Source organism: Nocardioides limicola (genome assembly GCF_016827675.1).
In the GTDB taxonomy this organism is placed as follows: domain Bacteria; phylum Actinomycetota; class Actinomycetes; order Propionibacteriales; family Nocardioidaceae; genus Nocardioides; species Nocardioides limicola.
In genome coordinates this window covers 502924-558214 of record NZ_JAERJA010000002.1, presented here as the reverse complement: position 1 = coordinate 558214, position 55291 = coordinate 502924, and the positions used below count along the sequence as shown (strand labels likewise).

55 protein-coding genes and 1 tRNA gene (2 of these 56 running past the window's edge) are annotated in these 55291 nt (G+C 70.1%); 24 read left to right on the top strand and 32 right to left on the bottom strand.

Going from position 1 to position 55291, the window contains the following annotated elements; translation table 11 throughout:
• Window positions 1–363: the end of a D-alanyl-D-alanine carboxypeptidase/D-alanyl-D-alanine endopeptidase gene (gene dacB, locus JKG67_RS06695; RefSeq protein ID WP_203336482.1), read on the top strand. 1062 nt of this gene lie to the left of the window's left edge; the window shows 363 of its 1425 coding nt (coding positions 1063–1425); the start codon falls outside the window, past its left edge; it ends in the stop codon at window positions 361–363.
• Between the two features lie 4 nt (window positions 364–367).
• On the opposite strand, the gene JKG67_RS06690 is transcribed toward dacB, so the two are convergent.
• From JKG67_RS06690 to JKG67_RS06675, 4 genes are all read right to left on the bottom strand, one after another.
• Window positions 368–1192 (bottom strand): maleylpyruvate isomerase family mycothiol-dependent enzyme, encoded by an 825-nt coding sequence (locus JKG67_RS06690; RefSeq protein ID WP_203336481.1) that lies wholly within the window; start codon window positions 1190–1192, stop codon window positions 368–370.
• A 31-nt stretch (window positions 1193–1223) separates the two neighbouring features.
• Window positions 1224–1433, bottom strand: coding sequence for a hypothetical protein (locus JKG67_RS06685; RefSeq protein WP_203336480.1), 210 nt, complete (start codon window positions 1431–1433; stop codon window positions 1224–1226).
• A 190-nt stretch (window positions 1434–1623) separates the two neighbouring features.
• Complete coding sequence (locus JKG67_RS06680; RefSeq protein WP_203336479.1) at window positions 1624–3507, bottom strand: acyl-CoA dehydrogenase; 1884 nt, start codon at window positions 3505–3507, stop codon at window positions 1624–1626.
• 192 nt (window positions 3508–3699) lie between these two features.
• Window positions 3700–4665, bottom strand: a complete 966-nt coding sequence (locus JKG67_RS06675) for a hypothetical protein (RefSeq protein WP_203336478.1) — start codon at window positions 4663–4665, stop codon at window positions 3700–3702.
• Between the two features lie 89 nt (window positions 4666–4754).
• On the opposite strand from JKG67_RS06675, the gene JKG67_RS06670 reads away from it, so the two are divergent.
• Entirely contained in the window at window positions 4755–5189 is a 435-nt protein-coding gene (locus JKG67_RS06670) for a nuclear transport factor 2 family protein (RefSeq protein WP_203336477.1), read from the top strand.
• 107 nt (window positions 5190–5296) lie between these two features.
• On the opposite strand, the gene JKG67_RS06665 is transcribed toward JKG67_RS06670, so the two are convergent.
• Window positions 5297–5372, bottom strand: a tRNA-Gly gene (locus JKG67_RS06665).
• Between the two features lie 135 nt (window positions 5373–5507).
• Between JKG67_RS06665 and JKG67_RS06660 the strand changes: the two genes are divergently transcribed.
• Genes JKG67_RS06660 through dcd form a run of 3 tightly spaced genes read left to right on the top strand, consistent with a single transcriptional unit; the run spans window position 5508 to window position 7612 of the window.
• Complete coding sequence (locus JKG67_RS06660; protein WP_203336476.1) at window positions 5508–5981, top strand: SigE family RNA polymerase sigma factor; 474 nt, start codon at window positions 5508–5510, stop codon at window positions 5979–5981.
• Window positions 5982–7010, top strand: a complete 1029-nt coding sequence (locus tag JKG67_RS06655; protein ID WP_203336475.1) for a hypothetical protein — start codon at window positions 5982–5984, stop codon at window positions 7008–7010.
• Window positions 7011–7036: 26 nt separating this feature from the next.
• Entirely contained in the window at window positions 7037–7612 is a 576-nt protein-coding gene (gene dcd / locus JKG67_RS06650) for a dCTP deaminase (protein WP_203336474.1), read from the top strand.
• Window positions 7613–7616: 4 nt separating this feature from the next.
• On the opposite strand, the gene JKG67_RS06645 is transcribed toward dcd, so the two are convergent.
• Window positions 7617–8357, bottom strand: coding sequence for a DUF2470 domain-containing protein (locus JKG67_RS06645; RefSeq protein ID WP_203336473.1), 741 nt, complete (start codon window positions 8355–8357; stop codon window positions 7617–7619).
• Window positions 8358–8516: 159 nt separating this feature from the next.
• Here JKG67_RS06645 and JKG67_RS06640 point away from each other — a divergent pair, with 159 nt between their 5' ends.
• Genes JKG67_RS06640 through JKG67_RS06615 form a run of 6 tightly spaced genes read left to right on the top strand, consistent with a single transcriptional unit; the run spans window position 8517 to window position 14115 of the window.
• On the top strand, window positions 8517–9530 hold the full coding sequence (locus JKG67_RS06640) for an AAA family ATPase (protein WP_203336472.1): 1014 nt from the start codon (window positions 8517–8519) through the stop codon (window positions 9528–9530).
• A gap of 4 nt (window positions 9531–9534) precedes the next feature.
• On the top strand, window positions 9535–10452 hold the full coding sequence (locus tag JKG67_RS06635; protein ID WP_203336471.1) for a DUF58 domain-containing protein: 918 nt from the start codon (window positions 9535–9537) through the stop codon (window positions 10450–10452).
• Complete coding sequence (locus JKG67_RS06630) at window positions 10442–10948, top strand: hypothetical protein (protein WP_203336470.1); 507 nt, start codon at window positions 10442–10444, stop codon at window positions 10946–10948. Before JKG67_RS06635 ends, JKG67_RS06630 begins: the two co-directional genes overlap by 11 nt.
• A complete protein-coding gene (locus JKG67_RS06625; RefSeq protein WP_203336469.1) occupies window positions 10945–11988 on the top strand; it encodes a VWA domain-containing protein in 1044 nt (347 codons plus the stop codon). Before JKG67_RS06630 ends, JKG67_RS06625 begins: the two co-directional genes overlap by 4 nt.
• The gene (locus tag JKG67_RS06620; RefSeq protein ID WP_203336468.1) at window positions 11985–12998 is read left to right on the top strand and encodes a vWA domain-containing protein; all 1014 of its coding nucleotides are present in this window, start codon (window positions 11985–11987) and stop codon (window positions 12996–12998) included. The genes JKG67_RS06625 and JKG67_RS06620 overlap by 4 nt, the downstream gene beginning before the upstream one ends.
• On the top strand, window positions 12991–14115 hold the full coding sequence (locus tag JKG67_RS06615; protein ID WP_203336467.1) for a hypothetical protein: 1125 nt from the start codon (window positions 12991–12993) through the stop codon (window positions 14113–14115). Before JKG67_RS06620 ends, JKG67_RS06615 begins: the two co-directional genes overlap by 8 nt.
• Window positions 14116–14189: 74 nt before the next feature.
• On the opposite strand, the gene JKG67_RS06610 is transcribed toward JKG67_RS06615, so the two are convergent.
• Window positions 14190–16391 carry a CocE/NonD family hydrolase gene (locus JKG67_RS06610; protein WP_203336466.1) on the bottom strand — a complete coding sequence of 734 codons (2202 nt, stop codon included), beginning with the start codon at window positions 16389–16391 and terminating at the stop codon, window positions 14190–14192.
• A gap of 115 nt (window positions 16392–16506) precedes the next feature.
• Here JKG67_RS06610 and JKG67_RS06605 point away from each other — a divergent pair, with 115 nt between their 5' ends.
• A complete protein-coding gene (locus tag JKG67_RS06605) occupies window positions 16507–17475 on the top strand; it encodes a hypothetical protein (protein WP_203336465.1) in 969 nt (322 codons plus the stop codon).
• Entirely contained in the window at window positions 17472–17882 is a 411-nt protein-coding gene (locus tag JKG67_RS06600; RefSeq protein ID WP_203336464.1) for a GntR family transcriptional regulator, read from the top strand. Before JKG67_RS06605 ends, JKG67_RS06600 begins: the two co-directional genes overlap by 4 nt.
• Window positions 17883–17926: 44 nt before the next feature.
• Here the strand turns inward: JKG67_RS06600 and JKG67_RS06595 are convergent, their stop codons facing one another.
• The 5 genes from JKG67_RS06595 to JKG67_RS18845 all read right to left on the bottom strand — a co-directional run bounded on the left by JKG67_RS06595 (window position 17927) and on the right by JKG67_RS18845 (window position 23443).
• The gene (locus tag JKG67_RS06595) at window positions 17927–18076 is read right to left on the bottom strand and encodes a hypothetical protein (RefSeq protein ID WP_203336463.1); all 150 of its coding nucleotides are present in this window, start codon (window positions 18074–18076) and stop codon (window positions 17927–17929) included.
• A gap of 14 nt (window positions 18077–18090) precedes the next feature.
• Window positions 18091–18909, bottom strand: a complete 819-nt coding sequence (locus JKG67_RS06590; RefSeq protein WP_203336462.1) for a DUF4097 family beta strand repeat-containing protein — start codon at window positions 18907–18909, stop codon at window positions 18091–18093.
• Window positions 18910–18975: 66 nt separating this feature from the next.
• On the bottom strand, window positions 18976–19497 hold the full coding sequence (locus tag JKG67_RS06585; protein WP_238997981.1) for a pilus assembly protein HicB: 522 nt from the start codon (window positions 19495–19497) through the stop codon (window positions 18976–18978).
• Window positions 19498–19755: 258 nt separating this feature from the next.
• Entirely contained in the window at window positions 19756–20094 is a 339-nt protein-coding gene (locus tag JKG67_RS06580; RefSeq protein ID WP_203336461.1) for a hypothetical protein, read from the bottom strand.
• Between the two features lie 256 nt (window positions 20095–20350).
• Entirely contained in the window at window positions 20351–23443 is a 3093-nt protein-coding gene (locus JKG67_RS18845) for a heterodisulfide reductase-related iron-sulfur binding cluster (RefSeq protein WP_203336460.1), read from the bottom strand.
• Between the two features lie 71 nt (window positions 23444–23514).
• Here JKG67_RS18845 and sppA point away from each other — a divergent pair, with 71 nt between their 5' ends.
• Window positions 23515–25317, top strand: a complete 1803-nt coding sequence (gene sppA, locus JKG67_RS06570) for a signal peptide peptidase SppA (RefSeq protein WP_203336459.1) — start codon at window positions 23515–23517, stop codon at window positions 25315–25317.
• Between the two features lie 137 nt (window positions 25318–25454).
• Here the strand turns inward: sppA and JKG67_RS06565 are convergent, their stop codons facing one another.
• The 3 genes from JKG67_RS06565 to JKG67_RS06555 form a co-directional block, all read right to left on the bottom strand.
• Entirely contained in the window at window positions 25455–27932 is a 2478-nt protein-coding gene (locus tag JKG67_RS06565; RefSeq protein WP_203336458.1) for an amidohydrolase family protein, read from the bottom strand.
• A 143-nt stretch (window positions 27933–28075) separates the two neighbouring features.
• A complete protein-coding gene (locus JKG67_RS06560; protein ID WP_203336457.1) occupies window positions 28076–28714 on the bottom strand; it encodes an alpha/beta fold hydrolase in 639 nt (212 codons plus the stop codon).
• Between the two features lie 146 nt (window positions 28715–28860).
• Window positions 28861–29019: a hypothetical protein gene (locus tag JKG67_RS06555; protein ID WP_203336632.1), complete on the bottom strand. Its 159-nt coding sequence runs from the start codon at window positions 29017–29019 to the stop codon at window positions 28861–28863.
• A 107-nt stretch (window positions 29020–29126) separates the two neighbouring features.
• On the opposite strand from JKG67_RS06555, the gene JKG67_RS06550 reads away from it, so the two are divergent.
• Window positions 29127–30686, top strand: a complete 1560-nt coding sequence (locus tag JKG67_RS06550; RefSeq protein WP_203336456.1) for a gamma-glutamyltransferase family protein — start codon at window positions 29127–29129, stop codon at window positions 30684–30686.
• 145 nt (window positions 30687–30831) lie between these two features.
• Here the strand turns inward: JKG67_RS06550 and JKG67_RS06545 are convergent, their stop codons facing one another.
• From JKG67_RS06545 to gabT, 5 genes are all read right to left on the bottom strand, one after another.
• Window positions 30832–31692, bottom strand: a complete 861-nt coding sequence (locus JKG67_RS06545) for an HpcH/HpaI aldolase/citrate lyase family protein (RefSeq protein WP_203336455.1) — start codon at window positions 31690–31692, stop codon at window positions 30832–30834.
• Window positions 31685–32752, bottom strand: a complete 1068-nt coding sequence (locus tag JKG67_RS06540; RefSeq protein ID WP_203336454.1) for an HpcH/HpaI aldolase/citrate lyase family protein — start codon at window positions 32750–32752, stop codon at window positions 31685–31687. The genes JKG67_RS06545 and JKG67_RS06540 overlap by 8 nt, the downstream gene beginning before the upstream one ends.
• 64 nt (window positions 32753–32816) lie before the next feature.
• Window positions 32817–34181, bottom strand: a complete 1365-nt coding sequence (locus tag JKG67_RS06535; protein WP_203336453.1) for an NAD-dependent succinate-semialdehyde dehydrogenase — start codon at window positions 34179–34181, stop codon at window positions 32817–32819.
• A 25-nt stretch (window positions 34182–34206) separates the two neighbouring features.
• Window positions 34207–35469, bottom strand: a complete 1263-nt coding sequence (locus JKG67_RS06530) for a Glu/Leu/Phe/Val family dehydrogenase (RefSeq protein ID WP_203336452.1) — start codon at window positions 35467–35469, stop codon at window positions 34207–34209.
• A complete protein-coding gene (gene gabT, locus JKG67_RS06525) occupies window positions 35469–36809 on the bottom strand; it encodes a 4-aminobutyrate--2-oxoglutarate transaminase (RefSeq protein WP_203336451.1) in 1341 nt (446 codons plus the stop codon). Before gabT ends, JKG67_RS06530 begins: the two co-directional genes overlap by 1 nt.
• A 94-nt stretch (window positions 36810–36903) precedes the next feature.
• On the opposite strand from gabT, the gene JKG67_RS06520 reads away from it, so the two are divergent.
• Window positions 36904–37785, top strand: a complete 882-nt coding sequence (locus JKG67_RS06520; protein ID WP_203336450.1) for a LysR family transcriptional regulator — start codon at window positions 36904–36906, stop codon at window positions 37783–37785.
• A 66-nt stretch (window positions 37786–37851) separates the two neighbouring features.
• Here JKG67_RS06520 and JKG67_RS06515 read toward each other — a convergent pair whose 3' ends face one another.
• The 5 genes from JKG67_RS06515 to JKG67_RS06495 form a co-directional block, all read right to left on the bottom strand.
• On the bottom strand, window positions 37852–39291 hold the full coding sequence (locus JKG67_RS06515; protein ID WP_203336449.1) for an aminobutyraldehyde dehydrogenase: 1440 nt from the start codon (window positions 39289–39291) through the stop codon (window positions 37852–37854).
• A gap of 24 nt (window positions 39292–39315) precedes the next feature.
• Window positions 39316–40125: an ABC transporter permease gene (locus JKG67_RS06510; RefSeq protein ID WP_203336448.1), complete on the bottom strand. Its 810-nt coding sequence runs from the start codon at window positions 40123–40125 to the stop codon at window positions 39316–39318.
• 4 nt (window positions 40126–40129) lie between these two features.
• Entirely contained in the window at window positions 40130–41041 is a 912-nt protein-coding gene (locus JKG67_RS06505) for an ABC transporter permease (RefSeq protein ID WP_203336447.1), read from the bottom strand.
• A gap of 62 nt (window positions 41042–41103) precedes the next feature.
• A complete protein-coding gene (locus JKG67_RS06500; RefSeq protein ID WP_203336446.1) occupies window positions 41104–42285 on the bottom strand; it encodes a type 2 periplasmic-binding domain-containing protein in 1182 nt (393 codons plus the stop codon).
• A gap of 8 nt (window positions 42286–42293) precedes the next feature.
• Window positions 42294–43373, bottom strand: coding sequence for an ABC transporter ATP-binding protein (locus JKG67_RS06495; protein WP_203336445.1), 1080 nt, complete (start codon window positions 43371–43373; stop codon window positions 42294–42296).
• 161 nt (window positions 43374–43534) lie between these two features.
• Between JKG67_RS06495 and JKG67_RS06490 the strand changes: the two genes are divergently transcribed.
• On the top strand, window positions 43535–44326 hold the full coding sequence (locus tag JKG67_RS06490; protein ID WP_203336444.1) for a FadR/GntR family transcriptional regulator: 792 nt from the start codon (window positions 43535–43537) through the stop codon (window positions 44324–44326).
• The gene (locus tag JKG67_RS06485; RefSeq protein WP_203336443.1) at window positions 44310–45005 is read left to right on the top strand and encodes a cache domain-containing protein; all 696 of its coding nucleotides are present in this window, start codon (window positions 44310–44312) and stop codon (window positions 45003–45005) included. Before JKG67_RS06490 ends, JKG67_RS06485 begins: the two co-directional genes overlap by 17 nt.
• Before the next feature lie 33 nt (window positions 45006–45038).
• On the opposite strand, the gene JKG67_RS06480 is transcribed toward JKG67_RS06485, so the two are convergent.
• Window positions 45039–45686 carry a hypothetical protein gene (locus JKG67_RS06480; RefSeq protein ID WP_203336442.1) on the bottom strand — a complete coding sequence of 216 codons (648 nt, stop codon included), beginning with the start codon at window positions 45684–45686 and terminating at the stop codon, window positions 45039–45041.
• A gap of 9 nt (window positions 45687–45695) precedes the next feature.
• A complete protein-coding gene (locus JKG67_RS06475; RefSeq protein ID WP_203336441.1) occupies window positions 45696–46310 on the bottom strand; it encodes a nitroreductase family protein in 615 nt (204 codons plus the stop codon).
• 75 nt (window positions 46311–46385) lie between these two features.
• Here JKG67_RS06475 and JKG67_RS18840 point away from each other — a divergent pair, with 75 nt between their 5' ends.
• The 3 genes from JKG67_RS18840 to JKG67_RS06460 are packed head-to-tail and all read left to right on the top strand — an operon-like array spanning window position 46386 to window position 48500.
• The gene (locus JKG67_RS18840; protein WP_203336440.1) at window positions 46386–47291 is read left to right on the top strand and encodes a sucrase ferredoxin; all 906 of its coding nucleotides are present in this window, start codon (window positions 46386–46388) and stop codon (window positions 47289–47291) included.
• A 27-nt stretch (window positions 47292–47318) separates the two neighbouring features.
• Window positions 47319–47477 carry a PIN domain-containing protein gene (locus JKG67_RS06465; RefSeq protein WP_203336439.1) on the top strand — a complete coding sequence of 53 codons (159 nt, stop codon included), beginning with the start codon at window positions 47319–47321 and terminating at the stop codon, window positions 47475–47477.
• Window positions 47478–47513: 36 nt separating this feature from the next.
• On the top strand, window positions 47514–48500 hold the full coding sequence (locus tag JKG67_RS06460; RefSeq protein WP_203336438.1) for an NAD-dependent epimerase/dehydratase family protein: 987 nt from the start codon (window positions 47514–47516) through the stop codon (window positions 48498–48500).
• 202 nt (window positions 48501–48702) lie between these two features.
• Here the strand turns inward: JKG67_RS06460 and JKG67_RS06455 are convergent, their stop codons facing one another.
• From JKG67_RS06455 to JKG67_RS06440, 4 genes are read right to left on the bottom strand one after another with little or no spacing between them, the layout of a single operon-like run.
• Complete coding sequence (locus tag JKG67_RS06455; RefSeq protein ID WP_203336437.1) at window positions 48703–49848, bottom strand: sulfotransferase family protein; 1146 nt, start codon at window positions 49846–49848, stop codon at window positions 48703–48705.
• Window positions 49838–50620, bottom strand: a complete 783-nt coding sequence (locus tag JKG67_RS06450) for an SDR family oxidoreductase (RefSeq protein WP_203336436.1) — start codon at window positions 50618–50620, stop codon at window positions 49838–49840. Before JKG67_RS06450 ends, JKG67_RS06455 begins: the two co-directional genes overlap by 11 nt.
• Complete coding sequence (locus JKG67_RS06445) at window positions 50617–51789, bottom strand: hypothetical protein (protein WP_203336435.1); 1173 nt, start codon at window positions 51787–51789, stop codon at window positions 50617–50619. Before JKG67_RS06445 ends, JKG67_RS06450 begins: the two co-directional genes overlap by 4 nt.
• Window positions 51789–52664: a TIGR03619 family F420-dependent LLM class oxidoreductase gene (locus JKG67_RS06440; protein WP_203336434.1), complete on the bottom strand. Its 876-nt coding sequence runs from the start codon at window positions 52662–52664 to the stop codon at window positions 51789–51791. Before JKG67_RS06440 ends, JKG67_RS06445 begins: the two co-directional genes overlap by 1 nt.
• A 46-nt stretch (window positions 52665–52710) precedes the next feature.
• On the opposite strand from JKG67_RS06440, the gene JKG67_RS06435 reads away from it, so the two are divergent.
• The 3 genes from JKG67_RS06435 (at window position 52711) to JKG67_RS06425 (ending at window position 54406) form a co-directional block, all read left to right on the top strand.
• Window positions 52711–53130, top strand: coding sequence for a nuclear transport factor 2 family protein (locus JKG67_RS06435; RefSeq protein WP_203336433.1), 420 nt, complete (start codon window positions 52711–52713; stop codon window positions 53128–53130).
• A gap of 69 nt (window positions 53131–53199) precedes the next feature.
• Entirely contained in the window at window positions 53200–53775 is a 576-nt protein-coding gene (locus JKG67_RS06430) for a hypothetical protein (RefSeq protein WP_203336432.1), read from the top strand.
• 1 nt (window position 53776) lies between these two features.
• Window positions 53777–54406, top strand: a complete 630-nt coding sequence (locus tag JKG67_RS06425) for a DUF6198 family protein (RefSeq protein ID WP_203336431.1) — start codon at window positions 53777–53779, stop codon at window positions 54404–54406.
• Window positions 54407–54502: 96 nt separating this feature from the next.
• Here the strand turns inward: JKG67_RS06425 and JKG67_RS06420 are convergent, their stop codons facing one another.
• A protein-coding gene (locus JKG67_RS06420) for an aldo/keto reductase (protein ID WP_203336430.1) crosses the window boundary here: on the bottom strand, window positions 54503–55291 show its 3' portion. It continues 57 nt past the right edge of the window; only the last 789 of its 846 coding nucleotides appear in the window; its start codon lies off the right edge, out of view — the gene reads right to left on this strand; its stop codon occupies window positions 54503–54505.

Below are 55291 nucleotides of genomic sequence, written 5' to 3'. Positions count from 1 at the left end.
TCGGGTCTGTCCCGGGCCAACCGGCTCTCCGCCGAGACCCTGATCGGGGTGCTCCGGCTGGGCGTCGACGACAGCCGGCCGCACCTGCGCAGCCTGCTCACCGGACTGCCGGTGGCCGGCTTCACGGGCACCCTGGGCAGCCGATTCGTTGACGAGGCAGAGCCCGGTCGCGGATGGGTCCGGGCCAAGACCGGGACCCTGACCGGCGTACACGCGATCGCCGGGACGGCGGTGGACGCGGACGGCAACCACCTGGTGTTCATCTTCGCGGCCGACGATGTCGCCGTGGTGGACACGCTGGCGGCCCGGGCCGCCCTCGATGACCTGGCCGCAGACCTGGCCGGCTGCTCGTGCTCGCGCTGATCGCTCAGGGCGTGACCGCGAGGCTGTCGATCACCCGCGCCCCGAGGGTGGCGTCGCCGGTGATCTCGAAGCTGGACCGGTCGGCTGGTCGGCGACCGCCGGCGCGGACGATGTAGCTCTCCCGGTCGCAGCGGAGGCGCACCGTCGGATCTTCGGGGAGCGGCACCGTGCCGGCCCGGCCGTCATCGCCGACAGCCACCGAGACCGGTTCGCACCCGTCCACCTCGAGCACCAGCGAGGCGCCCACCGGGGCGCCGACCACCTTGCCGAACACGTAGCCGGTGCTGCCCAGCAGGTAGCCGAGGGTGTGCTCGGCGCCCGGGCTGGTCAGGTTGCCGGGCCGGTCGATCGCCCGGCGGATGTCCTGCTCGTGCATCCACACGTCCAGTGGCCGGTTGCGCAGCAGAAGCTCCAGTGGCCAGCCGATCGCCCCGAACACGCCGGGCGCGGACACCGTGCCATCGGTCGGCGGGTCGGCGAGCAGTGCGTCGTACCGGGTCCTGGTGGCGGCACGGAGTTCGGCGACGATCTCGGCGCCGGTCGTGTTCCGCCGGTTGATCACGCCGATCTCGGTGAACTGCCCCATCGGCCCCTTGACGTGGTCGGCCTCGGGCACCTCGGCGGTCTCGTGCGGGCCGCCGGCCAGGATTGACTCCAGGTGGGTGACGTGGGCGGCCACGGCTCGCACGTCCCAGCCGGCGAGGTCGGTGGAGGTGTCCCACAACTCCTCGGGCACCTGGTCGAGCAGGGTGAGGAAGTCGGTGACCGACTGCCACCACACCTCGATCAGCGAAAGCAGGGTCGTGGCACCTCCGGGGGTCTGCGTCATGGCCGCAGAGTAGCCCCCGGAGGGCGGCCCGTCACTCCTCGCGGCGCTCCTCGACGTGCTTGGTGCGGCCGCGCTGGGCGTTCAGGATCAGCGCCATCACCAGCGCCAGGGCGCCACCTGCGATGAGGATCCAGCCGAGCGTGTTGGAGGCGATGTAGGCGTCGATGGCCGAGATGTCGACAGCTCCTAGGACCAGGACAAGACCCAGGACCAGCAGCACGATTCCGATTCCGATTCCCATCTGGGACTCCTCTTCGTCGAGGGGCATGCTTGTCACGCCCTTCTCGCCTGCGGTACCCAGCCGTGAGCGCCTCAGTCCCCATGCGGAAAGCCCTGACGTCAGGCTGTTCGTCCCGTTGTCAGGGGTTGCAACACCTGACAACAGTCGACAGTCCCTGACATCAGGGCTTTCCGGTGGAGGAGTCAGCGGCTCAGAAGGCGGCCTCGTCGAGCTCCATCAGGCTGGCGTCGACCGACTCGGCGAGCACTCGCTCGGACGCGATCTTCGGGAGCACATTGCGGGCGAAGTACTGCGCGGCCGCGACCTTGCCCTCGTAGAAGGCCTGGTCGGCCGCGGACAGTTCGCCACCGAGCCGGGCCAGGGCCACCTCGGCCTGGCGCAGCAGCAGCCAGGCGCAGACGATGTCGCCCAGAACCATCAGCAGGCGGCTGCTGTTGAAGCCGACCTTGTAGATGTTCTTGATGTCGCCACCCTCGGCGGAGACGTCGGCCGACATCAGGTCGCCGATCATCTGGGTGACGATCGCGTTGCCGTCCTCGAGGGCGCTGGCGAGCAGCTCCCGCTCCTCCTTCAGACGGCCGTTGCCGGCCTCGGACTTCACGAAGCCGTCGATCTCGCCGGCGATGTGGCCGAGCGCCACACCCTGGTCCTTGACGATCTTGCGGAAGAAGAAGTCCATGCCCTGGATCGCCGTGGTGCCCTCGTACAGGGTGTCGATCTTGGCGTCTCGCACGTACTGCTCGATCGGGTACTCCTGCAGGAACCCGGAGCCGCCCAGGGTCTGCAGCGACTCGGTGCCCAGCAGGGTCCAGGACCGCTCCGAGCCGTAGCCCTTCACGATCGGCAGCAGCAGGTCGTTGACCTGCTCGGCGAGCTTGGCGTCCTGCCCGGCGGCCTTGGCCATCTGCACCTGGTCCTGCCAGGTGGCGGTGTAGACGACCAGGGCGCGCATCGCCTCGGCGTACGACTTCTGGGTCATCAGCGACCGGCGTACGTCGGGGTGATGGGTGATGGTGACCTTGGGGGCGGTCTTGTCGGCCGCCTGGGCGAGGTCGGGGCCCTGGACGCGCTGCTTGGCGTACTCCAACGCGTTCAGGTAGCCGGTCGAGAGTGTTGCGATGGCCTTGGTGCCGACCATCATCCGAGCGTTCTCGATGACGTCGAACATCTGCCGGATGCCGTCGTGCACCTCGCCGAGCAGCCAGCCCTGGGCCGGCTCGCCGCCGCCGACCTGCGGGTCGCCGAAGGTGACCTCACAGGTGTTGGACGACTTGATGCCCATCTTGTGCTCGACGTTCGTGACGTAGGCGCCGTTGCGCTCGCCGGTCAGCTCGCCGGTCTCGTGGTCGAAGTGGTACTTCGGGACCAGGAAGAGGGAGAGACCCTTGGTGCCGGGGCCGCCGATGCCCTCGATGCCCTCGGGGCGGGCCAGCACCAGGTGCATGATGTTCTCCTGGAGGTCCGACTCGGCGCTGGTGATGAAGCGCTTCACGCCGGTGATGTTCCAGGAGCCGTCCTCGTTCAGGGTGGCCTTGCTGCGACCGGCACCCACGTCGGAGCCGGCGTCGGGCTCGGTGAGCACCATGGTGGCGCCCCACTGACGCTCGACCATGATCTCGGCGATGCGGACGTCGCGCTGAACCCCGTTCGCGTTGTTGTAGACCACGCCGGCGAAGAACGGGCCGGCGCCGTACATCCAGATCGGGGCGTTCGCGCCGAGCAGGAACTCCGCGGAGCACCAGACCAGCGACGACGGCGCGGTCTGGCCGCCGATCGGCTCGGGGGTCTGGATCGCCCACATGCCCGACTCCATCCAGGTGTCGTAGGACTTCTTGAACGACGCCGGGACCGGGGCGGTGTGGGTGGTGGGGTCGAAGACCGGCGGGTTGCGGTCGGAGTCCTCGAAGGAGGCGGCCAGGTCCTCGCGGGAGATCCGCTCGACCTCCTTGAGGATCTCGCGGGCCGTGTCGGCGTCCATCTCCTCGAAGATGCCGGTGCCGAGGTACTCCTGCACGTTGAACACCTCGAACAGGTTGAACTCGATGTCACGCAGGTTGCTCTTGTAGTGGCTCACTGCTCCACCTTCAGGTCGGGGTTTCGGTTGTGAAACGCATCGGTACGCCGTCCGGGGCCTTCGCAGCCGCACGGGACGATCCAGTTGCTACTGGTGAGTAACAATATGATCCCCGATGATTCCACGGTTTGCAAGGTGAGGGTTGCCACTCGGGCCTTTCGGCCCCGGGCTGTGTCGCTCGGTCGGCGTCGCTCAGGGAGTGTGCTGGCGGTGCAGCTTGCGCCACTTGCGCTCGGCCTTGCTGGCCCGCTCCGCCAGGGCAGCGTTGTCGGCGCGCAGTTGGGCCACCTCGGCCATCGCGCGAGCCAGGGCGGTGGTGGTCAACTGCAGTCGCAGGTCGGCGTCATCGCCGCTGAGCCGGGCCTGGCCGTCACTGGTCGGAGCCAGATCGGCGGGGTCTCCGTGGACCTCGAAGCCGCCCGCAGTGATGGCCTTCGTCCAGCCGTCGGTGATGCGTAGGAGGGGCAGGTTCAGATCGGGCCCGGCCAGCGGGGCGGGTGGGTCGGCGGTGGGGAACTCGACCGCGGTGTCTCCGGTGAAGCCGGAGGCGACCAGCGCCTGCCAGCTGGCGCTGGCCGGGTCGTCGTGCGGAATCACCACATGGATGCGCCCGGGTTTGAGGGCGGGCAGCCAGCGGCCGATCACCTCGACGGGGTCTCGGGAGGTCCAGAAGTCACGGGCCACCGGGTCGCTGGTGTCGCCGGCCAGCACCCGGTCGGCGTACCGCTCGAACTTCGGCGCCTGGCCCGCGTTGACCAGGGCCGTCCAGGCCGCCGACAGTTGGCTGCCCAGGTCCGGCACCGTCAGCCACAGATGCACCTTGCAGCCGGACAGTCCGTCCAGCATTAGCGCCACCTGGTCACGGTCGGCGGAGGCGAGACCCTCGTGGGCGATCACGGTGGCACCCTTGTGCTTGAGGATCCCGCGGCATACCGAGTCCCACTCACCGGCGACGTCGCGACGCCGCAGGCCGTGCTCCTTGTGGGTGTGGCGTACGTCGATCACTGCCCGGTCGATCTGGGCGGCGTCCGAGCCGCCGGCGGCGACCTCCCGGCCGTCGGGGCCGATGAGCGTGCGGCCGTCGCGCAGGGCCGTGTCGACGTCGGCTGCGCCAGTGCCGGGGAGTCCGGCCAGCAGGTGAACGGTGCGTCGCGACATGGCATCAGAGTGACAGATGGAGTCGACTGATGGGTGAACAGCCGGTGACTCCCGTGACAACTAGAACACGTTCCAGTTATTGTCGGGACATGTCAGTGATCTGGAATGCTCCCCAGGGCGAACACCCTGCCCGTGTCGCCTCCCAACGTTCGTACGCCGCGGTCGCCAAAGGTGACCTCGACGAATGGCTCACCGTGTACGCCGAGGACGCGGTGATCGAGGACCCGGTCGGGCCGTCGATGTTCGACCCCGAGGGCCTGGGGCACCACGGCCACGATGGGATCCGGAAGTTCTGGGACCTGGCGATCGCGCCGATCTCCGAGTTCGTCTTCACCATCCACGACTCGCACGCGAACGGGATGACCTGCGCCAACGTCGGCACCATCACCACCACCTTCCCCGACGGTTCCGCAGCGGACACCGACCTGGTGATGGTCTACACGGTGAACGAGGACGGGCGAGTGGCCTCGATGCGTGCCTTCTGGGAGCCCGAGCGGGCGATGGCCACCCTGCGCAAGCCCTGAGCGGGACACGCGGCCCATTCCCGTGCAGTCAGCACCTGCCTACAGATTCGGTGCGCAATGTACGGGAATCGGCCTTGGTGGGCTCGGAGGGTGGGCGTCAGGGTGCGTGGAGCGGATGACGAGATTCGAACTCGCGACATCGACCTTGGGAAGGTCGCGCTCTACCAACTGAGCTACATCCGCACGTCGGACGAACCGACGTGCAGGATCGTATCGCACGCCCCGCGCACCCGGGCGACGGAGGCATCGCCGGGTTGGCGCTCAACGTTTCGGGGCCGTGGATCGTTGAGTAACTGACAGTGGTGGGCGGGAGGCGCGGTGGACGGGTTCATCGAGTATGTCGAGGCGGAGACGTCGCGACTACTCGGCCTCGCCCTGGCACTGACGGGCAACCCCCACGACGCCTGGGATCTGGTGCAGGAGACTCTGACTCGTGTCGGGGTGCGGTGGCAGCGCCTGCGGGCCGGCAATCCGGGCGGCTACGCGCGCACCACGTTGGTCCGGTTGAACATCGACCGAGCAAGGCGTGGCCTGCGCGAGGTGACCACCGAGATGCCGCCGGAACAACCCCGGGAACTGGAGATGGTCGACGACGTCGAGCCGTGGCTGCTGACCGCGCTGGGCCGGTTGCCGCCGCAGCAGCGGGCCGCGGTGGTGCTCAAGGTGATCGAGGACCTCGACCACGCCAGCGTCGCCGCCCACTTGGGCTGCAGCGTCGGCACCGCCCGCTCCCATCTGTCCCGAGGACTGGCCCGGCTCCGTGAGTTGGCGCCCACCCAGGAGGTGGACTGAATGAACCGGGACCCGTGGGAGGACTCTCTGCGTGCTCTCGGTGGCGCTGTGCGGCCGACCAGCGCAGGGATTGCCGCCATTGAGAGAGCGGTACGGCGGCGTCGGCGGCGCCGGGGAACGTTGCTGGTCGCTTCGGTCGCGGTGATCGTGGCTTCCGCGGTCGTCGTACCGATCCTCGTCTGGCCTGAGAACTCCGAGGAGGCCGCGGTGGTCACCGACCGGCCCGAACCGGCTGACATCGTTGATCCGCCCGGCTCGGGCGAGGGCGAGGCGGGCTTCACCTGCCCCGAGCTCCACATGGTGTTCACGACCCCGCCGCCACCCATCGAGAACTTGCTCGAGCAGCGCGCGATCGTCGACGGAGTCACCGCCACCGACTGGGAGGGCTTCTCCGTCGTCCTGGCCGCGCCCACGCACGTGGGGCCGATCGCGTACACGAATGGCGACCTCGACATCGCACGGCGGACGCTGGGAGAGGCAGGCGTTCCGCATGTGTTCGCCAATCACTGGGGGCTGCCCGGCGATGCTGCTGAGACTGAGCGTGACTATGTGCGACAGGCCGTGCATTGGGTGCTCGACCGCACACTCCGGCAGGCCCGCAGGGACACCCGTGGGGATGAGGGTGCGGCCGGGGTTGCCTACTGGCTCGACGCGGGTGCCGTCGTGGTGAGTTGGAAGGGGCCCGTGCCAGCGCGAATCCTCGACCTGGCCGGCCCACGCCCCAATGGCGCCACGGTGGTGGTGCAGGAGGTGACCTACTCCGCTGGCGACATTCGGCGTGCTCAACGCGGTCTGCTCCGGGTTCTGCGCGAGGGCGAGTTGCTGGTCGGCATCGACGACCTCGCTACGACCTCTTCCTGCGGTGACAACAGTGGCCTGCAGGTAGGCCTGGTCCCTGGGTCGATCGCCGACCGCGCTCGGGAGATCCAGGAGGAACTGGCGAGGTCGGTGGGGATGCCGGTGATGGTGTTCGAGGAGGAGCCCCCGGTAGCCCGCGGCGTCCCACGAGGTGCCATTGGCACCGACTGACGTCGTACGCCGGTAGGGTGCGAGGCGTGCTGCTGAGCGACCACGACATCATGGCCGAGATCAAGGCTGGCCGGGTCACCCTGGACCCGTTCGCCGAGGAGATGGTGCAACCCTCCTCGATCGACGTGCGCCTGGACCGGTTCTTCCGGGTCTTCGAGAATCACCGCTATCCGCACATCGATCCCGCGGAGGACCAGCCGGATCTGACCCGCGAAGTGGAGCCGATCGGTGACGAGCCGTTCATCCTGCACCCCGGCGAGTTCGTGCTGGGCTCCACCTATGAGGTGGTCGGGCTGCCCGATGACGTCGCGGCGCGACTGGAGGGCAAGTCATCGCTGGGACGACTCGGCCTGCTGACCCACTCCACGGCCGGCTTCATCGACCCCGGGTTCACCGGCCACGTGACGCTGGAACTGGCCAACGTCGCCAACCTGCCCATCAAGCTGTGGCCCGGGATGAAGATCGGTCAGCTGTGCTTCTTCAGGCTCAGCTCACCCGCCGACCATCCGTACGGCTCCGCCAAGTACGGATCGCGCTACCAGGGCCAGCGTGGCCCGACACCGTCCCGGTCCAGCCAGAGCTTCCACCGCACGCCGATCTGAGGTTTCAGTCCGGTCGGCAGATTCGGTCCGCCGCCGCTCCACTGCGGAACAGGTCCGCCAGCACGCGTCGCGTCGACGCGCCTCGGCGGCCACGCCGCCGCGACGCGGCCTGGATGGTCAGCGCCTGCATTCCGGCTTGGAGATCGGCTGTTGACTCGGCCGGCCGCGGGAACGCCAAATGGACGTTGCGGACCTGCTCGGCGCCGCACACTCGCAGCGTGATGCCGTGCCGGTCCAACGCCCACGGCGAGACTCGGACCCTGGTCGGGTCGTCGACGGCCAGCCCCGCCAGTCTCTCCACCACGTCGGGGTGCTGCTCGGCGAGATGGCCCAGCAGATGCGCCTCGGTGTGCGCGAACGGATCCGGCTGAGCCGCCCGCAACTCCTCCGGGGTGAGGGTGTGGGTGCGACCGTCGCGCTCAAGGTCGACGGCGGTCACGCCGATCTGCAGCGGTGGTGAGCACGGGCATCCGCCGGGTGCGGCGTACCCGTGCAGCCGCACCCGAGCCCGGATCCGGTCGGCCGCCGGGACCGGCGCGGTGTCGGCGATCTCGACGATGCAGGCGCGAACCCCCGCTGGCAGGTGGGACTTGGGCGCCCGGATCACCACCGCAGACACGTCGTACGCCTCCGCCTCTGCGCCCAACCAGGTGACCCGGGCCGAAGCGGCGCGGCTCAGGATCGAGCGCACGGCGCTGGCAGGGGTGCTGGCAGGGGTGCTGACTGCGGGCTGATCGGCCATCATGGTCGGAGCCTATAAGGTTAGGCTCACCTAAGTAAAGTGTGTCCGAGGCGAACTCGGCCTGCCCCGCAACCAGGTCGCGTTCATGGGCTACTGGCGACGCGGCGTGGCGAGGCGCTCCTGAGTCGGGGAGGCTCCCCTCCGCCCGATAGGGTCGCGCGCATGAGTCTCGCCACCGGACAGCCGCCCCGTGAGGTCCTCTCCCGCTCGGAGTTCTCCACCGCACGGCAGCTCCTCGCGCAGATAGACGCTGTCTTCGACCAGCGCCTGGTCGGTCAGCAGAGTCTGCGCGCCTCGCTGGTGAGCTCACTGCTCGCCAGTGGCCACGTGCTCCTGGAGTCGGTGCCCGGTCTGGCCAAGACCACCGCCGCGCACACTCTGGCCGACGCCGTGAACGGCAAGTTCGCGCGCATCCAGTGCACGCCGGACCTGATGCCCAACGACATCGTCGGCACCCAGATCTTCGACCACACCACGAACACGTTCTCCACTCAACTGGGGCCGGTACACGCCAACCTGGTGCTCCTCGACGAGATCAACCGCTCCTCGGCGAAGACCCAGTCCGCCATGCTCGAGGCGATGCAGGAGAGGCAGACGTCGATCGGCGGCGTCGAGCACAAACTCCCCGACCCGTTCATGGTGATCGCCACCCAGAACCCCATCGAGGAGGAGGGCACCTACGTGCTGCCCGAGGCCCAGATGGACCGCTTCATGATCAAGGTCGTGCTCGGCTACCCCGATCCCGACGACGAGGTGGAGATCCTCCAGCGGGTCGTCTCGGGCGCGATGGCCGCGCCGATCACCGCGCAGCCGATCGACCTCGACGACGTGCGGATGCTGCGATCCCTGACCGACCGGGTGCACATCGAGCCCAGCATCAAGAAGTACGTCGTCGACATCATCAACACCACCCGCGGGGCCGGCCCGAGCCCGGTGCCGGACCTACGCACCCTGGTCCGCGTCGGTGCCTCTCCCCGTGGCGGCATCGCGTTCCTGCGGTTGGCCCAGGCGAGCGCGCTGATGGCGGGACGCGACTACGTCACCCCCGACGACGTCCGCTCGGTGCGGTATCCGGTGCTGCGACACCGATTGGTGCGCACCTTCGAGGCCCTGGCCGACGACGTATCCCCGGAGCACCTCGTCGACCTCGCCTTCGACGCCGTCCCCGTCCCCTGAGCCTGTGACCTCGCGTCTCGCGCTGGCCCGCGCTCGTGTGTCGCTCCCGATGGTGCGACGCGCCACCGGGCTGCTCGCGGGCCGGCACCGCTCGGTGCTCACCGGGCACGGTCAGGACTTCGACGACCTGCGCCACTACGAGATCGGCGACGACGTCTCCGACATCGACTGGAAGGCGTCCGCCCGTGTCGGTGAGCCGGTCATCCGCCGGTTCGCCCACGAGGTGAGCCTGGCCGTCGTCCTGCTGGTCGACACCGGCCGGGCGATGACCGCCACCGCTCCCAGCGGTGAGCCCAAGCACGCCGTCGTCGACGAGATCGCTGCCGTCGTCGCCCATCTGGCGCGCGTTCGTGGCGACCGGGTCGCCCTGCTCGCCGGGGACGCCGAACGCACCGTGCACCGCCCGGCCCGCGGCAGCGCCGTTGAGATCGAGGCGACCCTGCGGGCGCTGTCCTCCCAGTGGCGCCCCGACGCCCCGCCGTCGGACCTTGATGCCCTGGTGGCCCGTGCCGTGCGCGCGTTCCCCCGACGTTCGCTGATGGTGCTGCTCACCGACGAGACCAACCCGCGCCCCGAGCACGACCGCCTCCTCAAACTCCTCGCCGTACGGCACGAGGTGATGGTGATCGGTGTGGAGGACCTGTCACCGGTGGCCGGCCCGGCAGCCGAGGCCGCGGCACTCCTCGACGTCACCTCCGGGATCCGACTGCCCGACTTCCTCCGTCGAAGCGGCTGGTTCGCCGGGTCCGCCCGGCTCCGTGAGCGGCTCGCGCTGGAGGCGGCACGCAGCGTCGCCGACCGTCGGTCGGCCGTCGATGACCTGCTGGCCCGGAGGCGGATCGTGGGCATGCGCGTCGATGGCTCCGCGGCCGTGCTGCCCGAACTGGTGGGCCTGCTGGGAAGGCTGCGCCATGCCCGGTGAGGAGATCATCGACCCGATGGCGTACGACGGGTGGTGGACGCTGGTCGGCGTCGCGCTGCTGGTGCTGGCCCTGCTCGTGGTGGTCGCGGGCGCCCTGCTGACCCGCACCAGGACCGAGGCGCCCGCCGAAGGGGAGCCACCCGCGGAGCCCGCCGACCCGCTGGTCGTGCTCCGCAACGAGACTGTTCGACGTCTCGACGACCTGGGGCGCCGCCGCCGCACCGACGAGATCGACGACCGTGCCTTCTACCTCGAACTGCGCGCCGAGTTGCGCACCTTCGCCCAGGCCCGGACCGGCCGGAACGTCCGGTCGTCCACGGTGACGATGCTGGCGGCCAGTCCGGAGACACGTCGGCTGGCCACCGAACTTGAGCACACCCTCGCTCCGGCGTTCGGCCCTGACGCGCGCCGGGGGAGCTGGCACTCGGGAGCCCGCGCCGACAATCAGGCCAAGGAGGCGCTCCGGCGTGCCCGCCGCTTGGTGCTGCGGTGGTGAGCATCGTGGACACCCGGGTCTGGCTCTGGCCCCTGGCCGGCGTCGTGGTGCTGCTCGCCACCGCCGCCTGCGCGGTCGTCGCCTACCTCTGGGGCCGACGCCTGCGGGGTGCCGCCGGGGCGCTGCCCCTGGCGCACACCGAATACCTGACCGCGCTGCCCGCCTTCCGTGCCCTGCGCCGACGGCACCGGTCGTGGCTGGTGGCCGGGTTGGTCACCCTCCTGGTGGGGATCGTGTCGACCGCGGCGCTCACCGCACGCCCCGCTGAGCGCGAGCTCCTCGAGCAGCGGCTCGCCACCCGCGACATCGTGCTGTGCCTGGACGTATCCGGGTCGATGATCCCGTACGTCGCCGAGGTCATCGACGTGTACACCGAGCTCACCGAGAACTTCGCCGGAGAGCGGATCGCTCTGGTGCTCTTCAACTCGACCTCCCGCACCGTCTTCCCGCTCACCGACGACTATCGGTTGGTGCTGGCGGAGCTCACCTACGCCAGTGAGCGGCTCGACGACGCGTTGTGGCTGTCCGAGCGGGACGTCGAGAAGTGGGACCCGGACGTCTTGGACCGGGTGGTGACGTTCTTCGCCGGGACCGAGTCCGCTGACGGCGCCAGCCTGGTCGGCGACGGTTTGGCCAGCTGCGCCCTGCAGTTCGACGAGCAGGCCACCGAGCGGTCCCGCTCGGTGGTGCTGACCACCGACAACGAGGTCTTCATGGAGGGTGTGTACACCCTCGAGGAGGCTGCCGACCTGGCCACCTCCCGAGACATCACGCTGTACGGGCTCTATGCGGGCGACCGGCTGGGCGGACCGAGTGAGAGTGAGTACCGCGAGGTGGTGGATGCCCGCGACGGGCTCTATTTCACGGTCACCGACCCTCGGGCCGTGGACGACCTGGTCGCCGACGTCATCGCCCAGCAGGCCGTCGTACTCGGTGCCGACGCCGAGGAGATCCTCGCCGACACTCCGCGCGGCTGGTTCCTGGGCGCGCTGTTCGGCGTGGGGTTGCTGGTGCTGCTCGGGGCGAGGGGGCGGTCGTGAACGTCTTCGATGAGGGGCTGGCGTGGCAGCCGTTGATCGGCTGGCCGTGGCTGCTGGTCGCGGTCGGGCTGCTGGTCGGGGTGGCCACGGCGAGCCTGATCGCGGCGGGGTCCCGGCCGGAGCGACTCGATGCCGCCCGCCGACTGGGGATGGTGGTCGTTCTCGGGCTGATCGGCTTCGGCCCGTCGTCGACGACCACCACGGTGGAGACGACGGCGGTGGCGGCCGACGTCTTCTTCGTCGTGGACCGCACCGGGTCGATGGCCGCCGAGGACTGGGGGGCCGATGGTGAGGCACCCAGGTTGGACGGGGTCCGACACGACGTCGTGGCGCTGACCCGCGCGATCCCCGGGGCGCGCTACTCCATCATCGGCTTCGACTCGATCGCCACCCGACAGCTGCCGCTGACCTGGGACGCGCGCGCTGTGCACGCGTGGGCCCAGACCGTGCGCCAGGAGATCACCGCCTACTCGAAGGGATCGCTCCTCGACCGGCCACTCAACGAACTCGCCGCGGCGCTGCAGGCCTCAGCGGAGAGCCACCCGCAGAACGTGCGCGTCGTCTACTTCCTCTCCGACGGCGAGGAGACCGTCCCGGGTGAACGCCGCTCGTTCGCCGACCTCGCTCCCCTGATCGACGGGGGCGCGGTGCTCGGCTACGGCACCGAGGCGGGTGGGCCGATGCGCGAGTACGTCCCCGGGCAGGACGAGACCGACTACATCCAGGATCCGGCCGGTGGCGACGGGATCTCCGTCATCGACGAGGCGGCCCTGCAGGAGATCGCCGACGAACTCGGGGTGCCCTACGGGCTCCGCAGCCTGCCCGATGAGGTGACCTCGTTGGCGACCGACGTGAACGCACAGTTGGTGGTGACCGAGACCGAACGGGAGGTGGCGGCGCACCGCCCGGTGGTGTGGCCGCTGGCGCTGTTGCTCGCGGTGCTGCTCGGCTGGGAGGTCGCGGTGCGCGCGGCCGGAGCGGGCCGGTCGTCGGGGGTGTGGCGTGCCTGATCAGCTGGTCGACACCCTCGTGGTGCTGATGGTGGGCTTCGTACTGGCCGCCGTGGTGGTGGCGCCGATCCTCATCGGCGTCGGGGTCTCCCGCCGACGGCGCAGCAAGCCCCGGCGCCGACTGTGGCACTGGGTGCCGATCACTGCGCTGGTGGTCGTGCTGCTGGCCTGGGGCTGGCGCCTGACCGGGTTGCCGCTGGTGGCCGAGACGGCGATCGATGACTACCACGCCGGCGAGTTCCAGGCTGCCCGGGACGGGTTCGCCTCGCAGGCGGATTTCCTGCGCCCGGTGCCGTGGCAGGCGGAGTACAACCTCGGCACGGCCATCCTCGCCCAAGCCATCGCTCACGAGGGGTCGACGGGCTATGCCCGGTCCCATTTCGCCGACGCCTATGAGCTGGCCGCAGGTCAGCCTGCCGCGATCCGGTGCGCCATCGTCACGAACTGGGCGCTGTCCTGGGAGGTCGAGGGCGACTACTGGATGGCGACCGCGGGCCGGCGTGCGCTCGAGTTGGAGGAGGTCCTCGCCGAACTGGCGAAGCAGGAGGCCGGGGAGCCGTACGACGAGGATGTGCTGACCGACTACGCCGGCGATCCGATCGACCCGGACGAACTCCTGGAACGTGTCGATCGCTACTACTCCTTCGCCGAGACGGACTTCGCCATCGCCCAGCAGATCGTGGCGCGCCCTGACTGCGACGAGGCGGACGCCGAGGAGGAAGCGGAAGGGGGGAGTGACGAGGACGAGGACGAGTCCGACGAGTCGAACGAGGACGAGGACGAGTCCGACGAGTCCGACGAGTCCGACGAGTCCGACGAGTCGACGGGTGGCGGCGGGACACCCTCCGCCGAGGAGCGCGCCGAGATGGCCGAGCGCAACGCCGAGAAGCAGCAGCAGGCCCGCGAGGCCCAGTCGGACTTCGGCGAGGAGGAGCCCGAGCCGGAGCCGGGTGATCCCGAGCAACAGCGTCAGGCCGAGTTGGCCGAACGCAACGAGCAGGGCCGCGAGGACGCCGAGGTGGCGGAGTACGAGCAGCTCGAGCGCCAGGGGGGCGGCGGCTCCGATGGCGAGGACGAGGGTGAGGGCAGCGGCGGCGAGGGTCCCCGCAACTGGTAGCCCCCGACGTCATGCATCCTGGTTGCTGGAGCAGCCTTGTCGCCTGACGCCCGCCAAGTCGGCGGGCTGCTGACTCAGTGGCGGACTCTCCAGACCACCTTCGTTCGCGAGGGCGCCTGTGTGCTGTGGCCCAGGAACCGCACCACCACGCGGTGCTTGCCCACCCGCTGACGCTTCGGCAGCCGCACCACAGCACGGCCGCGGTCGTCGAGGGTGGCGCGTCGTACCTGCTTGCCGACCTTGATCCGCACCCGTCCCGACGCCGGGTGACCGTCCGCGGTGCGCACCCGCACCCGCACCCGGTTCCGCTGGCCCGGCGTGGTGCGGGCCTTGCGCAGCGCGGCGTGGGTGGCGGTCGGTACCGCCGCGGCGGTGCTCGGCGGCGTACGCAGCTGGCCGACCTGCGGCACCGTCAACTCCGACGGGTGCGCCGGAGAGTTGTGGATGCTGATCGGAGTCAGTGTGCCCAGCAGGTCACCGAGGACCGGCAGCAGGTGCGGCACGTCGAACGCCTGCACCGAGAGCCGCAGCCGGTGTCCGGCCGGGATCACCGCGCCGGTGGAGAGGATCTCCACATCGACCGGCGCGATCTGCAACGGGCCGAGCGCCGCCTTCGCCGCCTGGGTGTGCGGGTGGTAGGGCTGGATGATCTTGCCGTCCAGGTATCTGGTCCGGCTGGTGTCGAGCGCCCGGTGCGAGATCATCTGCCAGCCGCCGGTGAGCCGGTTCACCGACCCGTCAGGGGCCACGCTGGAGACCGCCACCGCGAGCAGGCCGTCCCCGGACAGGCTGGAGACGTGCAGGTGCGCGTTCATCGGCCCCTGCAGCCGGAACGGCTCGGCCATCGGCTCGGTGTCGAAGACCAGGCCGAGGAGGTCGTTCCACTGGTTGTCGTGGAAGCAGGGCAGGTCCGCCATGATCAGCGCCGGCACGCCGGCCGTCCACTGATTGGCCGATCGGGTGCACAGGCCGGTGACCGGCAGCGGCATCAGTGTCGAGGTGCCGGGCTCCGTCGCCCCCCGGCTGAGGCCGCCGGCCCCGCCGCCGAGCGTGGCCGTGCCGGAGAGCCTGAACGACGCGGCCACATGATGGGGGCCGATCCAGTCGTCGGCCTGCTGCCAGATGCCGGAGTTGATCTCGTAGTACGTGAACGCCGCGATGTCGGTGTCCAGCGCCGGGTCGGCGACGCCGCGGACGTAGTGGTCGAACCAGCGCAACTGCAACTCCGCCAGGGTCCCGTAGCCGGCGTCCCCGACGTCGGCACCCGAGGATCCCTGCAGGTGGTCCCAGGGGCCGAGGATGAACTTTGTGGGCACGCCGCGGGTGCGCAGCGACTCGAAGAGCAGCGGCGTGCCGCGCTGGAACAGGTCGTAGTGGCCGCCGACGAAGAAGGTGGGAACCTCGACGGAGTCGACCACGTTGATCGGCGACCGCTCGGCATAGAACGGCCCGTCGTACGCCGGCTCCTGGCCGAGTATCGCCTCGCCCATCATCGGCAGCGTGAACTCGGTGGCGCCGCGGAGCCGGTCCAGCAGCCAGGCCAGCCCCGCCTCCGGGTCCTCCTGGGTGTACGCCGGCGGGATCAGTCCGGTGAACGTGACCAGCCCCAGCCACAGCGGCATGAACCCGACGTCGATCTGTCCGCCGGTGGCCACGATGTCGCGGTAGACGTCAGCGCCGGGGACCTGGGGGAAGATCGCCTTGAGGCCAGCCGGCTGCGCCCCAGCGGCGAAGATCTGGCTGATCCCCATGTAGGACGGCCCGGTCATGCCGATGTTGCCGTCGCTCCAGTCGCTCTGTCGGTGGGCCCACTCGATGATCTCGCCGGCGTCGGCGTTCTCCCGGGCGCTGAACGCCTCCCAATGACCATCGGAGGACCCGGTGCCGCGCGCGTCGACAGTCAGGTGTGCATAGCCGCGGCTGACCAGGTAGCCGGGTCCCTCTCCACCGAGAGGCATCGAGGGCGAGGCGATGATGGTCTTGTTGTAGGCGGTGATCGTGACGATCACCGGGAAGGTGCCGGGGATCCGGTGACCGTCCGCGTCGGCCGGCAGTTGCAGGTCGCCGCGGAGCACGACGCCGTCCGACATCGGGATCGGCAGGTCGGTGACCACGACGCTGTTCGGGTACTGCGCCGGCCGGGCGGTCCAGCCGCTGGGGACGGGGGTGGCCTGCACGAACGGGAGTGCCGCGCCGGTATGGGCGGAGGTTCCGCTGGGAGCCAGGGTCGCGCTGATCAGCGCGACGATTGCCGCAAGGACGAATCGTGACAGCATCGGTTGACTCCCGTTGATCCTCATCGTTGACTGCAGTACGCAACGAAGGAGGCTGGCACAGGTCACGCACCTGTGATCTAATGAGTCAATACATTGACTCATTAGGGGGTTGGTCATGGCTCTTCTCGGCCTCGTCGTGCTGCTGGGTGTGGTCGTCGTGGTGCCGGCCTTCGCGGTGGCACTGGTGCTGTGGTGGGCAGGCCGCCGTGCCGCCGATACCGAGGTGGGTGCGGCGCGCCAGGCGCGTCGCCACGAACTGCTGATCGCGTTGGGAGCGGCGTTGGCCGCCTCCGGCGCGGCGATCGGAGTGATGTCGCTCCCGGTGGCGTGGACCTCCGACTATGTGCCCACGCCGCGCACTCCGGGTCTGATGATGACGCTGGGGCCGTTCCTGGTCGCCGTGGTCTTCCTGGGTGTCCGGGCCGTCGGGGAGTTGACGTGGCCGCGGCCGGCCGGTGCCGTGCGGACCGCGCGGCTACGGCGGCGTACGGTGCGAACGCTCGGAGGCCGCCGGCTGCGCTGGTTGGGCGCCACCTCGCTGCTGCTGGTGGGCGCGGTGGTGGTCTTCGGTGCGACGGCTGGCCCCACCGGTCGCGCCTTCGAGACCTCCGGCCAACTCGACCCCGGCACGCCGGGTGGTGTTGTCGGCTCGTACACCTCGGCGGCCGGGCCCTACCCGGGCTGGCCGTACGGCGTACCGCTGCTCGTCGGACTGCTCCTCGCGCTGCTCGGCACCGCGGCCACGCTCGCCCTGGTCGCACGGCGGACTCCCTTGCCCGGCGTACCCCCAGCCCACGACGAGGCAGTGCGGACCACCAGCGCCGCTCGGATCCTCGGCGGTGTCCAGCTCTGCGTCGGGGGAGCCTGTGGACTCGTGCTGCTGGTGGCCGGCGGCGCGATCCTGCGCGTCGAGCGGGACGGCGCCGCGTTGGTGGTGGCCGGAGGGGGATCGGTCCTGGCCGGACTGGTCGTCGGGATCGCCTCCGTCGCGGCTGCGGTGATCAGCGTGGTGCCACGCCGTGGCGATCGCGCGCCGTCCGAGGTGACGCCGGCACCGCTGGCCGGTCAGCAGGGCCGATCGTGACCGACCTCCAGGTGGACGTCACCTCCGCGGTGCCGGTGTATGAGCAGATCCGCTCGCAGGTCGCCGCCTATGTGGCGGTGGGTGCGCTACGCCCCGGCGACCGGTTGCCGTCGGCGAGAGACCTCGCCCGCGACCTGGGTGTTGCGGTCGGCACCGTCCAGCGGGCCTATCGCGAACTGGAGGCCCGGGACGTGGTGGTGAGTCGGCGCAGGACCGGCACGGTGGTGGCGGAGCGTCCGGTCGCTGACTCCCCGCTCGAGGCCGGGCCGGGCGATACGTCCTCGCTGGTGGCGCAGATGCGCGCCTTCGTCGCTCAGGCCCGTGCGGCCGGGCTCACGGATGAGGGGATTCAGGACCTGCTGCGGGGCGCGCTGCGAACCGACGGGGAGTCGCCGGGGAGCGGCTGAGTGAGTCGATCGGGCAGCGTTGCGTGGGTCGACCGGGTGGGCGATCAGGCGTCCAGGCGGTCGGCCAGCCTGCGCAGCCGGTCGGCAACGGCAGTACGCCGGCGTACCTGGCGCTGCGGGTGGGGTGTCCGGGGTGCGGTCATCGAGTCGTTGACCCGGCGCCGGATCTCGGTCTCTACGTCGTAGGTGGGCATGGTGTCTCCTCCTTTCAGACTTGGTGCAGGGAGATGTCCCCGCTGACGGTGCTGGCTCGGACGGTCAGGTACTCCTGGCCAGGGGCGGGCTCGCCGTGGCCGGTGAGCGCCGAACGGATCCGGCCGGAGACGCTACTGAGGTCGGTCCAGACCGGCATGTCGGCCGGCGCGCCGACCGAGATCTGCCCCGAGGCGGTCTTGGCGGTGAAGGTGTCGCGTCGTTGCGCGCCGACGGCGATGTCGCCGGAGCCGGTGGTGATGCCGGTCTCGGCGTGGACCTCGTCGATGACGACGTCCCCGGAGCCGGTCTTCAGTCGGGCCGGACCGAAGATGCGTCCCACCCGGATGGTGCCGCTCCCGCAGGTGGCTCCCAGCGAGCCGTGCACCGTGCCGACGCCGATGTCGCCGGAGCCGGATTTCGCCCGGAGATGGTCGCTGGCCGACTCGATCCGGATCTCGCCGGAACCGGTGGTCAGCACCGTCGGCCCCTGGGTCTGCTGCACGTGGATGGCCCCGGAGCCGGACTTGCATGTGCAGCGGCTGAGGTCCCCGGTGGTGCGCACCTCGGCCGAACCGCTTCGGATGTCGACGTGGGATCCGGTAGGCACCTCAACCACGATCACCACCGGGCGGGTGTTGAGGCCGAAGAAGTTCTGCCTGGGCGCGGTGATTCTGAGCTGGCTGCCGTCATGCTCGACGTCGTACCGGTCGGCGTCCTCGCCGCTGATCGTGACGACGCTCTGGGTGGTCTCGACGGCGTTGACGGTCAGCTGGCCGGCGTTGATCTCGGCGTCGAGCTCGATCGGCTCGGGGGTGTGGAACTCGTGACGCATCGGGGTCTCCAGGGTGTTCGGCCGGCGGGCCGACGGTGCGTCGGTCCGCTGGGGTGTCGCGGGGGGTCAGGCCCAGCCGGTGATCCGCTTCGGCCCTCGTCCGAAGGGTCCGCCGAACGGCAGGCTGGAGAGGTCGACGTCCACGCGGATCGCGGAGTCGCTGGTGGCGGTTCGGATGGTGTTGACCAGCCAGGCATTGAGGCTCTGACCGGACGTGGTGGCGAGCTCTTCGGCGCGGTTCTTCACCGACTCGGGGAGTCGGAGGGTGACGCGGCTGATGGCGTCGTCGTCCTCGTCCTCGGGCGCGGGGGGAGGCGGCGGGGCGGGCGGCGCCGGGGGCTCGGGGACGTCGTGGCTGAGCACGAAGCTCAGGTCCCGACCTTCGAGCCGCACCTCGCAGCAGCCGGCTGTCATCTCGCTGGTGATCTCCGCGGCCGCCTGGGAGACGGCCTCCATGATCGCCAGTCGAGCCGCCGGGGCGAGCGCGAGGCTGAGCCTCTCGGCGATGTCCCGGGTCTGCTCGTCACCGGCTCCTGCGGCGTCGAGCAGGTCCCTGCGCAACCCCTCCACGTACGGCGTGATGTCCATGCGCACCACTATGACATCACTCTGACGTCATTTCAACCCCTCCATGACACCACTTTCTCCCTTTCCTGACGCCACCCCCCTCCGACGAAAGGGGGTTTCTGGCCCGCCGAGGTGGGGTTTGTGGCCGCGCGAAGGGGGGTTTGTGGCCGCCCGTGGGGGTGGGCGGTGCCGACCAGGCGTGGAGGTTCCTAGACCGACCACAACCTCCACTTCGGTGGGCCACAAACCCCACCTCGGCGGGCCACAAACCCCACTTCGTCAGGAGGAGAGGATGTGGCGGGTGGCGTGCTGCGGGGTGACCTGCATGGTGGCGACAAGACCGGCGAGGTCGCGTACGCCGGGAGCCGGGCGACTGACGGCCAGATCGGTGAGCAGGATCAATGCCGCCTCGGTGGACAGTGTGTCGGCCAACACCAGTCGACACCCCTCGGGGGATACATCCACCGCGGTGGCGAGGTGGTAACTGCCCTCCCCGGCGCGCACCAGGACGCGATCGCCGTGGCTCAGGCTGCCGGGGATCCGCATCGTGCGGGCATCCACCGGGAGCGAGCCGCGGCGAGCCGAGAACTCGGTGACCGCAGTGGCGATCAGCATCATCGGAGGGCCCTTTGCGTCAATTGAACGTCCGATCACCTCAACGAGTACGACGGCCCACGGTCACGGCGTCGGCGGCGCGACCGCGGTCACACCTCGGACGATCTGCTGTGACAAAGAGTCGGGGGCGGCCCGGGGGGTGGGGGAGCGGGGCCCCCGGGGGGGGGGGAGATAGGCCAGGGAGCCCCCGGCGCCGGTTCGTGTTCCACCCGGGGGGGGCCCGGGGGGGGGGGGGGCCCCCCCGCCCCCGACTGGGGGATCAGAGATCGAACAGTGATCCCGACTCGTTGATGTCCACGTCGGTGCGGGGCTTGTTCGCCTCGCTCGATGAGTCATCGGCCGGCGCCTCGGCGGGCTCGGCCTCCGGGGTGGCCTCGGGCTCGGGCTCCTGGGCCGGGGTCTCGACAGGCTCGACCGCCGGGGTGGGCTCGACCGTCTCCGGTTCGAGTGTCGCCGCCGCTGCCGGCTCGGGGGCTGCCAGGTCGAAGAGCGAACCGCCCGAGCTGAGGTCGGCCGCCGGAGCAGCCTCGGCCACCGGAGCAGCCTCGGCCACCGGTGCAGCCGGGGCCTCCACAGGCTCGCTGGTGGCGGGGTCCGCTGCGGGCGCCGCAGCCTCCGGCTCCGGCGTGGCAATGTCGAACAGCGACCCGCCGGCGGGCGACGATGCCTCGGGTTCGGCCGCCGGAGTCTCGGCTGCCGGCGACGGTGCCACATCGAAGAGCGAGCCACCTGAAGAAGCCGGGGTCTCGACAGCCTCGGCCTTCGCCGCTGGCTCGGGTGCCGGCTCAGGGGTGGGGGTGTCGAACAGCGACGACCCACCCGACGGTGCCGGCTCGGGGGCGGGGGTGTCGAACAGCGACGACCCACCCGACGGTGCCGGCTCGGCGGCAGGGGTGTCGAACAGTGACGACCCTCCCGACGGTGCCGGCTCGGGGGCGGGGGTGTCGAACAGCGACGACCCTCCCGACGGTGCTGGCTCGGGGGCGGGGGTGTCGAACAGCGACGACCCACCCGACGGCGCAGTGGTCTCGGCCGACGAGGCAGGCTCGGCCGTCTCGACCGCCGTGGCGGCCCCGGCCCCAGCAGCGGCTGCTGCCGGAGCGGCTGCCGGAGCGGCTGCCGGAGCGGACCCAGGGCCCTCGCCCGGCTTGAACTTGGTCGCCACCTCGCCCTTCACCGAGGACAGCAACATCTGCGCGACATCGAGGACCTCGACCTCCTCGCGGGCCTCGCCATTGGCCTGCAACTTGGTCAGGCCGTCAGCCAGCATCACCCGACAGAACGGGCAACCGACCGCGATCTGGTCGGCGCCGGTGCCGATCGCTTCGGTGGTGCGGTTCTCATTGATCCGCTCCCCGATCGTCTCCTCCATCCACATCCGGGCGCCACCCGCGCCACAGCAGAAGGACCGCTCGCTGTTGCGCTCCATCTCCGTGAACTCCGCGCCCGGCAGGATCTGCAGCAGGTCCCGCGGCGGCGAGTAGACCTGGTTGTGCCGACCCAGGTAGCAGGGGTCGTGGTAGGTGATCGACCGCTTGTGGGCGCCTTCACCGGTGGCCACCGGGGTCAGCTTGCCCTCGCGGACCAGTCGGTTCAGCAGTTGGGTGTGGTGCACCACCTCGAGCTCGATCCCGAAGTCCTGGTACTCGTTCTTCAGGGTGTTGAAGCAGTGCGCGCAGGTGGAGACGACCTTCTTGACCTTGTACTCCTTGAAGGTCTCCACGTTCTGTTGGGCCAGGCCCTGGTAGACGAACTCGTTGCCGGCCCGTCGGGCGGAGTCACCGGTGCAGGTCTCACCGTTGCCGAGCACCCCGAAGGTGACCCCGGCCATCTCCAGCAGTTCGGCGACCGCCCGGGTGGTCTTCTTGGCCCGGTCCTCGTACGCCCCGGCACAGCCGACCCAGAACAGCCACTCGACCTCGTCGAGGGACTCGATGGTCTCGCCGACCACCTTGACGTCGAAGGGCAGGTCCTTGGCCCAGTCCATCCGGGCGTTCGGGGACATGTTCCACGGGTTGCCCTTGTTCTCCAGGCCCTTGAACAGTTGGTTGAGCTCGGCGGGGAAGTTCGACTCGACCAGCACCTGGTAGCGGCGCATGTCGACGATGTGGTCGACGTGCTCGATGTCGACGGGGCACTGCTGCACGCACGCGCCACACGACGTACATGACCAGAGCACGTCCTCGTCGATGACGAAGTCGGCGCCCTCGGGGTTGTAGAACCAGTCGTCGGGTCCGCCGGAGCCGACCAGCGACTTCTCGCCGATGCCCACCAGTTCCTCGGACAGGCCCTCGGCCGACTCGCCGCCCGCGTGCACGTACGGCGCCTTCGCGTAGGCGTGGTCCCGCAGGCCCATGATGAGCAACTTCGGCGACAGCGGCTTCTCGGTGTTCCAGGCCGGACACTGGGACTGGCAGCGACCGCACTCGGTGCACGTGGTGAAGTCCAGCAAGCCCTTCCAGGAGAAGTCCTCGGCCTTGCCGACGCCGAGCACCGAGTCCTCGTCCAGGTCGTCGATGTCGTCGAGGGTCACGGCCTTGCCGCCCGAGGTCAGCGGCTTCAGCGCACCCAGTGCGGTGCCGCCCGAGGACTCACGCTTGAACCAGATGTTGAACCAGGCGGTGAACCGGTGCCAGGCCACACCCATCGAGATGTTCCTGCTGATCACGATCAGCCACACCATCGCCATCAGGATCTTGCCCAGGGCGAGCGCATAGATGGTGGTCTCGATCGCGGTCTCGGACATGCCGGAGAAGCCGGCGCCGAACCACGCGGTCAGCGGGAAGTGCAGGGCGGAGCCGTACTCGCTGCCCCGCTGCAGGAAGAGCTGGTACTCCAAGCCGCGGATCAGGGTCCCGAAGAGCGCCTCGCCGAGGATGATCGCCTCGACGAAGTAGGCCTGCCAGAAGGTGGAGCCGAAGAAGCGGGACTTCCGGTCCAGCTTGCGTGGGTGGTACTTCTGCCGCACCACGATCAGGAAGATGATGCCGATCAGGGTCAGCCAGCCCAGCAGCTCAGCCACCCACTGGAAGGGCGGGAAGTGGCCGATCACGGGCAGCGCGGTGTCAGCACCCAGGAAGACCTGCAGGTACGCCGTCGCCACCAGCGAGCTCAGGTAGATGAAGCCCGCGAAGACGAACCAGTGCATGATGCCGATCCAGTGCCACTGGAGCATCCGGGTGTGGAGCAGTGTCTCCTTCAGCATCACCGCAGTGCGGCGACCCGGATTGTCGGAGCGGGAGGCCGGTTGCCCCATCCGGATCACCTTGAGCATCCGGTTGATCGCGTACGCCGCGTAGGCGACCGCGATGAGCGTGATCACGAGGGTGACCGACATGGCAAAGGTCTGCATGGGCGGTGATCCTACCGAGGTCGGGGATCGGGCTCGAGTTCCGTCTTGCCGAGCGCGTCTAGGGTGTGACCATGACCGCATTTCCCTCAGCCTTGGCGCACTCCTTCAAGCAGACCGTGAAGCCGAGGTTGGCCCCTCTGCTGCGGCGATCCGGCCTTGTCGATGGCTCGATCCTGCTGGAACTCGACCTCTCCCGCGGAGTTCACGAAGCTCCTCCTGCCTCACCGCTGGCGGCGCTGAAGTCCCTGCACACCCCGGTGCTCCGGGCCGTCATCGCCGGGCTGGACAAGGCGGCCGAGGACAAGGACGTGGTTGCCTTGATCGCCCACCTGGGCACCTGGCAGCCCTCGCTGTCGGAGTCCGCGGAGTTGCGGGACGCGGTGGCGCGGCTGACTCAGGCCGGGAAGCGGACGGTGATCTTCGCCGAGTCGTTCGGGGAGATGGGGGCCGGGAACACGTCGTACCACCTGGCGAGTGCGTTCGAACAGATCTGGTTGCAGCCCTCCGGGGACCTGGGGCTGGTCGGCATGACCGCCGAGACGACGTTCCTGCGCGGCACCCTCGACAAGATCGGGGTGCAGCCCCAGATCGGTCAGCGGCACGAGTACAAGACGGCCGCGAACACGTTCACCGAGACGACGATGACCGAGCCGCAGCGGGAGATGATGACCCGCCTGGTGACCTCGTCCACCGACACCCTGGTCGCTGACGTCGCCGCCTCCCGAGGCGTCTCCGAGGAGGCGGTGCGTGCCGCGATCGAGGAGGCTCCGCTGTCCGCGGACGAGGCCAAGGCCCGCGGCCTCATCGACGAGATCGGCTACCGCGCCGACGCGTACGCCGCGTTCCGCACGGGGGACACGCCGCTGAAGTACCTCGAACGGTACGCCGGCACCGGGGGCATGGCTGCCCTGGTGCCGCCGCTTCCGGGCCGCGGCAAGTCGATCGTGGCCGTCGTCCATGCCGCCGGACCGATCCTGCTGGGTCGCGGCAACAACTCGCCGTTCAGCAGCGGCTCGGTCACCTCCGAGGGGCTCGGCGCCACCCTGCGTGCGGTCGGCCGCAACGACGACGTGCGGGCCGTGGTGCTGCGCATCGACAGCCCCGGCGGGTCCTACGTGGCCTCCGATGCGCTGCGTCGCGAGATCCTCGGCCTGCGCGAGGCGGGCAAGACGGTGGTCGCGTCGATGGGGTCGGTGGCGGCTTCGGGCGGCTACTACCTGGCGATGCCCTGTGAACGGATCCTGGCCAGCCCCGGCACCATCACCGGCTCGATCGGCGTACTGGCCGGCAAGCAGGTGCTGACCGAGGGACTGGCTCGGATCGGGATCACCCGGGAGGCGGTCTCGGTGGGTCGGTACGCGGACATGTTCTCCTCCGACCGGCCCTTCACCGACGACGAGTGGGCCCGCTTGGACGCCTGGCTGGACCGGGTCTACGACGACTTCACCACCAAGGCGGCCACCGACCGGTCGATGCCGGTCGCCGAGCTGCGTGAGGTGGCGAAGGGGCGCGTCTGGACCGGAGCCGACGCGCACAAGCGCGGCCTGGTGGACGCGCTCGGTGGCCTGTCGCAGGCCATCGACACCGCCTGCGAGCTGGCCGGGGTGGACCGCGGAGACGCCGACGTCCGGGTCTTCCCGCGCGCCCATCCACTCGAGATGCTGCGGCAGCCCGAGAACAGCGAATCGCCCGCTGCGGCGCGACTGGCGGCGCGGCGAGACGGTGGGCTCGCCGCAGGTGTGCTCTCCGGGGCCGGGTGGGCCTCCGCGGGTTGGACGTCGGAGGGGTTCGGCCTCTTCGACCGGCTGGTGGCGCTCACCGGCGTCCCGGCGTACGGCGCCTTGAGTCTGCCGTTCCAGGTTCGGCTGCGCTGACCCGCTCCCGACCCTCAGTACGACCTGGACGGTTCACCCTGATGTCAGGGACTGTGGAACGTTGTCAGGTGTTGCAACCCCTGACAACGTTCAGGAACCCCTGATATCAGGGAAAGCCGTCCAGGGGGCGGCGGCGGTCAGGGGTGGCGGATCCGCTGCAGCCGCCCCGCCCGGTTGAACTCCAGCCGGACCCGGACGTTCTCGAAGCGGGGGCTGCCATCCGCCTTGGTGCCCACCCGGCGCTTCGCGCAGAGGATGAAGCGCTGGTCGACTCGTGCATAGGGCTGGCCGAGTCGACGGATCACTCGCTGCGTGGTCATCGACGGGCGTACGACGCGCTTCAGCTTCCGGACCGTCTTGCGGAGTCCGGGATTGCGGCAGGAGTCGGGGCGGGCGCCCTGGGCGCGCTCCCAGGTCTGCAGGAATGCCTCGGCGCCCCGTTGCATGTCGGTGCGCAGGGCGGCCCGCTCGCCGGGAGCGGCCACCTTCAACAGGTCCTCCACCCAGTCCGGGTAGAGGCCGTGGTGGGCGACGCCGTGCACGTTGATGTCATAGATCTTCTCGCCGCTGACCTGACGGTGCACGGTGATCCCGTTGATGCCGGTGAACGGATAGGTGACCGGGTTCGTCGCGCCGGCGCCTCGCGGGTCGCCCTGGGCGCCGAGCCCGTTGATGTCGGAGCCGAAGCCGAATCCGAAGAAGAACCGGGGGTCGGCCCAGCCCAGGTGGCGCCGCCATTTGGCGACGAAGCCGGTGGAGTCGCCGGCGTACGGGGTGATGAAGCCGCCGAGCCGGTAGATCCGCGGGTAGGCGTCCGGGGTGGCCCAGGAGTGGCTGGAGATCACGCCGGGATACTTGAGCTGCTCCAGCCGGTCCAGGGTGGCCTGCCGGGCCTTGACGCTCATGTGGTCGGGGTCGACCAGCCATTGCCGCTTCGCCATCCCGTCGACGGCGTACCGGCCGAGGTCGGTGAGTCCGCGGCTGTTGCAGTGCTTCGGCCTGGGATAGAGCGGCAACGCCGGCAGCGTCAGCCCGAGCGAGGCGATCGCGCCGAAGAGGGCGTCCTGCTGGTCGCCTCCGATGTCCGGGCCGGTGGCCTGGGTCTGGTCGGCCGACTCGCCGTCGGCGGGGTTGCAGTGCCGCATGTCCCAGAAGGTGCCGGTCTCGAGGAAGTTGGCCACGTTCACCGCGACGCCGACCTCGCCGGCGTCGCCGGCCACTCCGGCCAGGGCGTTGTCGAACTTGTTGACCAACTCCATCTGGCGGACGCCGAGCCGGTGCATCTCGTCGAGGTGTCGGTCGATGTCGGCCCGGGTGCAGGCCGGCTGGTCGCCGACCAGCGGGATCGCCGTGAAGCTGCACCCGAACGGCACCGATGTCTCGATGCCCATCACCACGGCCAACTTGCCCTGGTTGATCACCCGACGCGCCTGGCGGGGGTTCCTGACGATCCGGTACCAGCCCTTGCCGGGACCGCCGTACTGCGCGTCGACGTAGCGCTCGAACTCCCTCATCCGCTTCGCCTGTAACCGGATCGAGGTCATCTCGTCACACGAGTTCCGCTTCAACGGGTAGATCGTGCACAGCTGACCGTTCTCCACCAGCAGGTTCGTCATCACCCGCAGCCCGCCGCGCCAGGAGCGCTCCACCCACTTGTAGTAGGTGCCCTGGTGGGTGAGTGAGTGAGGCGCCGGCCAGTCCTTGAAGGTGGGCCAGCCGATCGGGTCATGGCTGGGACGACCCGACAGCACCGACTCGAGCACCCCGCCATAGCCGGCGGTGAGCAGGTGGTCGGGGCAGTCCACCAGCGCGTACGCCGGACCGTACGGGTGCCAGGGACGGCCGCAATGCACTTGACCGCCCAGGAACTCGTGCGCCATCCCGTGCACGTGCGCGTCCACGTAGCCGCGCACCTCCTGGTAGCTGGTGCTGCCGCCGTGCGGTGCGCCGGTGACGTTGACCTGGACCTCGGGGTAGGCCTTGCAGCCGGTGACTCGGCGGACGGTGAAGGCGGTCGCCGGGCCGATGCCGATCGACTGCCCGGAGGCGTTGAGCGCACCGCCGCCGGGCAGCGTGAAGGTGTAGCCGGCGCCGCTGGCGCGGGCGCTCCACTCGGTGCTGGTGGCCGGTCGGCCGACCAGTCGTACCTGGGTGTTGACCCGTCCGACGAACTCACGGTTGCGGTCATAGAGCAGGTAGGTGCCCAGGTCCGTGGCCCGGAAGCGGAGTCGTTCGGCGCCTCCGCGGCGGGCCGCGGAGGCCACCAGTCGGTCGCCGTCGCGGCGCAGCCAGCGGCCGTTCGGCGCCTGCAGGGCGTAGCAGCCTCCAGCCATCGCGTGCCGGTTCTGCGGGACGGCGCGGCGCTTCCCGGTGAGTGGTCGGGGCACCAGGGTGGGCTCCGGGGAACTGCGATGGGCCGCGACCAGGGCTTCGTTGGTGCGTGCCTGGACGGGGATGGTGCTGTCCCGGGTGTCGGCGCCGGTCTCGCCGCCGCGGGACAGGGCGTTCTTGGTCGCCGGATCCGCGTGGTCGTGGTCGTCATGGGCGACCGCTCCGGGAGTGAGGGTCAGCACCAATGCGGTGGCCGCCGCCGTGCTCGCCAGCAGTCGTCTCATGCGCACGCCACAACCTCCCGGAGTCCTTGGAGATCCCAACGAGTCAGGGGTGACTTGGGTCACGCAGCGGTCCCTGGCTCCACTGGAGAGGCTCAGTGGAGTGGCTCAGTGGAGAGGTTCAGCGGCGGGGCTCAGTGGGCGGTTCAGGCGGTGAGGAAGTCGACGACCAGACGGTTGAAGTCGTGGGCGTGACTGGTGTGCAGGTGGGTGCCGCCCGGGAGCAGTTCCAGCCGGGACTCGGCGACCTTGGCGGCGATCAGTCGGGCGGCGGCCATCCCGGTCTTCTCGGCGCGGCCCCCGATCACCAGCGTCGGCGCGGTGACGGCGCTCAACTGGCCGGCCAGGTCCAGCTCGGCCATCGCCCGGTTCGCGCTGAGGATCCGCTCCCGGGACAGGCCGCGGGCGGCGAGTTTGCGCTCCGACGTCAGCCGGGTGGCCAGTCGCTGCATCCCCAGCACCCAGCGCGGTGGAGTGATCGGGGCTCCGGAGACGACCAGCCGATCGACCAGTTCGGGGTGGTTGGCGGCCAGATGCAGGGCGACCAGCGCACCGAGTTGGTCGCCGACCAGGTGCATCCGCTCCACGCCGTGCTGTTGCGGCAGTGCGGCGATGTCGCTGGTCGCGGCGAGCAGGTCGAACGGCTCCGTGGCGGTGGGTTTGAGCCCCCGCAACCAGGGAGCCGCGATCTGCCAGCCGGACGGCAGCGCATCGAGTTGAGGTTGCCAGGCGGTCGGCCATTCGCCGAGACCGTGCAGGAGTACGACGAGGGGTTGCGGAGCCACCATCGCACCCTATGTGGTCGTCCTCACCTCAGCGCCGCAAGGGCACCGCGCCCGTCCCGACGCCCCGAGGACACCACTGTCGTCCGTCCCGGTCAGGGAACGGACGACAGGAGGTGGGCAGGGCACACGTGCGGTGCCCGCCCCGGTCAGTAGACCCGTCGACGCGTGCCGCCGATGGGCACGACGTTGAGGATCAGGCCGACGACCAGCAGGATCGCGCCGATGGTCGTGAGAACCGGAATGTTCATGATCAATCCGACGATGAGCAGGATCAGTCCAAGTGCAACCATGACAGTGGCCTCCATTTCGTAGGGACTGGGATGTCCCTCTCAGCGGTACCCACAGACGGTGTTCTCAGACCTGCGGCGTCGAGTTGGGAGTGCGCAGGGCGTGGCTGGCTACTGTGCGAGCCATGACCGTCCAGTCCGTGCTCGCCAGTCGACACGTCGTAGCCACCGCCGACCACCGGGCCAGCCGGGCCGCGGTCGCCGCGTTCACGCGGGGCGGCAACGCCGTTGATGCGGCGATCGCCGCCAACGCCGCGATTGCGGTGACCAGCCCGCACCTGTGCGGTCTGGGCGGCGACCTGTTCGCGCTGGTGCACACCCCCGCCGGTGAGGTCATCGGACTCAACGCCAGCGGCCGGGCCGGCTCCCGCAGCGACGCTGCCGTCCTGCGTGCGGCGGGCCACCCGCGGATGCCGATGCGTCACGACGTACGCACCGTCACCGCGCCCGGCTGCGTCGACGGCTGGCAGGCACTGCACGAGCGGTTCGGTCGCCTCGGCCTGAGGGAGATCCTGGCCCCCGCGATCGAGCTCGCCGAGCAGGGCTTCCGGGCCGGTCCGCTGGCCGACGCCCTGGGCAGCCTCGATGCGGCCGGCCGCGCGGCGCTGCCTGAGCTCGCCGACCAGGCCAACCGCCCCGCTGCCCGGGTGCGTCGACCGGGGGTCGCCCGGACGCTCCGGGGGATCGCCGAGCACGGCCGAGAGGCGTTCTATGCCGGTGAGTTCGCGGCTGGGCTGGTGGCCCTGGACGGTTCTCCCTTCACCGCCGCCGACCTGAGGGCCTCACACGCCGACTGGGTGGACACCCTGAGTCATGACGTGTTCGGATCCCGGGTGCACACCCTCGGCCCGAACTCCCAGGGGTATCTGGTGCTGGCCATCGCCGGCCTCGCCGAGCGATTGGGACTGCCCGACGATCCGACCGACCCGGCCTGGGCGCATCTGCTGATCGAGGCGGCCAAGGTCGCCTCCTCCGATCGCCACGAGGTCCTGTACGACGGTGCCGACGGCAGTTGGCTGCTGAGTCGGGCGCTGGCCCGGGGGGCGATGGTCCACCCGGCCAGGGCCACTCCCACCGCGGCCCCCACCGCCGACGGGGACACGACGTACCTGTGCGCCGCCGACGCCGAGGGCTGGGCCGTCAGCCTGATCCAGTCCAACGCGGCTGGCTTCGGGGCCTACCTGGTCGAGCCGGGCACCGGCATCAACCTGCACAACCGTGGTCTCGGTTTCTCGCTCATCCCCGGCCACCCCGCCGAGTTGGCTCCCGGCCGGAGGCCACCACACACGCTGGCGCCGGCGATGGTGATGCGCGCAGATCGGCTGTACGGCGTGCTCGGCACCATGGGTGGGGACGCCCAGCCGCAGATCGTCGCCCAACTGCTCGCCCGCCTGCTGCACAACGGTCAGGACGTGACCGAGGCGGTGCTCGCCCCCCGCTGGGTGCTCCGTGGCCCGACGGGCGGCTTCGGGACCTGGCATGGCGACCCGCCGACGGTCGTGGTCGAGGACGGGGCACCCGACGAGTGGCTCGGTGAGCTCCGTCGGCTCGGCCACCGGGTGGCACGTGGACCCGCGCTCAGTGGCGAGTTCGGCCATGCCCAGGCGATCACCGTGGACACTGACGACACCTTCGCCGCGGCCGCCGACCCGCGCGCGGTCGGGTCGGCGGCCGCGGGCCACTGAACGGCGGCTCGGGTCGGCGCCGGACGGTGTGGCTCGGCCAGCCCCGCGAGGGCACTTCCTTCGTGGAGAGACAAGGATGTCCGTTGCTCGCAGTATGTGCGTGCAACGGACATCCCAAGCAGGCCTCGCGCGAGCGGGCGGCAGATCAGGAGAGAGCGGCGATGGCCTCAGCGATGGCCAGCGTCCGCCGAGCCGACTCCACGTGCAGGTTCTCCACCATCTTGCCGTTGTAGGTGACCACCCCGCCGGTGGAGGCCTCGAACGCCTCGATCAGGCCGCGGGCGTCGGCGATCGCCTGCTCGGAGGGGGCGAAGCCGGTGTTCGCCGGCTCGACCTGACCCGGGTGGATCAGCGTCTTGCCGTCGAAGCCCATCTGCCGGCCCTGCTCGACCTCGGCGGCGAACCCGTCGGCGTTCTTCACGTCGTTGTAGACGCCGTCGATGATCACGATGCCTGCGGCCCGAGCGGCCAGGAGCGCCAGGCCCAGGCCGGTGATCACCGGCTGACGGCCGGGCACATGCTCGGCGTACAACTCCTTGACCAGATCGTTGGTGCCCATCACGAAGCCGGTCAGGCGCGGCGATGCCTGCGCGATCGAGAGGGCGTTGAGCATCGCGATCGGGGTCTCCACCATCGCCCACAGGGTGGTCTTCTCCGGCGCGCCGGCTGCCTCGAGGGCGGCCACGAGCTGGTGCACCTCTTCGGCGGAGTTCACCTTCGGCACGAGTACGACGTCGGGGCCGGCGGCTGCGGCGACCTTGAGGTCCTCGTCGTGCCATTCGGTGCCGATGCCGTTGATCCGGATGATCAGCTCGCGGTTGCCGTACTCCCCGGACTGCACCGCGGCAGCCGCAGCGAGGCGGGCCTCGGGCTTGGCATCCGGAGCGACGGCGTCCTCGAGGTCGAAGATGATGCCGTCGGCGGGGAGGGTCTTGGCCTTCTCCAGGGCCCGCTCGTTGGAGCTGGGCATGTAGAGGACGGAGCGGCGGGGGCGGAAGTCAGGCATCGTCAACCTCGATCGCGTCGTAGCTGGCCTTCAGGATCGGGTCGATCGCGGCGAGCTGCTCGGCGAGCTCGACCATCACCAGGCACTGCTTGAGGGAGGCGTCGTCCTCCATCTTCCCGTCCAGCATCACCGCGCCGGTGCCGTCGCCCATCGCGGCGACCACCCGACGGGCGTGCTTGATGTCCTCCACGCTGGGGGAGAAGACCCGGTTGGCGATCTCGATCTGCTTGGGGTGCAGGCTCCAGGTGCCGACGCAGCCGAGCAGGAACGCGTTGCGGAACTGGTCCTCACACGCCACCACGTCGGCGATGTCACCGAACGGCCCGTAGTAGGGGTAGATGCCGGCGGCGGCGCAGGCGTCGACCATCTTGGCGATCGTGTAGTGCCACAGGTCCTGCTGGAAGATCGACCGGGCACTGTTGATGTCGCCGTCGATCGGGTCCTGCCGGACCAGGTAGCCGGGGTGGCCGCCACCGACTCGGGTGGTCTTCATCTTGCGGTCGGCAGCGAGGTCGGCCGGGCCGAGCGAGATGCCCTGCATCCGGGGAGAGGCGAGCGCGATCTGCTCCACCTCGGCGACACCGCGGGCGGTCTCCAGGATCGCGTGCACCAGGATCGGCCAGGTGAGACCGGCCTTGGCCTCGAGCTGGGCGAGGATCCGGTCGATGTAGTGGATGTCCTCAGGCCCTTGGACCTTGGGCACCATGATCACGTCGAGCTTGTGCCCGATCGCCGGCACAAGCCGGGTCAGGTCGTCGAGCACCCACGGCGAGTCGAGCGAGTTGATCCGGGTCCATAGCTGAGTGGGCCCGAAGTCGGTCTCGGTGGCGATCTCCACCAGGCCCTCACGGGCGGCCACCTTGTTGTCGGCCTTGACGGCGTCCTCGAGATTGCCCAGCAGCACGTCGACGGTGCCGACCATCTGCGGGATCTTGGCCGCCATCTTGGCGTTGGACGGGTCGAAGAAGTGGATCGCCCGGCTGGGGCGGGCGGGGATCTCACGGACCGGGGCGGGGGCGCCCACGGCCAGCGGGGCGAAGAAGTCTTTGGCGCTGCGCATGGCCACGCACGCTAGCAGCGTGCGTGGCCGCAGCGGCGGTCGTCTCGTGTCACTTCGGCCACACTCAGCTCCAGTCGACGCTGAAGTACTGGGTCTCGGTGAACTCCCTGATCCCGTCCCGGGCCCCCTCGCGGCCGAGGCCGGACTGCTTGACGCCGCCGAACGGAGCGGACGGGTCGGAGACGATGCCCCGGTTGACGCCGACCATCCCGGCCTCCAACGACTCGGCGATCCGCAGCGCGTCCTGCAGTCGCCCGGCGTACACGTAGGCGGCGAGGCCGAACTCGGTGTCGTTGGCCGCGGTGAGCATCTCGGACTCCTCGGTCCAGGTCTGCACGGCGACCACGGGTCCGAAGATCTCCTCGCGGGAGATCCGCATCTGGGGCTGGACGTCGGTCAGTACGACGGCCGGGTGCCGCCAGCCGCCGGCAGGGACGGTGCCGGTGTGGGTGATCCGGGCGCCGGCGGCGACCGCTTCGGCCACCAGTGCGGCGACGCCGTCGACGGCGCGGGGGCTGATCAGCGGCGCCACCTCCAGGTCCTCCACCAGGGCCCCGATCCGGGCGACGAACTCCTCGGCCACCTCCGCATGCACGAGGAACCGGTTGGCGGCGGTGCAGGCCTGGCCGGCGTTGCGGAACTTGGCGATCATCGCGCCGGCCACGGCGGCGTCCAGGTCGGCGTCCGCGGTGACGATGAACGGCGCGTTGCCGCCAAGCTCCATGCTGGCGTTGAGCACCCGGTCGGCGGCCTGGTGCAGCAGGTGGCGGCCGACGCCGGTGGAGCCGGTGAACGAGATCTTGCGGACCCGGTCGTCGGTGAGCCAGGCGGTGACCACGTCGGCCGGGGTGCTGGTCGGCACCACGGTGACCACGCCGTCGGGGACCCCGGCCTCGGTGAGCAGTTCGCCGATCGCCAGCGCGGTGAGCGGGGTCTCGGCTGCGGGCTTGAGGACCACGGTGCAGCCGGCGGCCAGCGCCGGGGCGATCTTGCGGGTGGCCATCGCGGCCGGGAAGTTCCAGGGCGTCACCAGGGCGGCCACGCCCACGGGGCGGTGGGTGACCACGTTCCGCACGCCGCCGGCGGGGGCGACGGCGTAGTCGCCGTCGCTGCGCACCGCCTCCTCGGAGAACCAGCGGAAGAACTCCGCGGCATAGGCGACCTCGGCTCGGGCGTCGGCGTCGGACTTGCCGTTCTCGGCGGTGATCAGCCCGGCCAGCCGGTCGACGTCGGCCACGATCAGCTCGTAGGTGCGACGCAGAATCTCGGCGCGGGCACGGGGCGAGGTGGCCGCCCAGCCGCGGAAGGCCGCCGCGGCGGCATCGACGGCAGCGATCGCCTCGGCGGGGGTGTGGTCGGGGACCTCGGCGATCACCTCGGTGGTGGCGGGGTTGTGGACAGCGAGGGTGCGCAGTGCGGTCAAGGACATGGCGGGTGCTCCTGGAGGTGAGGGGTCACGGGTAGAGGCCGCGTTGCAGGTGCGCCTGGGCGACCCGTTCGACGGCGAGGCAGGTGGCGGCGGTGCGCAGTGGCACCTCGAGTCGGGTGGCGTGGCCGTGGACCCGTTCCCAGGCCGCGGTCATCCGGTCGGCGAGTCGGGCCTCGACCTCGTCCGCGGACCACCAGTAGGCCTGGTTGGCCTGCACCCACTCGAAGTAGGAGACGATCACGCCGCCGGCGTTGGCCAGGATGTCGGGCACCACGATCTGTCCGGCCGCCTGCAGGATCACGTCGGCCTCGGGGGTGGTCGGGCCGTTGGCTCCCTCGACGATCACCCGCGCCCGCACCGAGGCCGCGTTGCCGGCATGGATGACCCCCTCCACGGCTGCCGGGACCAGCAGGTCGACGTCGAGGCCGAGCAGGTCCGGGATCGGGTCGCTGCCGGGGAGGTCGACCACCGAGCCGGTCGCGGCCACGTGGTCGGCGAGCGCGTGGATGTCCAGTCCGGTCGGGCAGCCGATCGCGCCGTACTGGTCGGAGACGGCGACCACCCGCACCCCCGCGTCGGTCAGGAAGCGGGCGGCGTGACTGCCGACCTTGCCGAAGCCCTGCACGGCGGCGGTGGCGCCGGCGGGTTCGATGCCCGCGGACCGAAGCGCTGCCAGGGCCACGTGTACGACGCCACGCGAGGTGGCCGTGGCGCGACCCAGCGAGCCGCCCAGGCTGAGTGGTTTGCCGGTGGTGACGCCCAGGACCGTGTGGCCCTGCTGCACCGAGTAGGTGTCCATCAGCCACGCCATCGTGTCCTCGTCGGTGCCGATGTCGGGGGCCGGGATGTCGCGCTCGGGGCCGATCAGCGGGCTGATCTCGCTGGTGTAGCGGCGGGTCACCCGCTCCAGTTCGGCGCGACTGTAGTTGCGGGGATCGATCCGTACGCCGCCCTTCGCGCCGCCGTAGGGCACGTCCAGCAGGGCGCACTTCCAGGTCATCCACATGGCCAGCGCGCGGACCTCGTCCAGGGTGACGTCGGGGGAGTAGCGCAGGCCGCCCTTGGCCGGGCCGCGGGAGAAGTTGTGCTGCACGCGGTGCCCGATCAGCAGTTCGACGGCGCCGTCGTCGCGGCGCAGCGGGATGGAGACAGTGACCTCGCGGCGTGGGGTGGCCAGCATCGTGATCAGCCCGTCGTCATAGCCGAGCAGGGTGGCCGCCTCCCGCAGCTGGGTGCGGGCGTCGTTGAGGGGCCCGCCGTCGACGGCGGGCAGGGTGGTGAGGGTCATCAGGCGTCCTTGAAGACCAGTTCCAGCACGTCGAGTGCCTCGGCGAGCAGGTGGTCGGGGATCGATAACGGGGGCAGGAAGCGCAGCACGTTGCCGTAGGTGCCGCAGGTCAGCACCACCACCCCTTGGGAGTGCGCGGCGGCGGCGACGGTGCGGGCCAGTTCCGGGTCCGGATCGGTGCTGCCGGGGCGCACCAGCTCCACCGCGACCATGGCGCCGCGGCCCCGGATCTCGCCGATCCGCGGATCGCCGAACGAGGCCAACCGCTCCTTCATGGTCGTGCCGATCGCGCGGGCGCGGCCGACCAGGTCCTCGGCCTCGATGGTCTCGATCACGGCCAGCGCGGCGGCGCAGGCCAGCGGGTTGCCGCCGTAGGTGCCACCCAGGCCGCCCACGTGCGGGGCGTCCATGATCTCGGCGCGGCCGGTCACCGCCGCCAGCGGCAGTCCGCCGGCGATCCCCTTGGCGGTCACGATCAGGTCCGGGACGACACCTTCGTGGTCACAGGCGAAGAGGTCGCCGGTGCGGGCGAAGCCGGTCTGCACCTCGTCGGCGACGAAGACCACGCCGTTCGCGGTGCACCACTGCGTCAGCGCCGCCAGGAACCCGTCGGCGGGGACGATGAAGCCGCCCTCGCCCTGGATCGGCTCGATCACCACGGCGGCCAGGTTCTCCGCGCCCACCTGCTTCTCGATCACGTCGATGGCTCGTCGGGCGGCCTCGGCGCCGGAGAGGCCACCGTCGCGGAACGGGTAGGAGAGCGGCGCCCGGTAGACCTCGGCGGCGAACGGTCCGAAGCCGTGCTTGTAGGGCATGTTCTTGGCCGTCATCGCCATCGTCAGGTTGGTGCGCCCGTGATAGGCGTGGTCGAAGACCACCACGGCCTGCTTGCGGGTGTGCGACCGGGCGATCTTGACGGCGTTCTCCACGGCCTCGGCGCCGGAGTTGAACAGCGCGGTGCGCTTCTGGTGGTCGCCGGGGGTGAGCCGGTTCAGCGCCTCGGCGACCCGCACGTAGCCGTCGTACGGAGTGACCATGAAGCAGGTGTGGGTGAAGGAGGAGAGTTGCTCGGCGACGGCCTCGACCACCCGTGGTGCGCTGTTGCCGACGCTGGTCACGGCGATCCCGGAGCCCAGGTCGATCAGCGAGTTGCCGTCGGCGTCGACGAGGACGCCGCCGCCGGCGGCGGTCACGTAGACGGGCAGGGTGGTGCCCACTCCGGCGGCGACGGCGTCGTGCTTGCGGGCCTGCCAGGCGCGGGAGGCGGGGCCGGGGATCTCGGTGACCAGGCGTCGTACCTGGGGGAGGGTGGGTCCGCCGGCGGTGGAGGTGGGGTTCATCGGTCTCCCTCTCGTAGGTCTGAGTCGAGTCTGGCCCCCGACAAGTATGCTGTCCAATACTTGTCTGGCAGGTGCTACATGCATAGGAGGCATAGTGGAGCTGCGACATCTGCGCTACTTCGTGGCCACCGTCGACTGCGGCACCGTCAGCGCGGCGGCCGACCACCTGCACGTCACCCAGCCGGGCCTCTCCCGCCAGCTGCGCCAACTCGAGACCGAGCTCGGTGTCGACCTCTTCGACCGCCGTTCCGGCCGGCTCACCCCGTCCCGGACCGGCCGGGCGTTGCTGCCGATGGCCAGGGACCTGCTGGAGCGGGCGGAGGCGCTGCGGACCGCGGCCACCTTCCATGCGCATGGTCGGCTGGACCGGGTGACGATCGCGGCGCCCACGGTCACCCTGACCGACGTGGTCGCGCCGTTCATCGCCACGCTGGCCGTGGGCGAGCCGACGGCTTCGGTCTTCGAGGCAGACGCCCGGGATCCGGTGGCCGCCCTCCACGCCGGCGCTGATCTGGCGATCGGCACCGTCCGCCCGCCCGCGCCGTACCGGGCCGTGGTGCTGGCAGTGCTACCCGTGTGGGCCTATCTGCCGCCCGACCATGAGTGGGCCGGGAGGAGCAGGGTGCCGCTGGCCGAGGTGCTGGCCACCTCGGTGATCGTGCTGCCACCCTCGGTCACCTCGCGGCAGGCGTTGGAGACCGCCGTCGCGGCCACGGGTGCGTCGTACGCCGATCGGCTGGAGGTGGCCAACGGGACGGTGGCCCAGGCGCTGGCGGCGTCCGGGCGCGGGGTGGCGGTGGTCTCCGACGATCCCCGGTTCGGGTTGGCCAGGGTCGCCGTCGACGACGGCGACCACCCGCTCGGGGTGCGGTTGATCGCGGTCTGGGACCGCCGACACCCGGCCGCCGCGACCATCGAGACCCTCGCCGCCCGGATGGGGGAGTCGGTGCGGGAGCGGTACGGGGTCACCAACTGACCGATTCCCGTACGTTCCGCACCTCCGGAGCGAGCTTTTGGTGCAGAACGTACGGGAATCGAGGGCTCAGCCGAGGCTGGCCATCACGTGCTTGAGTCGGGTGTACTCCTCCAGGCCGTACGACGACAGGTCCTTGCCGTGGCCTGAGGACTTGAACCCGCCGTGGGGCATCTCCGCGACCAGGGGGATGTGCGTGTTGATCCAGACGCAGCCGAAGTCGAGGGTTCCCGAGACCCGCAGGGCGCGGGTGACGTCCCGGGTCCACACCGAGGAGGCCAGCCCGTACTCGACCCCGTTGGCGCACTCGAGGGCCTCGTCGTCGGAGTCGAAGCTCTGCACCGTGATCACCGGTCCGAAGATCTCGTTCTGGCTGAGCCAGTCCTCCTGACGCAGCCCGGCGATCACCGTCGGCTCGACGTAGAACCCGACCTCGCCCTGGCGACGACCGCCGGCGACGACCTTCGCATGATCCGGGGTCCGGTCGATCGCCTCGAGCACCCGGCGGAGCTGGTCGGCGTTGTTCAGCGGGGGGATCCACGCCTCCTCGTCGTCGGGGGAGCGGCCGTACGTCGTCACCGCGCCGCGAGCCTGCTCGGCGAGCAGGGTGGTGAACTCCTCGGCCACCGACGCATGCACCAGCACCCGGGTGGCTGCTGTGCAGTCCTGGCCGGCGTTGAAGTAGCCGGCCATCGCGATCCCCTCCGCGGCTGCGGCCAGGTCGGCATCGGCGAAGACGATCACCGGCGCCTTGCCGCCGAGCTCGAGGTGGGTGCGTTTGAGTCGTTCACCGCCGGCGGCGGCCACCTTGCGGCCGGCCGCCACCGAGCCGGTGATCGACACCATCTGCGGGGTCGGGTGCGCCACCACCGCGGCACCTGTGTCCCGGTCGCCGACGACCACGTTGAAGACACCGGCGGGAAGGTGTCGAGCCGCGATCTCGGCGAGCATCGTGGTCGACGTGGGGGTGGTGTCGCTGGGTTTGAGCACCACCGTGTTGCCGGCGGCCACCGCCGGCACGAACTTCCACACCGCCATCATCATCGGGTAGTTCCAGGGGGTGACCTGACCGATCACGCCGATCGGCTCCCGACGTACCCACGAGGTGTGGCCGGCCAGGTACTCGCTGCCGGACTTGCCCTCCAGCAATCGGGCGGCGCCGGCGAAGAAGCGGATCTGGTCCACCATCGGGCCCACCTGCTCGGCCTTGTTGATGTGCGCCGGTACGCCGGTGTGTCGCCCCTCCACCTCGACGAGTTCGTCGGCGTGCGCCTCGACGTCGTCGGCGAAGGCCAGCAACGCACGTTGACGTTCCGAGGGCGTGGTCCGACTCCACCCGGTGAAGGCGCGCCGGGCGGCCGCGTAGGCGCGGTCCACGTCCTCGGCGGTACCGATCTGGGCCACGCCGTTGCACTCGCCGGTGCGGGGGTCGACCAGCTCGAAGGTGCTGTCACCGGAGGAGTCGACGTACTCGCCGTCGATGAAGCTACGGACCGGGTTCGGGTTCATGGGGCTGGTTCTCTCTCTCGGGGGTCAGTTGCTGTCCGCGTCGCGGGTCAGTCGCTGCGACAGGTAGACCGGCACCATCGAGACGAGGATGATGACGGTCGCCACGACGTTGAGCAGCGACTGCTGGTTGGGGCGGGCCATGTTGTTGAGCATCCACAGCGGCAGCGTCTCCACCCCGGGCGGAGCGGTGAAGATGCTGACCACGATCTCGTCGAAGCTGAGCGCGAAGGCGAGCAGTCCGCCGGCGGCGAACGCGGTCCGGAAGCCGGGGAACGTCACCTTCCGGAACGTCGTCAACGGGCCGGCGCCCAGATCGGCAGAGGCCTCCTCCAGTCGGGGGTTCATCCGGCTCAACCGCGCCTGCACGTTGTTGAAGACCATCACCACGCAGAAGGTCGCGTGGGCCACGATCAGACCGAAGAAGCCGACCTGGATGCCGATCGGCTCCAGCACGTTCTTGTAGGTGTTGTTGAGCGCGACGCCGGTGACGATCCCGGGCAGCGCGATGGGCAGGATGATCAGCAGGTTGATGGTGTTCTTCCCGAAGAAGTCGTAGCGCTGCAACGCCATCGCGACCATCGAGCCGAGCACCAGTGCGATCGCGGTCGCGCCCAGGGCGGTCACCAGGGACACCCAGAGCGCCTCCCGGATCGCGTCGGTCTGGGAGGCCCGTTGCCACCAGTGCAGCGAGAACGACTCGATCGGCCAACTGGAGATCTGGGCCGCGTTGAACGAGTTCGCCATCACCAGCAGCAGCGGGGCGTACATGAAGGTGAGCACGGTGGCCGCGACCAGGCCGAGGGCCCATTTGGTGGCGGGGGCGAGGTGGAACATTGCGTCAGAGCTCCTTCAGGGCGCCGGTACGCCGGATCGCGAACAGGTACAGGCCGACCGCCAGGATCGGGACCACGGAGAGCGCTGCAGCCAGGGGCGGATTCAGGTTCACGTTCTGGTTGATCAGGGTGCCGAGCATCTGCACCTTGGCGCCGACGAACTGGGCGGCGATGAAGTCGCCGAGGCTGAGCGAGAAGGTGAACAGCGATCCGGCGATCATTGCCGGCATCAGCAGTGGCAGTACTACCGTCCGCAGCGTCCGCCAGGTGCCGGCCCCGAGGTCGGCGGCGGCGTCGAACAGGTTCGGGGGGATCTGCCGCAGCGCCGTGTAGACGGGCAGTGCCATGAACGGGAACCACAGGTAGGTCAGCGTCAGCACCACCGCCGGCAGTCCGTAGCCGGGGCCACTGAGGCCGTAGGGGGCCAGCAGCCAGTTCACCGGCCCGGAGTCACCGAGGCTGATCCGCATCGCGAAGACCTTGACCAGGTAGCCGGCCCACAGCGGCAGCGTGATCGCCATCGCCAGGAAGTTCCGCCACCTGGGTGAGGCGACCTTGGCCATGAAGACGCCCAGTGGCAGCGCCAGCGCCGCGCACAGCAGGGTGACCAGCAGGGCGACCCCCACGGTCCGTGCCGCAGTGCGCAGGTACGCCGGGGTGGTCAGGATGTTCTCGAAGTTGCGGAGCGTGAAGCCCGGGATCACCTTGGAGGTGAACGGGTCGGTGGTCCAGAACGCGGTCACCAGCAGCAGGGCCAGTGAGACGAGGTAGACGCCGACCATCCAGGCCAGCGGCAGGCTGAGCAGCCCGTAGAGGCGAAGTCGCGGGTGAGCGTGCAGCAGGGTGGCGAGCCGGTTGCCCGCGGGGCGGGTGGCCTCCGGTGGGTGCGCGGTGTCGGTGGGGCGGGTGTCGAGCATGCCGTCGTCCTTCGTGGGAGGGGACATCGGTGGCGGGCCGGGTCGGCCCGCCACCGATGGGGTCAGCCCTTGACCGAGGCCCAGGCCTCGGTCCACTGCTGGTAGTTCGTGCAGCTGACGTCGGTGCGGCCGTCGATGCACTGCTCGATGGGCGTGGTCCAGAACCAGACGTTGGAGTAGTAGTCCTCGTCGGTGGCGTGGAACGTCTCGCAGTGCGCCTCGTTCTCCGGGGACCCCTCACAGGCCTTGGAGTTGGCCGGGGCCATCCCGAAGTTGCGGGAGATGGCGCCGTTGATGTCGGCCTGGGTGGCCCAGTCCATCCACAGGTAGGCGCAGTTGGGGTTCTTCGGCTCGGCGGCGATCATCCAGGTGTCGGACCAGCCGGTGGAGCCCTCCACCGGGAGCACGCCGTCGTACCCCTCGCCGAGCACGTTGAGGATCACCTGCCAGCTGGTGCCGACCGTGCTGGTGCCGCTCTGGAACGAGGAGACGTTGTTGGTGTAGAGCGCCCAGTACTCGCTGACCAGGTCGTTCTGCTGCTTCAGCAGGTCTACGGCCGCCTTGAGCTGGTCGCTGTCCAGGGCGTAGGGGTTGGTGATCCCCAGGTCGGGCTGGTGGTGCATCAGGTAGACCGCTGCGTCGGCGATGTAGATCGGGGAGTCGTAGGCGATCACCTTGCCGGCGTACGGGCTGTCCTTCTCCCACACCACGTTCCAGCTCGTCGGCGGCGCCTCCACGTCGGCGCTGTTGAACTGCAGGATGTTGGCGCCGCGACCGATCGGGACACCGTAGGCCTGGCCGTTGACGTGGTCGTAGATCTGGCCCTTCATGCCGTCCACCAGGTCACCGAAGTGCGGCACCAGGTCGAGGTTGATCGGAGCCACGTCGCCGCCGGCGATCAGTCGCAGGCTGGCGTCACCCGAGGCGGAGACCAGGTCATAGTCCCCGCTGCGCATCAGCGTCACCATCTGGTCGCTGGTCTCACCGATGCGACGGTTGACCTTGCAGCCAGTCTCGGCGGTGAACTCGGTGACCCAGTCGGCGTCGGGGTTGTTGGAGCCGTCCTCGACGAACCCGGGCCAGGCGATGATGTTGACCTGGCCCTCGGGGTCCCCGAGCGCCTCGTGGGCAGGGATGTCGGGGACGTCCAGAGTGAATCCCGAGCTGCCTTCGTCGGAACAGCCGGCGACAGCCAGCGTCAGGGCTGCGGCCAGACCGGCCGCGGCGGTGCGCTTCAACTTCATGGTTTCTCCTAGGTGGTGCGGGTGGGGGAACCGGGGATGGCGTAGAGGTCGCTGGGCGACCAGGTCAGGTGCACGGCGTCGCCGCGTCGGTGGCTGGCGGAGTCGTCGCCGGCCGGGCGGGTGGCCATCACGGTGGTGCCGCCACGGAGCTCGACGACGTAGGTGGTGGCCGGGCCGGAGTAGACGACCTCGGTGACCACGCCGGTGACCGTCGGGGCGCTGTCGGTGGGTGCGGCGGCCGAGAGACGCAACCGCTCGGGGCGGATGCTCAGCAGTTCGCGGCGGCCGAAGAGTTCGTCGGCGAGCTCGGGCTCGATGATGTTCGCGGCGCCGAGGAAGCCGGCGACGAACGTGGTCGCGGGGCGTTCGTACACCTCGGTGGGGGTGCCCACCTGTTCGATGCCGCCCTCATGGAAGACGGCCACCCGGTCGCTGAGGGTGAGGGCCTCGTCCTGGTCGTGGGTGACCAGGACGAAGGTGATGCCGACCTCGCGTTGGATCGCCTTCAGCTCGATCTGCATCTGCTCGCGCAGTTTGCGGTCCAGGGCGCCCAATGGCTCATCGAGGAGCAGCACCCGTGGCCGCAGCACCAGCGCCCGGGCCAGCGCCACACGTTGCCGCTGGCCACCCGACAACTGGGAGGGGAGCCGGTCGGCGAGGTGGTCGAGGTGGACACGAGCCAGGGCCTCGGTGACCTGTCGCCGGAGCTCGTCGCGGGCGACCTTGCGCACCGCCAGGCCGTAGCCGACGTTGTCGGCCACGCTCATGTGCGGGAAGAGCGCATAGTCCTGGAAGACCGTGTTCACCTCGCGGTCGAAGGGGGCCTTGCGGGTCACCTCGGCCCCGTCCAACAGGATCCGGCCGGCGGTGGGCTGCTCGAAGCCGGCGATCATGCGCAGCACGGTGGTCTTGCCCGAGCCGGAGGGGCCGAGCATCGAGAAGAGTTCGCCCCGGGCGATGTCCAGGTCCAGGTTGCGTACGGCGACCGTCTCGCCGAAGTGCTTGGCGACCCCGCGCAGCGAGATGGCGGGCGCTGAAGCCTCGGCAGCCGGGGGAGTGATCGTGGCAGGTGCCGTGGTCGATCGCATGGCCTTGCTCCTTGGTCGGTGTGATGCAGGACACTGACCATAACATCTGGAACCAGATGTTTAAGTAAAGATTGTGTTTCAGATGTTTTAAGTCCTGGTGGTCCGGGAGACAATGGCCGGGCACCGCGCCCAGGCGGGGCCGGGAAGGGCGAGGAGGAGCCGTGAGCAACGGGGCTGCGCATGTGTCACGGATGCATGCCGGCGTCTTCGCGCCGTTGGGCGACGACGGTCGTGCCGCGCTGGTGGAACGCCGGATCGCCCAGGGCATCCGGGCCGGGGTGCTCGGCGACGGGCAGAAACTGCCCAATGAGTTCGAGCTTGCCAAGGCGTTCGGGGTGGCAGTGGTCACCGTCCGTGACGCGCTCGGCAACCTCCGTGATCAGGGGCTGATCACCACCCGACGCGGCCGCGGCGGTGGCAGCTTCGTCTCCGCGTCCCGCAGTGAGAGCACTCGGGCCAACGAGTCGTTGCTGCTGGCCACCCCCCGGGTGGTGCTCAACGACCTGGCTCTGCACTACCGAGCCATCGCCACCGGTTGTGCCGAGCTGGCCTGCCAGCGGGCGGCCCCGGGTGAGACCGACGTCCTGCTCGCGATCCTGGAGCGCAACGCCGACGCCGACGCTCAGGTGTGGCGCAACGTGGTCACCGACGTCCAGTTGGAGCTCGCCGCCCTGGGCCGCTCGGCTCGGCTCACCCGCGAGCACATGGCCCTACAGCGAGAGTTGGCGCCGCTGTTGTCGTTGCAGGACAGCGACCCGAGCGCCAGGCGCGCCAACCACGCACACGTCCTCGATCACCTCGAAGCGGTCCGGGCCGGCGATGTCGACGCCGCCCGTGCGGTGCTCGCCGCGAGTGTGGACGAGACCGTGGTGTGGCTGCTCAAACGACGCCAAGTGCTGCTGCGGGAGACCGCCATCGAAGACAAGGGGCTCGACCATGCTGACCGGAACTGAGCGGGACGAGCTGCCGGTGGCAGCGGAGCGGATGGACGCCTTCTTCGAGCGGATCCTCGGGGTGCTCAGCGAGTGGCAACCGATGCTGCGTCGGGACCTGGGGGATGCGCTGCGAGCCGGCCGGTTGACCGCGGAGCGGATCGAGTCGCTGATCCAGCCGGCCGCGCACGAAGCGATCGACCAGAGCTTCATCTTCGGCGCCGGCTTCATCGTGGACACCGAGGTGCTGGTCGGCGGCGGCAGCCCGCTGGCCTGGTGGCAGGGCCCGGAGAAGAGTCGACTGGCCAGTACCAGCGAGTTCGCCGACCGCGGCTACATCGAGTACCAGCGACTGGAGTGGTTCCGCGTGCCGCGAGAGACCCGGCGTACCCACGTCACCGGACCGTATGTCGACTACCTCTGTAGCACCGAACTGACGTTGACCACCTCGATGCCGCTGACCCTCGACGGCGTCTTCGTCGGGGTCAGTTGCATCGACGTGCTGGTGGAGTCCCTGGAGCCGGCTCTCACGCTGGCCTCGGATGCCGCCGGTGCCGACGTCTCGGTGGTCAACGCCGACGGCCGGGTGGTGCTCTCCACGTCGCCGCGGTGGGCGACCGGTGACGTGCTGCCTCCGGGGTCGGAGGACCTGCCGGCGGCGATGTGCCGGGTGGCCCCGTTCCGGGTCGTGCGGCACTGACCGCGAGGGCGAGCCGGAGGGGACCGGGGGCGGCTACTCGGCCTGAAGATGCTCGACCAGGTCCGTCCGGATCGCCTCGGTCAGGTCGTCGGTGACGGTCCGCGACGTCTCCTGGGCCAGCTCGCTCGAGGACCAGGCCTGCTCGATCGCGGCCGCCACGTCGATGGTGCGGGCCTTCTCCACATGCGGCTTGCTGACCTCGCGGGCCACGTACCTGGCCACGAACCGCTTCACCTCGACCTCCATGCCGACGACCCGCTGCAGCAGACTCCCGCGCAGCCCGGATGCGCGCAGTTCCAACTCGATGTCCCGGGCCCGGGGCGCGGTCACCTCGAGGCGCAGGGCCGGCGGGTGCATGGCCTTGGCGGTGAGCAGCAAAGGCACGGTGAGGTCGGCGGTGAAGCGGTGCGTCTCCACCTGCAGGTCGACGGTGAACTCCAGGCTGACCGGAAGCGCTGCCATGAAGGTGACCTCGTCACCGGGCACGGTGGTGACGGTGGCGGCGCCGATCTTGCCGGTGGCCGCGACCTTCGCGAGCTTCCCCGGGCCGACCCCGATCGGACCGAAGTCGATCGGCTGGCCGGCGAGGAAGTCGATGCCGGCCTCCACCCGCTCCCGGGACACGGCCACCTCGAAGAAGGCACGCCCGAACTCCGCATAGCTGCAGTACTCGTCGGCCATGTGGTGATGCTACTCGCGGTTCCGCCAGCGTCCACGGTGTACGACCTCGTCGGTGCCGATCCGGACGCGACGCGACGGCGAACCCGACGAGCCGGCATCGTCGATCCGGTGCCCGATGGTGAGGGCGCCGACCGGCCGGTGCGAGTCCGGGATCCCGAACTCGTCCCGGAAGGCGTCCACCCGGGAGCCGGGGATGCCGAAGAAGCAGGCGCCCAACTCCTCGTCCACCGCGGTCAGCAGGATCAGCAGGGACGCCATGCCGGCGTCGACGTACCAGTACGGAACCGGCCATCGCTCCTCGGAACGGTCGGTCCAGCCCTTGTCGGGTTGGGCGTAACGATCGAGATAGGCACCCTTGTCCGTCAGCGGCACGATCACCACCGGGGCGGTGCGCATCCCGTCCAGCCAGGGATTGCTGGCGTCCGGGTCGGGGCTTGTGCTGCGCCAGAAGCGGGCGACGTCCGCAGGCGTGTCCAGCCGCAGGAACGCCCACCCCTGGCTGAAGCCGGCGCTCGGGGCTCGGATCGCGTGCTCGAGCAGGCGGTCGACGACGGCCGGGTCGACGGGCTTGTCGGCGTACCGGCGCACCATCCGCCGCCGGCGCACCACCTCGCGGAATTCCATGCATCCAGCCTTCCATGGTCCATCGAGCCGCCGCGAGTGGTGTGGCTGCCGAGGGTGGGGGCACACTTGGTCGGCGTGACCGACTTCCGCTGCTCCGCTGCCGGGTCTGCGGAGCCGTTGGCGGGCACGGCGCCCACGGACTCGTCGTGGTTGTTCGTGGAGTACGCCGGGCCGTGGGGTGCCAAGGCGGTTGCCGAATCCCGGTTGCCGACCGACGTCAGAGAGTTCCTGGGCGGTCTCGACGGGGTCCGGGTGCAGTTGATCCGCCGGCACGGCGAGCGGGTCACGCCGGGCGTGCGGATCTTCGTGGCCCGGTTCGGCGATCACGCGGACAGTCGGGTCGAGACGGCGGTCCTCGACGACCACCGGGACCTGCTCGACCTCGACCTCGACCCCCCGCGTCTCGGCGTCCCGGGTCTCGACCCGCCGCGTCTCGGCGTCGGCACCGGGCTGACGCCGTACGCCGAACCCCTGTGGATGGTCTGTACCAACGGGAGTCGGGACCGCTGCTGTGCCGAGGCGGGGCGGCCGATCGCGGCGACGTTGGCTGCGCAGTGGCCGCAGCAGACCTGGGAGACCACGCATCTGAGCGGACACAGGTTCGCCGGCACCCTGCTGGCGCTGCCCAGTGGGGAGTGTCTGGGCCGGCTGGATCCGGAGTCGGCGGTCGCCGCCGCGCAGGCCCTCGAGGGCGGCACGGTGCCGCTGACGGTGTCGCGGGGGCGGGCCGGCTGGTCCGGCGAGGTCCAGGCGGCCGTGCAGGCGGTCCGCGACCGACAGCAGGCCACCGGACTGGCCGAGGTGGCGGTGACCGGAGTGGAGTCGCACGACGCGGGCGCGCGGGTGCAGCTCGCGGTCCGCGGTGAACGCTGGGACGCCCTGGTGCGCACCACGACGGGGCCGGCGATCCGGATGAGTTGTGCCGACCTGCCACTCAAGCCCGCCCCCCGGCACGAGGTGGAGCTGGTCCGCGGCGAGTGACCGCAGGCCGTTCGCCTGCCCAAGGCCGTGGCCTTCGACGAGTCCGTCACCGAGGTCGAGGTGACGGTCGTCGGCGAGGCGCGGGTGATCTCGCCCGGCCTTGCGCGTGCCGCAGGGCTGAACCTGGTCACCAGGAGCACCGCCGAGTTCGAGAGGGTGGAGCGCTTGCCGGTCGAGCGCTGGTAGGGGCCGTGCGCGCACCCGACTGCTTGACTGGACGTCATGGGGACACGACCGACCGCGCTGGTGCTGGGTGGGACCGAGTTCCTCGGGATCCACGTGGTGGAAGCTCTGCTCCGCGACGGCTGGGAGGTCTCGCTCTTCAATCGTGGCGTCACCAACCCCGACCTGTTCCCTGCCCTGGAACGGCTGACCGGCGATCGTGACCACGACGCCTCCGCCCTGGCCGGTCGCAGCTGGGACGTCGTCTACGACCTGTCGGGTTTCCACCCCGACCAGATCACCCGGGTCGCCGAGCATCTCACCGGAGGATGCGGGCACTACGTCTTCGTCTCCACAGTCTCTGTGTACGCCGGGTTCACCGAGCCGGGCATGACCGAGGAGGCGCCGCTGGCCGAACTGCCCGGACCGGTGCCCGACAAGATCGACCAGGCCTCGTACGGCGCCGGCAAGGCCCTCTGTGAACGCCGGGTGGCCGAACGGTTCGAGAGTCACACGATCGTCCGCCCCACCATCATCGCCGGCCCACACGACCCGACACCCCGCTTCACCTACTGGCCGGTGCGGCTGTGTGAGCCGGGGCCGCACCTGGTGCCGCCCCGGCTGGACGTCCCGGTGCAGTACCTCGACGCCCGAGACCTGGCCGACTGGCTGGTCCGGGTGGGCGCCGGCCGGATCGCCGGTGTCTACAACGCCGCTGCCGACCCGATGCCCTTCGCCGACTTCCTCGACCAGGTGGTGGCCGGAATCGACGCGCAGCTGCAGGCGGTGCGGTTGACTGTGGAGCAGGCGGAGGCGGCCGGGCTGCGCCCGTGGGTGGACCTGCCGCTGTGGCTGCCACCCGCAGAGACCGCGATGCGGGGGTTCCTCCAGGTGGACGCCACCGCCGCGCAGGCGCAGGGGCTGCGGACGCGCCCGCTCGCGGACACCGCTGCGGACACCCTCGCCTGGGCGCTCGAGGGCGCCGCCCCCGACTTCGCGTTGACCCGGGAACGCGAGGCCGAGATCATCGCCGCCCATCGCGATTAGCGAATCTGTGCCCGCAGCATCCTGGCGGCCGCGTCGACCGTGACGTTCTCGCCGATGCGGTCACCGGGTCGATGGTCGAGTGCCGCCGAGGGACGAGGCGGTGTATCGAGGCCATCACGGTCGACCAGTGGCCTCGATACGTCTGCTCGTTCCTCGCAGACACTCGACCACCGAAGTCACGCTGCCGTGGACCGTCGCAGCCTCAGAACGCGGCTCGGACCTGCTCCTCGGTGAGGCCGTAGTCGGCCAGCGAGTAGTGGTGCGCTGGCCGACGGCCGCCCGATCGGGATTCCGCGTCGATCGCCGCCACGGCGGCTTCGGCGGCAGGGGTCCAGTCCAGCCCGAACGCGGCGTAGATCTTCTGCACCGTCGCCACCGGCTCGGTGACGAACTCCGCGTAGTCCACGTCGATGAACTGTGCCGGGTCGTACGACGCCCGGGCCTCGGTGAAGCGCCGGTAGGAACGCGACAGCATCTCCAGCTGGGTGCGCCCGATCGTCTCGCTCACGAACGTCGTCGAGTGCCCCGCGGTCGCCTCGGCCGACAGTGAGCACGCGGAGGCGATCGAGGTCACCGGATCGCGGTGCGTGTAGACGATCAGCGCATCGGGATACACCGTCATCAGCGCGTCCAGGGCCACCAGGTGCGAGGGGTTCTTCAGCACCCACCGCTTCTCGGTGTCGTTGAGCCCGATCACCTGCAGGTTGGCCTTGTGCCGCGCATAGGCGTCCGTCCAGTCCGTCTCGGCCAACCACGCGGAGTAGCGCGGCACATGCGCCAGCGACTCGAACCCGATCGACTTCCCCGTCTGCCGCAGCAGCCGCCAGCACTCCTCCGGGCTGGTCGCATCCATGTAGTGGATGCCCATGAACTCGGGGTTGGTGACGTGATGCTCGGCGAAGGCCGACTGCATGGCGGCGAAGATCGGGTCGGACTCCCAGGTCTCCCGCGGCGGCCGCGGCTGCGGGTACTCGGTCAGCCACAGCTCCAGGCCCTGGTGCCCCGGGTCCGCGCACAGCAGTCGGTGCAGCGCGGTGGTTCCGGTGCGTGGCAGGCCGACCACGAAGATCGGCCGCGTGATCGGCACCTGCGCGTACGACGGATGGGCCGCCATCTGCGCCTGCATCAGCAGCCGCCCCACCAGGGCGCTCTTGACCTGCGAGCGCTGGAAGTAGTTGCCGACCGGGGTCAGGCCGGCGTCCGGGGCGGCGAGGTCATCGACCAGCAGCCGTAGCCCCTCCTCGTGCGCGGTGCCGCCGAAGTCGTCCAGGCCGGTCGTCCGGATCGCCGCGGCGGCGATGTCGTCATAGCTCCCGACGTCGCCGCGTTGCCGGGGCTCAGTTGGCATGGAACTCACCGCAGTCGACGTTCAGCATCTGGCCGGTGACCGCGCCGGCGAGGTCGGTGGCGAAGAAGAGCGCCGCGCGGGCGACCTCGTCGGGAGTGGCCAGCCGCTTGAGGTCCGTCGGCGCCGCCTTCTCGGCGTACACCTCCTCGTGGGTGCGGCCCGATTCGGACGCCAGCCAGTCGAAGTACGCCTTGTTGACGTCCTCGTAGATGTAGGACGGCGCGATCGAGTTCACCCGGATCCCGCGCGGGCCGAGTTCGGTGGCCAGCGACGAGGCCAGGTGCGCCAGCGTGCCCTTGGAGAGCTTGTAGCCGGCGAACTCCGGCTGGGACTGGTAGAGCACTGCGGAGTTGATCATCACGATCGAGCCGCTCGACTCGGCGAGCGCGTCGGCGAAGAGCGCCGAGAGTCGCAGCGGAGCAAAGACGTTGGTCTCCTGGGCGCGTCGCAGCCCGTCCAGGTCGAGGGTCGTCAGCGGGTCCATCGGCGGGATCCCGAAGGCGTTGTTGATCAGGCAGTCCACTCGCCCGAACTCGGCCACCGCGGCATCACGCAACCGCTCCCGGTCGGCCTCCGAGGTGATGTCGCAGGGCACCACCAGCGCTCGGCGGCCCAGCTCCCGGACACGGGCGGCCATCTTCTCCAGGCGGGACTCGGTCCGGCTGGCCAGCACCAGGTCGGCGCCGAGCCGGGCAGCCTCCTCGCCGAGGGCGCGGCCCAGGCCGGGGCCGACCCCGGAGAGCACCACCACTTTGTCCGTCAACAGCGTCACGAGATCATCCTCCTGGCCACGCCGACCTGGCGGGCTTCGATGCGGGTGGCGTAGTCGGCCGGGGTGACCCGGCCCGCCTCGGGATACGGCAGGTGTGCGGCGAGATCGGCGAACGGCACCACCTCGACGCGGGGGCCGTCGGCGGCGGTCAGGTCCCGGCTGAGGCGCTGCCAACGCAGCATCATCACCCCGCGCCGATGCCCGGTCGTCTCCAGCCAGTTGGCCAGCCCCGGATCGGACTCACAGACGACGTAGCGGATCTGGCCGTCCGGGTCGATCTGTGACTGGGCCTTGGCCAGCGACGTCTGATGGTGCTCGTAGTCGGTGGAGACGTACCACCTCGAGCCGATCTGGATCGCCTGGTACGGCGCGGCGTCACAGGCCGGCACGGTGATCACCAGCGCCTGCTCACCGCCGGGGGCGTCGGGCCCGGCCAGCTCGTAGTGGCCGAGCGAGGAGAACTGGCTGGCCAGGCCGCCCGGTGTCGACTTCGGCACGGTCAGGGTGTTCACCGGCTCGGTGTAGGTGAACCACTCGGGGAACGCGAACCAGGTCTTGATCCGGCCGATCAGCATCTTCGCGGCCACGCCGTAGCGCTTCGCCACCCGGTCCACCTCGGCCGGCCCGCGCGGGACGCCGGCGGTGTCGAGTCGCTGCAACCGCAGCGTCCCTCGCTCCTCGCGCACCCAATCGTCGTACACCTCACGGACGATCAGGGTGGCCCCCTTGGTCAGCCCCAGTTCGGGTCCGAATCGCCACTCGAAGCAGCCGTCGTCGCCGATCTCCAGCTGCCGGTCGTCGAAGGCGGCCAGCGTGTTCGGTGCCCCCGCGGCGGAGTAGGTGCCGTCCATGATCTGGAAGGAGAGGTCGACGGTGCTGCCGCGGCGGCCCGTCAGCAGGTACGACGCGCCTTCGGTCAGGTAGGCGTTGAAGTAGACCGCGTCCGGATTGTCCAGCCCCTGCCGGGCGTACTGGTGGGTGGGGTTGATCAGCACCGGATGGTCGAGGTCGTAGTCGAAGGCCATCTGCAGCGACGACCGGATCGACCCGGCCAGGTAGTCCAGCCCCTCGGCGAGCTCCTGCTCGCTGATCTCGAACGGCGGATTGCGGATCAGCTGCTCGGCCTCGGCCACCGCCTCGACGAACGCCCGGGACGCATCGTCGGCCATCAGGACACCTTGGCGATGACGTTCTCGGCGTACCCCTGCAGGTGCTTGATCTTGACCTCCAGCGGCTCGGTGTCCGGGCCCTTGATGTAGGGGACCCGGAAGCCGACGATGCAGTCGGTCACGCCTCGGTCCTCGAGCCGCTTCACGCCGTCGGGGGTGTAGGCGTCGAACGAGATCACGTGCACCTCGAAGTCGTCGCGGTCATCGCCCTCGGCCTTGCGGATCTCGGCGAGCCGGGTCAGCAGCCGGTCGAGCTCCTCACCGTCGCCGCCGGCGTGCATCCAACCGTCGCCCTTGAGGACGGCCCGGCGCAGCGCCGCGTCGGAGTGGCCACCGACCAGGATCGGCAGCTTGGCGCTCGGTGCCGGGCATTGCTTGATCTCGGGCAGTTGGTAGAACTCGCCGTCGTAGCCGAAGAAGTCTCCGGTGAACAGGCCGCGCAGGATGTCGATGCACTCGTCGGTGCGCTTGCCGCGTCGGGCCCACGGAACCCCGAGTGCGGTGAAGTCCTCCGGCCACGGGGAGAGGCCGACGCCGAGGGTGAGCCGGTTGCCGGAGAGGTGGGCGATCGAGGAGGCCTGCTTGGCGACCAGCACCGGGGGGCGGACCGGCAGCTTCAGGACGAACGGGGTGAACCGCAGCGTGGTGGTCACTGCCGCCAGGTGGGCGCAGAGGATCAGCGTCTCGATGAACTCCTTGTCCTCGAGGAACTCCCGGTCGCCGGTGTCGGTGTAGGGGTAGGTCGCGTCGGACTCGCGCGGGTAGATGAGTGAGTCGGCCACGGTCATCGAGGTGTAGCCGGCCGCCTCTGCCGCCTGGGCGAGCGGGGCGTAGTAGGACGCGTGCGTCATCGCTTCGGCGTAGGTGAATCGCATGACTCCTACACTAGAACGTGTTCTAGAATTATGGAAGGGTGGTGGCATGGACATCACCGAGATCTCCGACCGGCTCGAGATCACCGCTCTGATCACCCGCTACACCCGTGCCGTGGACACCGCCCAGTTCGACGGCATCGACGAGGTCTTCCTCGACGACGCAGAGCTGGACTACAGCTCCGCAGGCGGGCCGGTGACCACGCCGGCACAGGCCAAGCCGTTCATCGCCAACCTGCTCGGCTTCGAGCGGTGGCAGCACGTCATCGGCCAGGTCGAGATCACCCTCGACGGCGACACCGCCCACGCCACGGCGTACTTCATCAACCCGATGGTCGCCAAGGGTGCCGACGGTGGCGAGCAACTGTGGGAGGTGGGCGGCTACTACCACCACGACCTGGTGCGTACGCCGGACGGCTGGCGTTCTCGGCGGATGGTCGACGAGTTGGTGTGGACCCGGATGCCCTGACCTCGCCCCGGAGGACGCCGGGTGTGCTGGCGATTCGGTGGGCTTGGCGCTCTGCAGCAGAATGCAGGCGTGAGGTTCGGTGAAGAGCGGCCCGTGCTGGCCGGCCTGGTGGCCCTGTTCGGGGTGGCGCTGGCCGTGGGAGTGATCCTGGGCGGCGTCGTCATGCTCGGGGCCAAGGTCACCGGCATCGGTGGCAGTGCCAGCGACCCGGCAGCCACCGGCACCGGGGGTGGCGAGACGCTCTACATCCCGGAGTTCACGGCTCCCGACCATGCCGGCGAGCCGACGGTCACCCTGGCGCCGGGCGACGAGGACGAACCCGAGGACCTGGTCGACCCCGAGGCGTCGGTGGGGCCGGACGAGGACGAGGAGCCCGAGTCGATCAACCTCAGCGCCTCGCAGACGTCGGTCAGCCCGATGGGACGGATCGACCTGACGGGGACCTGGCGCACCGGCGAGGGTGCGATCCTGATGGTGCAGCGGTTCGACAACGGCGGGTGGATCGACTTCGGCGTCACCGCCTCGGTCCGCGGGCAGACCTTCAGTACCTACATCCAGACCGGCCGCCCCGGCGAGCAGCGGTTCCGGATGCGGGACACCGACTCCGATGCGGTGTCCAACGAGGTCACCGTCGCGGTCGGCTGAGGTGACCCGCCGCCTGGTCCAGTTGGTCGCGTCCTGCCTGGTGCTCGGGCTCGGCGTCTCGCTGCTGTTGGATGCCCGCCTCGGCTCCGACGGCTATTCGACCCTGCTGTCGGGGCTGACCAAGGCGACCGGAGCGAGCTTCCTGCTGGTCTCGCTGGCGGTGGGCCTGCCGCTGATCGGCATCGCCTGGCTCCGTGGCCGACCTCCCGGCATCGGGACCCTCGCTCAAGCCGTGCTGGTCGGGTTGACGGTGAACACGGCGTGGCCGCTGATGCCCTCACCGGAGTCGTTGCCCTGGCGGGGTGTGGAGCTGGTCGCCGCCTTCGTCGTACTCGCTGTCGGGGTCGCCGGCTATCTGGCCGTCGACCTCGGCGCCGGTCCGACCGAGGTGATCGCCCAGGCCTTCGACCCGCCGGTCCCGTTCCGGTGGGGCTACACCACGGTGCAGGCCACCGGGATGGTGGTGGGTTGGCTCTGTGGCGCCGATGTCGGAGTCGGCACCGTGATGGTGGTGGTGGGCCTGGGGTACGCCGTCTCCCGGCTGATCCCGCCGCTCACCCCGGCCGCTACCTCCGCCGCCCCTCCGCCGGCCACCCCGCCCCCGGCACTCGGCCGCGCCGGAACGCCCTGACGTCAGGGACTGTCGACTGTTGTCAGGGGTTGCAACCCCTGACAACAGTCAGAACGCCCTGACATCAGGGTGTTCCGTCACAGGGGGAGGGCGGGGTTAGTCGGGGACGTAGTCGAACGCGTCGGGGTTCGGGCCGAGGCGGCCGGCCTCGCCCTCGTCCAGTCCGCTGATCCGGGCCATCTGCTCATCGCTGAGGGTGAAGTCGAAGATCGCGAAGTTCTCCGCCATCCGGGCCGCGTGCATCGACTTGGGGAAGACGATGTCGCCACGCTGCACGTGCCAGCGCAGCGTCACCTGGGACGGTGTGCGACCGAGCTCTGCCGCGACCGCACCGATCGTCGGCTCATCGAGCACCTTGCCCTGGCCGATCGGCGCCCACGCCTCGGTGGCCACTCCGTGCCGGGCGTCGGCCTCGCGCACCGCGGTGTTGTCGAAGAACGGGTGCACCTCGACCTGGTTCACGGCCGGCACCACGCCGGTCTCGGCGATGATCCGGTCCAGGTGGGCCGGCTGGAAGTTCGAGACGCCGATCGAGCGGGTCAGGCCGGCTTCGCGCAGTTCGATCAGCGCCTGCCAGGTCTGCACGAAGTCACCGTCGTACCGGGTGGGCAGCGGCCAGTGGATGAGGAACAGGTCGACCACGTCCAGCCGCAGCAACTCCAGCGACCGGGACAGCGAGGCCTTGGCCTCGGCCGGCAGATGGAATCCGTTGTTGAGCTTGGTGGTGACGTAGACGTCGTCGCGGGCCAGGCCCGAGGCGGCGATCGCGTCGCCGACCCCGGCCTCGTTGGCGTACATCTGCGCGGTGTCGATGTGTCGGTAGCCGACCTCGAGGGCGGTGGCCACGGTGGTGGCAGTCTCCGCCGGCGGGACCTTGAAGACTCC

What these genes read in the sequence shown, in the direction of transcription:
- JKG67_RS06690 (WP_203336481.1), bottom strand. Translation starts at nt 1,192, where the DNA reads ATGACGCAGACCCCCGGAGGTGCCACGACCCTGCTTTCGCTGATCGAG.
- JKG67_RS06435 (WP_203336433.1), top strand. Translation starts at nt 52,711, where the DNA reads ATGGACATCACCGAGATCTCCGACCGGCTCGAGATCACCGCTCTGATC.
- JKG67_RS06500 (WP_203336446.1), bottom strand. Translation starts at nt 42,285, where the DNA reads ATGAAGTTGAAGCGCACCGCCGCGGCCGGTCTGGCCGCAGCCCTGACG.
- JKG67_RS06535 (WP_203336453.1), bottom strand. Translation starts at nt 34,181, where the DNA reads ATGTCCTTGACCGCACTGCGCACCCTCGCTGTCCACAACCCCGCCACC.
- JKG67_RS06580 (WP_203336461.1), bottom strand. Translation starts at nt 20,094, where the DNA reads ATGATGCTGATCGCCACTGCGGTCACCGAGTTCTCGGCTCGCCGCGGC.
- JKG67_RS06440 (WP_203336434.1), bottom strand. Translation starts at nt 52,664, where the DNA reads ATGCGATTCACCTACGCCGAAGCGATGACGCACGCGTCCTACTACGCC.
- sppA (WP_203336459.1), top strand. Translation starts at nt 23,515, where the DNA reads ATGACCGCATTTCCCTCAGCCTTGGCGCACTCCTTCAAGCAGACCGTG.
- JKG67_RS06595 (WP_203336463.1), bottom strand. Translation starts at nt 18,076, where the DNA reads ATGCCCACCTACGACGTAGAGACCGAGATCCGGCGCCGGGTCAACGAC.
- JKG67_RS06480 (WP_203336442.1), bottom strand. Translation starts at nt 45,686, where the DNA reads ATGGCCGACGAGTACTGCAGCTATGCGGAGTTCGGGCGTGCCTTCTTC.
- JKG67_RS18845 (WP_203336460.1), bottom strand. Translation starts at nt 23,443, where the DNA reads ATGCAGACCTTTGCCATGTCGGTCACCCTCGTGATCACGCTCATCGCG.
- JKG67_RS06685 (WP_203336480.1), bottom strand. Translation starts at nt 1,433, where the DNA reads ATGGGAATCGGAATCGGAATCGTGCTGCTGGTCCTGGGTCTTGTCCTG.
- JKG67_RS06655 (WP_203336475.1), top strand. Translation starts at nt 5,982, where the DNA reads ATGAACCGGGACCCGTGGGAGGACTCTCTGCGTGCTCTCGGTGGCGCT.
- JKG67_RS06455 (WP_203336437.1), bottom strand. Translation starts at nt 49,848, where the DNA reads ATGCCAACTGAGCCCCGGCAACGCGGCGACGTCGGGAGCTATGACGAC.
- JKG67_RS06475 (WP_203336441.1), bottom strand. Translation starts at nt 46,310, where the DNA reads ATGGAATTCCGCGAGGTGGTGCGCCGGCGGCGGATGGTGCGCCGGTAC.
- JKG67_RS06590 (WP_203336462.1), bottom strand. Translation starts at nt 18,909, where the DNA reads ATGCGTCACGAGTTCCACACCCCCGAGCCGATCGAGCTCGACGCCGAG.
- JKG67_RS06670 (WP_203336477.1), top strand. Translation starts at nt 4,755, where the DNA reads ATGTCAGTGATCTGGAATGCTCCCCAGGGCGAACACCCTGCCCGTGTC.
- JKG67_RS06495 (WP_203336445.1), bottom strand. Translation starts at nt 43,373, where the DNA reads ATGCGATCGACCACGGCACCTGCCACGATCACTCCCCCGGCTGCCGAG.
- JKG67_RS06645 (WP_203336473.1), bottom strand. Translation starts at nt 8,357, where the DNA reads ATGATGGCCGATCAGCCCGCAGTCAGCACCCCTGCCAGCACCCCTGCC.
- JKG67_RS06530 (WP_203336452.1), bottom strand. Translation starts at nt 35,469, where the DNA reads ATGACCCTCACCACCCTGCCCGCCGTCGACGGCGGGCCCCTCAACGAC.
- JKG67_RS06445 (WP_203336435.1), bottom strand. Translation starts at nt 51,789, where the DNA reads ATGGCCGACGATGCGTCCCGGGCGTTCGTCGAGGCGGTGGCCGAGGCC.
- gabT (WP_203336451.1), bottom strand. Translation starts at nt 36,809, where the DNA reads ATGAACCCCACCTCCACCGCCGGCGGACCCACCCTCCCCCAGGTACGA.
- JKG67_RS06460 (WP_203336438.1), top strand. Translation starts at nt 47,514, where the DNA reads ATGGGGACACGACCGACCGCGCTGGTGCTGGGTGGGACCGAGTTCCTC.
- JKG67_RS06545 (WP_203336455.1), bottom strand. Translation starts at nt 31,692, where the DNA reads ATGCCTGACTTCCGCCCCCGCCGCTCCGTCCTCTACATGCCCAGCTCC.
- JKG67_RS06565 (WP_203336458.1), bottom strand. Translation starts at nt 27,932, where the DNA reads ATGAGACGACTGCTGGCGAGCACGGCGGCGGCCACCGCATTGGTGCTG.
- JKG67_RS06550 (WP_203336456.1), top strand. Translation starts at nt 29,127, where the DNA reads ATGACCGTCCAGTCCGTGCTCGCCAGTCGACACGTCGTAGCCACCGCC.
- JKG67_RS06510 (WP_203336448.1), bottom strand. Translation starts at nt 40,125, where the DNA reads ATGTTCCACCTCGCCCCCGCCACCAAATGGGCCCTCGGCCTGGTCGCG.
- JKG67_RS06630 (WP_203336470.1), top strand. Translation starts at nt 10,442, where the DNA reads ATGCCCGGTGAGGAGATCATCGACCCGATGGCGTACGACGGGTGGTGG.
- JKG67_RS06640 (WP_203336472.1), top strand. Translation starts at nt 8,517, where the DNA reads ATGAGTCTCGCCACCGGACAGCCGCCCCGTGAGGTCCTCTCCCGCTCG.
- JKG67_RS06540 (WP_203336454.1), bottom strand. Translation starts at nt 32,752, where the DNA reads ATGCGCAGCGCCAAAGACTTCTTCGCCCCGCTGGCCGTGGGCGCCCCC.
- JKG67_RS06505 (WP_203336447.1), bottom strand. Translation starts at nt 41,041, where the DNA reads ATGCTCGACACCCGCCCCACCGACACCGCGCACCCACCGGAGGCCACC.
- JKG67_RS06675 (WP_203336478.1), bottom strand. Translation starts at nt 4,665, where the DNA reads ATGTCGCGACGCACCGTTCACCTGCTGGCCGGACTCCCCGGCACTGGC.
- JKG67_RS06485 (WP_203336443.1), top strand. Translation starts at nt 44,310, where the DNA reads ATGCTGACCGGAACTGAGCGGGACGAGCTGCCGGTGGCAGCGGAGCGG.
- JKG67_RS06610 (WP_203336466.1), bottom strand. Translation starts at nt 16,391, where the DNA reads ATGCTGTCACGATTCGTCCTTGCGGCAATCGTCGCGCTGATCAGCGCG.
- JKG67_RS06515 (WP_203336449.1), bottom strand. Translation starts at nt 39,291, where the DNA reads ATGAACCCGAACCCGGTCCGTAGCTTCATCGACGGCGAGTACGTCGAC.
- JKG67_RS06605 (WP_203336465.1), top strand. Translation starts at nt 16,507, where the DNA reads ATGGCTCTTCTCGGCCTCGTCGTGCTGCTGGGTGTGGTCGTCGTGGTG.
- JKG67_RS06585 (WP_238997981.1), bottom strand. Translation starts at nt 19,497, where the DNA reads ATGGACATCACGCCGTACGTGGAGGGGTTGCGCAGGGACCTGCTCGAC.
- JKG67_RS06555 (WP_203336632.1), bottom strand. Translation starts at nt 29,019, where the DNA reads ATGGAGGCCACTGTCATGGTTGCACTTGGACTGATCCTGCTCATCGTC.